The organism is Allobosea sp. RIT-PG3_2 (assembly GCF_057321085.1).
The window spans coordinates 115,344-171,020 of the sequence record NZ_JBXWCA010000009.1 but is presented as its reverse complement, the minus strand read 5'-3'; the positions used below and the strand labels follow the sequence as shown (position 1 = coordinate 171,020).

Here is a 55,677-nt window from a genome sequence, read left to right as displayed (position 1 = left end):
CGCGACATCGCGCAGGTGCAGCAAGGGGGCCATGGTCCGTCCTGTGATCTTAAGCCTGCCGGATAGACCGCCGCCGCCGCCCTGTCACGCCCGCAAGTCAGATTGGCAAGCCATGGCACGGCGCTTGCCAGAGTTGTGTCGGCCCTTATCGTGATGCGGAGCGTCGTTTTGAGTCCGAAAGCCATGCCCAGCGAACGCCCCATCGGGATCGGCCATAATGGCGGCCCGCCGCTGAAGGAACGCAAGCGTCGCTCCGCCGCTGGCAAGGGCAGCATCGGCCGCTATTTCGACTGGCGTTTCGCCCACCGCAAGGCCTGGAAGAAGCCGCGCGAGATCGCCTTGCGCCGCGAGGAGAAGGCCGAGGCGCTCGGCCTGACCTATGAGGAATACTCGCTCGAGGTCATGGAGCGTGGCTATTTTCCACAGCCCGAGCATGTCGAGACGATCAAGGCCAAACGCGCGCAGCGGCGAAAGGACAACGGCGTCGTCGGCCAGTCGCTCAAGGGCATGAAGCTGAGCTGAGTGCCGCCGTCATTCTCGGGCGAAGCGAAGCGCCAACCCGAGAAGCTCAGGACGAGAAGACACGGGCTTCCGAGATGCTCGGGTCAAGCCGAGCATGACGACCGCCTCAGCTTCCGAGCCAGCGCCGCGCCAGCCGCGTCGCCGGTTTCTCGAAGAAGCGATAGACCAGCAGTGCCGCCAGGACGGCGCCGGCCAGCGCGAGCGGGATGTAGAGCGCCGGCGCATGCAACCCGATCCTTAATGCGACCTCGCGCATTCCCCGGATCACGAAGGGATGCACGAGATAGAGCGCATAGGAGGCGTCGCCGACCGTCGCCAGCACCTTCACCGGTTTGGGGGTGACGATGCCCTCGCGGCCGCAAGCCGCCGCGAGCATCAGCAGCACTGCCGCGCCGCCGCGCCAGAGCACGCTGCTCCACGGGCCGTCCGCGCCCGGCACATGAGCCGCCGCGATCAGCACCGCGACGCCGGCCGCCGCGACCGGGACACGCACCGCGCCACGCAGGCGCAGCCCCTTCCGCCTGAGAATCGCGATGCCCATCCCGGCGGCAAATTCGAGCACGATCGGCTGGCCCCAGAAGCCGAAAGGCAATTGCAGCGGGCCTGCCAAACTCTCGGCCGCAACCAACACGGCTAGCACGATAGCGACCACCGGCAGCGTCCAGCGCAGCGGCAGGGCGAGCCCGGCCGCGAACAGGACGTAGAACAGCATCTCGTAGTTCAGCGTCCACCCCAGCGAATAGACCGGCTGGACGAAGCCCTGGGTCGAGACTGTCGGCCAGAACAGGTAGGAGCCGAGGATCTGCGTCAAACTCGGCACGCCCGAGTTGAGCAGCGCCGGAACGGCAAGGCCGACCAGCAGGAACAGCGTCGTCATCGCCCAGTAGAGCGGCACGATGCGCGCCAGCCGGCGCTTCAGGAACAGGCGCGAGGCTCCTGCCCGGCCCAACAGGTCCTGCGAGGCATGGACCATGATGAAACCGGAGACGACGAAGAAGATATCGACGCCGGCCATCCAGGGAAGCAGGTCGCTGCGGGTGAAGCTCAGCCCCGCCCGCTCGGCCAGCGCCGCCGCATCGGGCTGAACGTGATGGATCGCGACCATGAAAGCCGCGAGCGCGCGCAGAACCTGGATCGAATAGATGGGCTGCACGCGGACCTGGGGGAAGCGATCGGAGGAGCGGGACGCGCTCAGCCAAACCACAGCCGCTTCGGATCGTCGAGGCCGAAGCGATGAAGATTGGCCGCGATCGCGGCCAGTCCCTGCTCGGCCGCATCCTTCGCGGTGATGACATGAAGCGGGAAACGCCCGGCCAGTTCCTCCATCGGCGGCTTGCCGGCAAAGGCGGAACGGATAGCGGGCTTATCTGCAAGCCCCAGGAGATGCGGCGCGATACCGCCGGCGATGAAGACGCCGCCCGTCGCCTTGAAGACGAGAGCGAGATCGCCGGCGACCCGCCCGAGCAGGCGCCAGAAGCAGACCACCGCCATCAGCGCCGCCGGATCGCCGTCATGGGCCAGCCGGGACACGTCGGCGGCGCTCACCTCCGCCTCCAGCATGCCCGAGGTCCGTGCCACCGCCTTGTGCAGACGCACCAGCCCGTCGCCGCTCAGGAGATGCTCCACCGTCAGGCGCGGCACGCCATCGGTCAGTGCCGGCCAGATCCTTTGCTCGGTCTGGTCCTCCGGTCCGATGCCGATATGGCCGGATTCGGTCGGGATCAGCATGCCCCGCTCGCCATGCGTCAGCAGCGCCGCGGCACCGAAGCCCGTGCCGGGGCCGAGCACCAGCTTGATGCCCTCCGGCTCCGGACGCCCCTGGACCAGCGTGGCGAGATCGCCCGGGCCGAGGACGGCCAGCGACGCCGCCAGGGCCTCGAAATCATTGACCAGCAGCCCCTGGGTCAGCCCGAGGGCCTCCGCGATCCGCGGCCCATCGAGATTCCAGACGGCGTTCGTCAATTGCGCCCGCCGGCCGTCGAGCGGGCCGGCGACGGCGAGCACCGCCGAGCGGGGCTTCTCCGGCAATTCGCCGAGCACCGTCGCGAAGGCGGCCTCGGCCGTGGGATGACTCCCGGTCCCGATCCGCGCGAGCGGCCGGTGCGAGCTCTCGGGATCGGAAACCAGCGAGAGCCGGCAGTTCGTGCCGCCGATGTCGGCGACCAGCACCGGATAGGATATCGACGGCGGCCGCATCAGAGCGGCTTCCGCCAGGGCGCGAACCAGCCGAGGCCTTCGAGCGTGCCGTGCTCCGGCCGGTACTCGCAGCCGACGAAGCCGTCATAGCCGAGGCCGTCGAGCTCGGCGAAGAGCGTCGGATAGTCCGGCCCCGTCGCATCGGGCTCATGGCGACCGTTGGCGCGCGCGATCTGGACATGGCCGACGAGCGGATAGAGCGCCTTTAGCCGGGCCGAGACGTCGCCGTGGATCAGCTCGCAGTGATACATGTCGAATTGCAGCCTGACGTTCGGCAGGCCGGATTCGCGGATATAGGCCGCCGCCTGGTCGAAATCGTTCAGGAAATAGCCCGGCATGTCCTTGCCGTTGATCGGCTCCAGCAGCAGGTCGATGCCATGCCCGGCGAGCTTGTCGGCGGCATAGGCCAGCGAGGCACGATAGGTCTTCTGCGCGGTCGCATCGTTGGGATCGGCGAGCCCCGCCATCATGTGCAGGCGCTTGACCCCGGTCTCGTGGACGTATTCGAGCGCCTTGTCGACCGAGGCCTTGAACTCGTCCTCGCGCCCGGCCAGCGCAGCAATGCCGCGCTCGCCCTTGGCGAAATCGCCCGGCGGCAGGTTGAACAGCGCCTGCTCCAGTTCGCCGCCGGCCAGCGCGAGCCCCACCTGCTCGGGGCTGTGCTCATAGGGGAACAGGAACTCCACCGCCTCGAAGCCGGCTTCCGCGGCTGCCTTGAAGCGGTCCAGGAAGTCCCACTCGGTGAACATCATCGAAAGATTGGCGGCGAAACGCGGCATGAAGATCTCTGCAGGCTAAGCGATAGCGATAGCGGCAAGCTAGCGCGCTGAGCCGGCCGCGTCATGGCCAAACGCGGCAGGAACGGAATGCGTTCCGCCGTGGTCGCCTGCCCGTCACTTCTTCTCGGGCTTCGGCGGCGGATTCGGGTCGGACGAAAAGTGCCGGAAGACCATGTCGGGGGAGGAGGTGTTGTGGCGCGAATGGGTCGTGCGCCCCGTCCAGATGTCGGTCGCCTTGCCGCCCTGGAATGGCATCAGCGGCTCCTCGCGCCAGCCCTTGGCACCGGGTTCGCGCACCGCGATACGGGCGACGTCGTTGTTGAACTCGGTGACGTACATCGAGCGCAGCGCGACGAAGGCCCTGCCCCCGGTCACCGGCTTGTCGAGCACGGCGTCGAGCACCATCCGATTCTCGTCGACGCTGTCAAGCTTGAGGGTACCGGCCGACCCGTCCTTGAAGTTGAGCTTGAAGGAGATCGTCTGCGGATCGAACTCGATCTCCCTGATGTTCACCACCGGGCGGCCATCCTGCTCGATCGGGCCGAACAGGAAGGACGAACCGTAGGAGGAGAAGCCGAGATGCTGCGGCGGCATCGGCCGGGCGCGCCAGTAGCCATCCTGCGGATAGACGACCAGAACCTCGTAGGACTTGTCCCTGCCGAGTTTCCAGAGCTGGACCAGATGCAGCCCCTTCTCGACCCGGTCGCCGACGCGGAAGGTCGTGTCGGCCGGGCGCCAGAAGGTCGGGAAGGTGTAGCCGACCAGCCAGTAGTCGACCGTCTCCCAGAAGGTGACGCGGCGCGGCGGGGTTGGCGCGGCGAAGGACGGATCGCCCTTCATGTCGCAATTCGCCCAGTCCGCGTCCCAGTTGTCGCGCACGAGCCCGGAGATATAGGCCGGATGCGCCGCCTCGATCTGGAAGCGCCGGACCTCCGGGGAGATCGCCTTGATGGTGACGTTGTCCTTTTCGGCGCAGAGCACCGGCTCGGATTCGTTCTTGACCTCGACGGCGATGTCGCCGGCCGCGATGGCCGGACCGGCAGTGCAGGCGAGAATCGTGATGAAAGCGGCGGCGCGCAGGCGCGAAAACGTCATGAGGTCTCGATCTCAGCTCTGAAGGATGGCGTAGACATCGCCCGAGTTGGCCGCATGAGGCAAGCCGCGCAGATAATCGCCCATGGCGTCGGCGCTCGCCGGCGCGGCCAATTCGAGCTGCTGGCTCTCGCCGATCGCGACGTTGAAACGATAGGGGCCGAGCGTCTCCAGCAGCGCGATGCAGGCCTCGGCGACCTCGCGCTGAATCGTCGTGAATTCGAAGGAGATCACCGGCACGGCCTTGGTCAGCCCGGCCAGCACATGCGCCTCGAAGCCTTCGACATCGATCTTCAGCAGCCTGGGCAGCCCGTGACGCAGGATCAGCCCGTCAAGCGTGGTGCAGGGCACGGTGATCTCGTGGTCCCAGACCTGGCCCTCCCAACCCCGCGCCCCGACCGCGGCGCCGATGAAGGCGGCCGAGGCCGTCGAGACCGTGGGATTGGCGCTGTTGATCTTGAGCGCGATCGAGCCCTCGTGATCGCCGCAGGCCGCCTCGATCAGCGTCACCAGCGGATCGCGCCGGTGGATCAGGCGGACGACGCGGGCCGGGCCCGGCTGCGGCTCCAGCGCAACGACGCGGGCGCCCAGCCTGCGGAAGGAGGAAATCCGGTCGCCGACATGGGCGCCGATGTCGAAGGCGAGGTCTCCGGGCGCAAGGAATGTCCCGTAGAGCCGGTCCATCGCCGCGTTGCGTTGCTTGTCGCCATGATAGATGCGCAAGGAGCGCGAAAGCGCCTTCACCGTTCCCTTCGGATAGGCGATGGCGTTCATGCCCTCTCCCCGTCACGGATGGTCGCCAGCACCGGTGGCATGTCGAAATCCTCGGGAATGCCGCAGAGCCCTTGTCGTGCGAGCCAGGCGCCTGCGCTGGGCCACGCCGTCAGCATCGCGAAAGGAATGGCCAGCACGTAGCCGGCCGTCAAGGGCAGCGACCACAGCAGCACCGCCGGCGACAAGGCGCCGAGCGCGACGAACAGATAGGCCCCGAACAGCAGATGCGGCCACAAGCCCGCGAAGGCGGTGGTGAGGGACAGCGCATAGGCGTCGCGCGCTTGCCCGTTCCAGCCGATCCGCACCTTGCCGAAGGCGAAACCGATCATGAACAGCGTCGTGCGGAAGCTCGAAACCGCGCCCTGCAGGAAGGCGAACAGGACCTCGATCACCGCCGAGGCGAGGAAGCGCGCCGCGCCGCCGTAGCGGCCTACGCCTCCCTTGGTCAGCAGGATATCGGCGAAGCCGGCGAGCTTGGGCGAGAGATACATCGCCAGGAACAGGACATAGAGACCGACCGCCAACGCTACCGGGTAATCCGCGACGACCCGGTCCTCCAGCACCTTGAGCGGCAGCAGCGCGATCATCAGCGTCCAGGCCGGCAGGCCGAGGAACATCAGGATCGCCCAGACGAGCTGGAAGCGGCTCATCGGCTTGAGATCGGGCAGGTCGAGCAGCTTGAGATATTGCAGGTTGCCGAGGCACCAGCGCAGGTCGCGCTTGGCGAAGTCGAGCATGGTCGGCGGATTTTCCTCCCAGCTACCACCCTCGACCGGCAGCACGCGCACCTCATAGCCGGCCCGGCGCATCAGCGTCGCCTCGACCTGGTCATGGCTCATCACGGCGCCACCGAGGGGCGGCCCGCCCGGCAGAACCGGCAGATGGCAGCTATCGCGGAACGGCGCGATCCGCACGAGCGCGTTATGCCCCCAGAACGGCCCGCAATCTCCGCCCCACCAGGCCGAGCCCATCGTATAGGGCCGCATGCCCTGGCGCATGCCGAACTGGAAGATGCGCGCGAAGGCGGAGTGGCTGGGCATGCCGACGACCAGACTTTGCAGGATTCCGAGCTTCGGATACGCCTGCATCATCCGGGCCATGCCGAGGATCGTCTCGCCCGCCATGACGCTGTCGGCGTCGAGCGGCAACATCAGCTCGTAGCGCTCGCCCCAGCGCTCGCAGAAATCGCGGAGATTGCCGGCCTTGAAGCCGGCATTGTCGGTGCGGCGGCGATAGGTCAGGCGCGCCGGCTCGCCGATCTCGCGGGACCAGGCCTCGGCCAGCGCCGCCTCGGCGCCAGCCACCGCCGGGTCGTTGGTGTCGGACAAGACGAAATAGTCGAACCAGACGCCCTCGCCAGTGGCATCGAGGCTGTCCTTGACCACCTTGAGCCGGCGGAAGGCACGGGCTGGATCCTCGTTGCGGAGCGTCATCAGCACGGCGGTGCGCAGCGCGAGCGGCGTCGCCTGCTCGCCGGCCGCGGCGAAGGGGGCGACCTCGGCGAGCCCGTCCTTGCGGGCATGCAGCAGCCAGAGCCCGATCGCGGCATTCCAGAAGCCGAGCACGGTCCAGGGCGCACCGAACAGGAAGGCCACGAAGATCGCCACATCCGCCACGGTCCAGCCACCGGCAGCGAGCACATGGGCGAACCCGGCCAGCAGAGCGGCCAATGTAAGGAGATTCAAGGTAAGAACGAGACGGCGCCGCCTGCGGAGAACGGCCTCGTCCTGCAACCCGGCCGGCGTCAGGCCAGTTACGTCTACCTCTTGCGCCGCCCGCTGGAACGTGGTCGGAGCGGGACGCTGGTTCATGGCGGTCTCTGTCATGGAGAGGCAGACAGGCTCGGACGGACGGGATCGGACGCGATGGCGCGGGAGCTAAAGCCTGCCACCACGATTGACGCAAGGGCAAAGGCTCTTGCGCTCTGGTATACGGCATCTCGTGAATGCAACCTGAACGATGTCTTGCTGTCCGTCCCCGGCCCGGACGATTGCCTCGTCACCACCTTGTGGAGCGGGCTCAGCCGCGGCACCGAGCGGCTCGTCTTCGAGGGGCGCGTGCCCGCCTCCGAGCATGAGCGCATGCGTGCGCCGTTCCAGGAAGGCTCTTTCCCCTTCCCGGTCAAATACGGCTACTGCGCCGTCGGCCGCGTCGACGCCGGCCCGTCCGACATGCTCGGCCGCATCGTCTTCTGCCTGCACCCGCACCAGGACCGCTTCATCGTCCCGCGCCACAGCCTGATCATGGTGCCGGACACCGTTCCTGCACGGCGCGCCATCCTTGCGGCCAATGTGGAAACCGCCCTGAACGCTCATTGGGACGCCGGCTCGGGCCCGGCCGACCGGATCGTCGTGGTGGGCGGGGGCGTCATCGGCCTGCTCGTCGCCTGGCTCGCCGCGCGCCTGCCGGGCACCGAGGTGACATTGGTCGATATCGAGCCCGGTCGCGCCGAACTGGCTGCCCGGCTCGGCTTCGGCTTCGCCCTGCCCGACGCCACCCCGCGAGACGCCGATCTCGTCTTCCACACCAGCGCGACGGCCTCTGGCCTCGCCACGGCCGTTGCGGCCGCCGGCACCGAGGCGCGGATCATCGAAATGAGCTGGTATGGCGAGGGAACCGTGCCGGCCGCCCTAGGCTGCGCCTTCCACGCGCGCCGCCTCCAGCTCGTCTCCTCCCAGGTCGGCATGGTCGCCGCGTCGCACCGGGCGCGCTGGGACCATGCGAGACGCGCGCAGGCCGCCATGGCGCTGCTTGCCGATGACCGGCTCGAGACGCTGATCACCGACGAGATCGCATTCCGGGATACGCCGCAGCGCATTCCGGAATTGCTGGCGCCCGGTGCAGCTGGCCTGACCGCCGCGATTTGCTATGAAGCGCAGCCTTGATCGACCCAAGCTGATCCCCGGGAGCCCGCATGTTTTCCGTCGAAGTCCGCGACCGCATCATGATCGGCCACTCCCTGCCCGATCCCTTCTTCGGCCCTGCGCAGAATATGCATGGCGCGACCTTCGTGGTCGACGTCGCCTTCTTCCGTGAGACGCTGAACCGGCAGAACGTGGTCGTCGACATCGGCGCCGCGCTCGATGTCCTCGGCAAGACGCTGAAGCCGCTCAACTACCAGAACCTCGATGCCCTCCCGCAATTCGCCGGCGTGCTGACCACCACCGAATTCCTCTGCAAGCACATCTTCGATGCCATGGCGGCAGCCGCGAAGTCCGGCGCGCTCGGTGCCGATGGCGCCGGCCTCGCCAAGATCCGGGTGACCCTCCACGAGACCGACCTCGCCCGCGCCAGCTACGAGAGCGCGCTGGCGTGAGCGCCATCGTCTTCGCCATCCCCGGCGATATCGACCTGCCGACCGGCGGCTATGGATACGATCGCCGTCTCCTGCGGGAATGGCGCGAGATGGGTATAGAGGCCCGGCACCTGGCTTTGCCGGGCAGCTTCCCGTCCCCCAGCCAGGCCGATCTCGCCGCAACCGAACAGCTCCTCGCCGCGACCGCTCCGGACGACATCCTGCTGATCGATGGCCTGGCCTTCGGCGCCTTTCCCGAAGCGCTCGCCGCCCGCTTCGCCGATCGCCTCGTCGCCCTCGTCCACCATCCCCTCGCCCTCGAAACCGGGCTGTCCCTCGAACAGGTCGAGACCTTGCGTGCCAGCGAGCGCGCCGCCCTCCGCCACGCCCGCGCCGTCGCGGTGACGAGCCCGGCGACAGCCGGCACTCTCGCAGCCGATTTCGGCGTGCCCGATCATCGCATCGCCATCGCCATACCCGGCGTCGACCCCGCGCCTCGGGCTGTCGGCAGCGGTGGCCGCGGGCCGCTGAGGTTGCTCGCTGTCGGCTCGCTGATTCCCCGCAAGGGCTATGACATTCTGATCGAGGCATTGGCCGGGATCGCGGATCGCGACTGGCATCTCACCATAGCCGGCTCCCCGGATTACGCGCCCGAAACCGCCAAGGCGATCGAGGCGCGCATCGGTTCGGCCGAGCTTACGGACCGCATCTTGCTTGCCGGAGCGGCCGACCCGGAACGTCTTGGTGAACTCTATGACAAGGCCGATCTTTTCGTCATGCCGTCCCTGTACGAAGGCTACGGCATGGTGCTGACGGAAGCGCTAGCGCGCGGCCTGCCGATCGTCTGCACGCTGAGCGGCGCCGGCGCCGACGCCTTGCCTGATGCCGCCGCTCTCAAAGTGCCGACCCGCGACGCTGCGGCACTTGCCAAGGCACTCGCCAAACTGATTGATGCGCCGGCTGAGCGCCGGCAGCGCGCCGACGCCGCATGGGCGGGTGCCCGCGCCTTGCCGCGCTGGCGCGACACCGCACGTATCGTCGCGGAGGCCTGCCTGCGCGACGGCAGCCGAGAGGTGGGGTAATGGCTGGTTTCTCTCCGGAATGGCTCGCCTTGCGCGAGTCTGCCGATCACGCCGCGCGCAATCCGCAGGTGCTCGCCGCGGTCGGCAGCTATTTCTCGGATCGGGCTTCGCTCTCCATCCTTGATCTCGGCTGCGGCGGCGGCTCGAACCTGCGCGGCTCCTATGCCGCCCTGCCCGCTCGCCAGCACTGGACCCTCGTCGACCACGACGCTGAACTGCTCGCCCATGCCCGCGAGCGTCTCACGGATTGGGCGGACGAGGCCCGCGAGCAGGGCGAGGAGCTCGTCCTGGCCAAGGGCAGCAAGACCATCACAGTCGACACCCGCAAGGTCGACCTCAACAAGGATCTCGAATGGGTGCTGGGCTGGCAGCCCGACCTCGTCACGGCCGCAGCCCTTTTCGACCTGACGTCGCGGCGCTGGCTCGAGCGTTTCGTCGCGGCCCTCGCGAGCCAGCGCCTGCCGCTCTACACCGTGCTCACCTATGATGGCCGCGAGGATTGGAAGCCCCTGCATCCGGCCGATAGCGGCATTCACATCGCCTTTACCGACCATCAGCGCGGCGACAAGGGCTTCGGCCCTGCCGCCGGCCCGGATGCCTGCGACGTCATGGCCGAGGCCTTCCGCAAATCCGGCTTCGCGGTTTCGACGGGCGACAGCAGCTGGCTGATCGACCAGAGCCGGGCCGATCTGGGCACAGCGCTGGCGGAAGGGATCGCGGAAGCGGTGCGGGAGACCGGGCGGGTCGACCCCGCGACCGTCGATGGCTGGCTATCGGCACGCCGCGAAGCGCAGTCGGTCCGGATCGGCCATCAGGATCTCTGGGCGCGCCCCGTCTGACCGTCCTATCCAAGCCCCGGCCACATCCGCCGGAGCACCCCGTCCTTGCGGATGAGCCGGTGGTAGAGCGCCGCCGCGATATGCATGATTGCAAGCGCGCCGAGCGTCAGCGCAAGCTTGCCGTGGATGCCGAGCACCCGCTGCGCCGCCGCCTCGTCCGGTTTGGCCAGGGCCGGCAGGTTGAACAGACCGAATATGTCCAGTGCCGGATACAGGGAAACGCCGATCCAGCCCAACAGCGGCACGACGAGCAGCAGCCCGTAGAGCAGCCAGTGGACGAGGTGGGAGCCGGCCCTCTGCCACCATTCCAGCGTCGGCTCGTCCGGCGGCGCGCCATGCAGCACGCGGTAGATCAGCCTGCCCGCCGTCAGCCACAGCAGCAGGAAACCGGTCAACTTGTGGGCGCTATAGAGGCCATTGGTCAGCCCGTCCCAGATATCGAGCACGTTGCCCCGGTAGCTCATCGTCAGCCCCACCGGGATCATCCCGAAGACCGCAACGACCGTGATCCAGTGCAGCGTACGGGCGATCGGACTGTAGCGGTCGCCAGGCGGCATCTCCTTCTGCATGGGCAGCCTCCGGGCCTTGCCGTTGGGGAAGGCATTCATCTCACGTTCAAGCTCATCAGCCTATACGAACCTGCTTCGGTCAGGTTCCCGCTTCCGCGGTACCGCGCGCTATTTGCCGTGGAACCGCGTCGTTTCGGGAACGTTGCTGGAAGGGCGGATCAAGAACCCCTATATCGATGCTCGATGGTGCCTCCTGATGCTCCTCGGCCGCACGCCCGGCCCAATCTGACGGACTTTTCGATGCCTGAGTCGCGTACGCTCTTTGGCCCCTCCCTCGAAACCGCTCTCGTGAAGGTCGACCGGGCCATCGCCGAGTTTCGCGCCGGTCGCCCCGTTCTGCTGCGTAACGGTGGCCGGCTGGCGCTCGCCCTGTCGGCGGAGCTGGCCGACGGAGAGCTGGTGCGCGGGGTCAACGATCTCGCACGCGGCGGCGGTCACCTCGTCCTGAGCGCCGCGCGGCTGCGCCGCCTTGGCGCCAAGGGGCGCAGCGAGAGCGGCATCTTCGCATTGCCCACAATCGACCAGGCGCGCATCGAGACGTTGGCCCTCAAGCTCGATGGCCGCATGGACGCGCCGATCGCGCCGGCATCGGGCCTCGACGAGGCTGCGCTGGAACTCGCCCGCCTCTCGCTCGTCCTTCCGGCCGTCATCGCCGTACCCGTGAGTGCCGCCGACATCGCCGGCGAACCGCTGGTCGAGGTCACCCTCGACGCCGTGAACGGCTACCGTGCCGAGCAGGCGGCTTCTCTGAAGATCGTGGGCCGCGCCCCGGTGCCGCTGGAAGGCGCGCCGGAGACCGAATTCGTCGTCTTCCGTGGCGGCGAGGGCCTGCGCGACCAGGTTGCGATCATCGTCGGCAAGCCCGATCTCTCGACCGCCGTGCCGGTGCGCCTGCATTCCGCCTGCCTGACCGGCGATCTCTTCGGGTCGCTGAAATGCGACTGCGGCGACCAGCTGCGCGAAACCGTGCAGTGGATGGCGGAGAACGATGGCGGCATCCTGCTCTATCTCGACCAGGAAGGCCGCGGCAACGGCATCTCCAACAAGATGCGCGCCTACAAGCTGCAGAGCCAGGGCTGGGACACCTATGACGCCGACGAGGTGCTGGGCTTCGATCTCGACCAGCGCCATTTCGACTTCGCCGCGACCATGCTGAAGCAACTCGGCGTCTCCAGCGTCGTCGCACTGACCAACAACCCGCAGAAGATCGGTGCGATCGAGGCGGCGGGCCTGGAGGTCGCTGCCAGCCAGCGCGTGCTAGGACGCCCGAACGCCCACAATGTCCGCTATCTCGCCTCGAAGCGGGACCGCGCCGGCCATTTCATCGATATGGACGCGCTGATGGCGCGCGCCGCCCCGACGGATTGACGGCCTTTCGGATTTCGATCAGGCCAGGCTGATGCCGGTGCCCGAAACGACATCATTCGAAAACGCTCCGACACGCTGGCCGCTCGCCAGCGTGTTCTGCATCGTCGCCCTTGCCTGGCTCGCCTTGTCCTGGCCCTGGCTCTCGGGCGCGGTCACCATACCCTGGGACGCCAAGGCGCATTTCCACCCGCAGCTCCAGTTCCTCGCCGATAGCTCGCATCGCGGTCTCTCGCCCTTCTGGACGCCCTATGTCTTCTCCGGTTCGCCGCAGGTCGCCGATCCGCAATCGCTGATCTTTTCGCCCTCCTTCGCGCTAATCGCCGCACTCAATCCCACGCCCGACTTCCGCTGGAGCGACGGCGCCGTTCTCGGGACGCTGCTGCTCGGCGCATTCGCGATCGTCATGGTCTTCCGTGACCGGGGCTGGCATCCGGCCGGCGCGGTCGTCGCAGCCCTGTCCTTCGCCTTCGGCGCGGCTGCAGCCTGGCGCATCCAGCATGTCGGGCAGGTGCTCAGCCTCGGCTATTTCGCCGTCACGCTCTTCCTGCTCTCCCGCGCGCTCGAACGCGGCTCCGTCGGCTACGGCTTCGCCGCGGGGCTGATGGCGGGTTTCATGGTGCTCGGCCGCGATCAGGTGGCGCTGATCGGCGTCTACGTGCTGGCCGGACTGGTCATCGCCGCCATCCTGATGGCGCACAGCCCCTGGCGCGCCTTCCGGGCAAGCCTGAAGCCCCTGCTCGCGGGCACGCTCGGCGCGATCCTCGTCGCCACCATTCCCATTCTGCTGACGGCCTTCATCGCGCAGGAATCGAACCGGCCGGTCATCGATTTCGTCGAGGCCGGCAAGGGCTCGCTCCACCCTGCCGCGCTGCTCACCGGCCTGATCGCCAATCTCTACGGAGCCGCCGGGCCGCTCGCGGATTTCTGGGGCGCTCCGAGCCCGGCCTGGGAAGCCCGCTTCGGACCGCTCGGTCTCTATCTCGCCCGCAACATGAGCCAGCTCTATCTCGGCCTGCTGCCGATGGGGCTGATCCTCACCATCGGCCTCGTCCGCGGCGCGCTCTGGCGGCGGGAGGTCGTCGCGCTCAGCGTCGCGGCGCTCGTCGTGCTGCTCTTCGCGCTGGGCCGCTACACCCCCGCTTTCCGGCTGCTGTTCGAATTGCCCGGCGTCAGCTTCTACCGCCGTCCCGCCGATGCTCTGTTCATCCTCGGCGCCCTGCTCGCCCTGCTCGGCGGCTACATGACTCATCTCGTCATGACCGGCACGGCCCCGAAGGCACGGCCCTGGCAGATCGCCATCGAGGCCCTGATCTTCGCCGTGGCGCTCGCCCTCGCCGCCTGGCTAGCCTGGACGGTCGGGCGTATCCCGGTCGCGATCACACCGCTGGTCATTGCAGTGCTCTGCGGGGTTCTGTCGCTCGGCGGCATCGTCGCGGCGCGCGGTCTGGCGCAGCGCGGCTCGGCGCTGGCGGCGGCGGTCGTCATCGCCGCGACGCTGGTCATGGACCTCTCGGTCAATAACGGCCCGAGCGAATCCACCGCCCTGCCGCCGCAGATGTACGATGTGCTGCGCAAGGACAGCACCAACGAGACGATCGCGCTCCTGAAGCGCGAGACCGGCCGCACCGCCGCACCCGACCGGCGCGACCGCATCGAGCTGGCCGCTATCGACTTCCACTGGCCCAATGCCAGCCTGGTCCACGAGCTCGACAACACGCTGGGTTACAATCCGCTGCGGCTCGGCCTCTACAGCAAGGCGACCGGCGCCGGCGATCATGTCGCCCTGCCCGACCAGCGCACCTTCTCGGCCCTGATGCCGGGCTATCGCTCGCTGCTCGCCGACATGCTGGGCCTGCGCTTCATCGCGACCGGGGTGCCCGTCGAGCAGATCGACAAGACGCTGAAACCCGGCGATCTCCGACAGATCGCCCGCACCAAGGACGCCTATGTCTACGAGAACCCGCGCGCCCTGCCGCGCGTGCTGCTCGTCACCGAGGCGCAGAAGGTCGATTTCGACGCCATTCTGACGACCGGCCAATGGCCTGAGGGTTTCGACCCGCGCCGAACCGTACTGCTCGACCGCGACCCGCCGCCGCTTCCCACCGGCGCCATCGGCCCGGCGACGGTCGCGATCCGCGACTACGGCACGACCACGGTGACGCTCGCCGTCGATGCCCCGCGCGGCGGATATCTCGTCCTGAACGATGTCTGGCATCATTGGTGGCAGGTCGAGATCGACGGCCGGCCCGCCGAGTTGCTGCGCGCCAACGTGCTGTTCCGCGCCGTCGTGGTGCCACCGGGCAAATCGACCGTGCGGTTCGTCTTCCGGCCGCTCGAAGGGCTATATGCGGACATCGTCGCGCGCCTGCGCCAGCGCGGGGCAACGCGGCCCGGATAGCCGCCGCACTGCCAAGACGGAAAAACTAATGTGGCGTTCTCCTGCCAGATTCGGCCGCACTCCCATGGCAAAGGGCGTGCCCGGAACGAAAGACCGTGAGTGAACGATGATTTCGGCGCCCGTCCCGATGCAGGATGAGAAAAAGGCGACGCGCCGCGAATGGCTCGGCCTGATCGCAGTCGCCCTGCCCTGCATGATCTACTCGATGGACCTCACGGTGCTGAATCTCGCCGTACCGACGTTGACGCGCGAATTGAAGCCGAGCGCGAGCCAGCTGCTCTGGATCATCGACATCTACGGCTTCATGGTCGCCGGCTTCCTGATGACGATGGGCACGCTGGGGGACCGTATCGGCCGGCGCCGGCTGCTGATGGTCGGCGCGGCGTTCTTCGGCCTGGCCTCGACCGTCGCGGCCTTCTCGAACAGCTCGGAGATGCTGATCGCCATGCGCGCCGTGCTCGGCATTGCCGGGGCGACGCTGGCTCCCTCGACGCTGTCGCTGATCACGGTGATGTTCACCGACGAGAAGGAACGCACCTTCGCGATCTCGATGTGGATCGCCAGCTTCTCGGCCGGCGCCATCATCGGCCCGGTCGTCGGCGGCTTCCTGATCGAGTATTTCTGGTGGGGCTCGGTCTTCCTGATCGCGGTGCCGCCGATGCTCCTGCTGCTCGCGATCGGCCCGATCCTGCTGCCGGAGTACCGTGCGCCGAATGCAGGCCGCATCGACATCCTCAGCGCGCTGCTCTCGCTCGCCGCGGTGCTCGGGCTGATCTGGGGCGTCAAGCACTGGGCCGCGGAGGGCTTCGACTGGCTGGCAGCCGCCCCGATCCTCGTCGGGTTCGGCTTCATCCTGATCTTCCTGCGGCGGCAGACGCGATTGGCGGACCCGATGGTCGATCTCGCCATGTTCCGCATTCCCGCCTTCCGCGCGGCGCTGGCCATCAACCTCGCCAGCATCCTGTTCATGTTCGGCAGCTTCATCTTCCTGGCGCAGTATTTCCAGCTTGTCGCCGGGCTGACGCCGCTACAGGCCGGGCTCTGGTCGCTGCCCTCGGCCATCGCCTTCACGCTCGCCTCCTTCGTGACACCCGCCCTCGTCGGCCGCCTCACACCCGCGGCGCTGATGGCGGGCGGCATGGCGGTATCGGCGCTCGGCTTCGTCTGGCTCGCCTTCGCGCCGAGCCTCGTGCAGATCGTCGCCGCTTCCGTGGTCTTCTCCGTCGGCTTCACGCCGGTGATCACGCTCACCACCGGCATCGTCGTCGGCTCTGCGCCGCCCGAGCGCACAGGCGCGGCCTCTGCGATGTCGGAAACATCAGCGGAGCTCGGCGGCGCGCTCGGCATCGCCGTGCTCGGCAGCCTCGGCGCCGCACTCTATCGCAACAGGATGGTGGATCTCGCCGTGCCCGGCATCAGTGCCGAGGCGCTCGCCCCGGCTCGTTCGACCTTGGGCGGCGCGCTGGGCTTGGCGGCGGACCTCGCGCCCGATCAGGCCGGGCCGATGCTGGCGCAGGCGAGCGAGGCCTTCATGCTCGGCTTCCGCGCGGCCGCGATCCTGTCGATCATCGGCATGCTGCTCTGCATCGTCATTACAGTGACGACGCTGCGCGACGCCCGTACCGGCGACGCGCACTGAGGGGTGCCGATTTTCAGGCGGACCACAGCGTCATCCCGGGCTTGACCCGGGATCCATGCCAGAGCGCTTGCGAAAAAGGTTCAGGCATGGATCCCGGGTCTCCCTCCGGTCGCCCGGGATGACCCGCGTTTCAATGGAAACGCAACACGCTTCACAAACTCGACGCGGCAGCGGAATCTCAAGCCAGCGCCGCCATCGCCGCGATCGGCTGGACGGCGAGCCCGTCCAGTACCTTGGCGAGCCCGGCCGGATCGACCTCGCCGCCGCGCATGGTCTCGTCGCGATGAATGCCCCCGGCGATGAACAGGCTGTCGAAGCCCATCAGCCGCGCCCCGGCGAGATCGGTGCGAACCGCGTCGCCGATCACCAGCACCTTGCCGGTCTCGACCGATCTGCCGCCGCGCGCATCGGCCGCCGCCGACAGTGCAAGGTCATAGGCCGGGCGATAAGGCTTGCCGGCCCAGGCGACAGTGCCGCCCAGCGCCTCGTAGATCGTCGCGAGGGACCCGGCGCAAGGCAGCAGATCCTCGCCGACATGCACGACGAGATCGGGATTGCCGCAGATGAAGGGCAGACCGCGCCGGGCGAAGCGCTCCAGCAGCGGCCGGTACTGCTCCGGCGTCTCGGTGCGGTAGTCGTTGAGCTCGGTCGCGACGACGATGTCGGCCCGCTCCTCGTCGACCAGCTCGACATCGAGCCCGGCGAAGACCGCCCGGTCGCTCTGCCAACCGATATGATAGGCGCGCTTGTGATGGCTCTCCGCGATGAGCGAGCGCGTGACGTCGCCGGAGGTGACGAGCCTGTCCCAGGCCTCGCGCGGCACGCGCTTGGTGTCGAGCAGCCCGGCGACCTGCTGCGACGGCCCCGGCGCGTTCGAGAGCAGAATCACTGTGCCGCCACGCTCGCGGAAGGCCATCAGCGCGTCGCAGGCCGGCTCCAGCGCCCAGAGCCCGTCATGGACGACGCCCCAGACGTCGCTGATCAGCACATCGTAGCGGGCAAGGAGGTCGCCCGCGCGCTTCAGGACTTGAACGGCCATCAGGCTTGTGCCTCGGCAGCGATGCGCGCCTCGACCTCGGCGCGGCGCGGCAGCGGCGCGACGGCGCCATAGCCTTGCGTCGAGAGGGCCGCGGCGACATTGGCATAGGCGCCGGCAGCGAAGGCATCGCCCGTGCGCAGATACTCGGCCAGGAAGGCGCCGTCATAGCAGTCGCCGGCGCCGGTCGCGTCGATGGCATCGACCTTGATCGGCCGGAAGCGCTCGCGCCGAACCGGCGTCGCGACCAGCGAGCCCTCGTGACCGAGCGTCAGCGCCACGACGCGCGCGCCAAGCCTGAGATAGAAATCGGCGATGGCATCGGGATCGTTGAGCCCGGTGAGCTGCGTCGCATCGTCCAGCCCGGGCAGCACGATATCGGCCATCGCACAGGCGGCATGGATGATCGCCCGCGCCCGCGTGAGCGGCCAGAGCTTGAGCCGCAGATTGGTGTCGTAGGCGGTCAGCACGCCGGCCTTGCGCGCAGTCTCGAAGGCATCGAACACGGCGTCGCAGGCAACGGCCGAGATCGCCTGGCTGATGCCGGAGGCCTGGACGATGCGGGCCGAGCGGATGAGATCGCGCGGCAGGTCGCGCGGGCCGTAGAGACTCGCGGCCGAGCCGGCACGCAGATAGGAGAAGACATGGCCGGACGGGCCGTGATCGACGAAATAAAGGCCGGTCGGCGCGGTCGGATGCGTCGGGACATGGGCATCGTCGACGCCCTCGCGCTTCCATAGCGCGCGGATCGAATGGCCGGCGCTGTCATCGCCGAGCGCGCCGAGATAGCCCACCGACATGCCCTGCCGCGCGGCCGCGACGGCACAGTTGGACGTATCGCCGCCATGCCCGAACAGGAAGGCGCCGGTCTCGGCCCGGGTCGCGTTGAACTCGCCGAGCGGCTCGCCCAGGCACAGAAGATCGATATGGCTGTCTGTCACGGTTTAAAACCATTCAGGTGGCGCCGACGCGCCGGGAGGCCCCGCCTTCCTAGAGCATCGAGCCGGCAGGGGGAAAGCGGTTTTCGACGCGGCCGGGAGCCGGCGAACGGGATGCGGCCTGCGCCGCTACTCCGCCGCCTCGCGTTTCGGCGACAGGCTCATCAGCCGGTCCGCCAGCCGGACGATCTCCTGGCGCAGGGCCGCATTGGCCGGTCCGCCGGCGGCGGCAGCCTTCCGCAGGTTCGACATCTCGCCAAGGAGCTGGTTCCGGTCGTCCCTGGCCTGGCCCAGCGCACCTGCGAGCGTCTGGAGCTCGGCGCGCAGAAGCTCGACCTGGCCTTCGCGTTCGCGCTGGCTGTTCTGCAAGGTGGTGATCTCTTCCTCGTTTCGGCGGCTGGTATCGGCCAGCTCGGCCTGTGCGGCGGCGAGCGCCCGCTGGAGGGCATCGGCCTTGTCCTGCAAGGTCGCACGCTCGGCAACCGCCTGCTGCAAACGTGTGCCGAATTGCTGCGCCTCGACGGCAGCCGCACTCGCCCGCGCATCGGCCGCAGCCAACCCGGCTTCGGCCTGTTCGGCCCGCGCGGAGAAAGCGCCGGCCCGGACCTGCTCGCCATCTCGCTCGCCCGTCATCGCCTTCAGCGAGGCCTCGCTGCGGGCCAGCAATTCCTCCACCGCAGCCAGCCGGCCGGCAAGCTCGTCGCGCTTGCCTTGCAGCACCATGATCTGGGTCCGGTCCTCGACCTGCTCCACGCGCAGCTTCTGGTGCCCGTCGCGGCTCGCCGCCAGTTCGCTTTCGCGCTCGGCAAGCAGCTTCTCGATCCGCCCGACCGTCTCACGCTCCCGCGCGAGATCGCCATTGCGCTCGCTCAGGTCGGCGCCGGTCCCGGTCAGGGCCTGCCGCGCCTCAGCCAGGCTCTGCTCCAGGCTGGCAAGATCGGCCAGACGCTTGTCCAGCGTGACGGAGGTCTCGGCATGGCCGGCCTGCTCCCGTTCGAGGGCCGTCCGGGTCTCGTCGAGCGTCCCTTGGGTCGTCTTAAGCGTTGTCGTGAGTTCTTCGATGCGGACATCGCGCTCGCCGCGCTCGCGCTGGAGTCGGCCGATCGTCATGTCGCGACGCCCGAGTTCCTGCAGGGCTTCGGCCTTCGCCGCAAAGCCGCGCTCGGCATCCTGTTCGACGGAGCGCATGCGCAGCGCAAGCTGGGCCCGCAGATGATCGCGGTCGGCGGCGATTTCAGCGAGGGATAGTGGAAACGCGGCTTCGGCACGCTTGCGCGCCAGCCGGTCGGCCCGTCGCGCGAGCGCCGGCACCGCAGCCAATGCGAGAAGGGCCGCACAGAGGAAGCCGAGTGCGAACAGCATGGCGGCTTCGATCAAGGCTCAAAGCTCCCGACAGCGCATCGATACGACGTCGAATCTGCCATGCCCGCGCAGCCATGGCCAGCGCTTGTCGCCGGTCTCCGCCACGCGGACTAGAACGGATTCCACGTCGCCTGCGGCGTGAACTTGAGATAGCCGAGATTGACGCCGAGCCGCCAGCCGACGCCGGTGCGGATCGGCACCACGGTGATCCCTTCGGCCGTCAGGGCCGTGAAGCCGAAACCGCCGATGAAATAGGCCGAGCCGTCGACGCCGGCGAAGCGCTGATAGAGCGCGTCCACCGCCGGCAGGTTGTAGACGAGCATCATCGTGCGCGCGCCTTCGCCGCCGAAATCGAAACCGATCGAGGGCCCCTGCCAGAACAGCCGGCGATCCCCGGCATTGCGCGTGTAGAGCTGGCCTTCGCCGAAGCGCAGACCGCCGACGAAGGCACCCGATGCCTCCTGGCCGAGCACGTAGCCGTTGGGTTCGCCCCAGCGCCGCACCGCCTCTTCGATCGTCAGCGCGAGGCCGCGCGACACGTTGCCGAAGAACTTGTGGCCGGAGGTGACCAGTTCGTTCTGCGAGAAATTACGCTGCTCGTTGTAATTCTGCGCGAAAGCCGGCGTGGACAGGCCGGTCAGGCCCGTGCCTGCGACGGCGAGACCGCCCTTGATGAGACTGCGGCGGGTCTGGTTCATAAGCAAGATCTCCGGACAGAGGGTCGAGCCAAGCAGGACCCCAGGGCGGTTTGATCGCCCGGCTGCTCGGCGCCGGTTCCGGTTGCGATGCAACCCGTTCCGGACAGATGCGATGCAGGCCGGAAGGCGGGCCGATCCTGGGCTATCCGCCGCTCGCACAGCCGTCGAAACACGACGTCCGGCGAAAACGAATCAATTCGGTAACCAATTTGATACGCCGCAAATCTATCCAAGGCGTGAAGATTCCGGAGAGCCGAACGGCCCGGGGTTGGAAGTTCGCAAGGATTTGACGTGATGAAGGCCGCAACAAGGCAACGCTGGACCTCGCTTGCCGCGGGCATCGCCTTCCTATGTCTCATGCCTCCCGCCGCAATCGCCCACACGACCTCGGCGGAACCTGCCTCGACTGCGTCGTCGAGATCACCTGGCCTACCAGTCGGCTTGCCGAGGCTGCCGTCTCTGGGAGAGGCGATGCAGCGCGATCTGCGCACCGGCCTCGCCATCAACGGCTTCGATCCTGTGTCCTACCAGCTCGGCGGCCAGCCTGCAGCCGGCCGGCCGGAGCATGAGCTGATCCATGACGGCATCGTCTGGCGCTTCGCCTCGCAGGCCAATCTCGAGGCTTTCCGGGATGCGCCGGAAGTCTATGCGCCCGCTTTCGCCGGATTCGATCCGACGGGAGTAGCCAACGGCGTCGCCGTCGAAAGCGACCCCAGCCAGTTCGCGATCATCGGCTCGCGGCTTTTCCTGTTCCGCTCGGCCGAGAACCGCCAGCGCTTCCTGCAGGACGCCGGGATCCTGGCTAAGGCCGAAGGCAGCTGGAAATCGGTGTTGCGCTTCGTCGCTCGCTGAGGCGGCTCAGCAGCCGCTATCGCCGGCGATGGCGCGCCGCGCGAGCGCCTCGCTCGAGGCGGCCACGAAGGGCGGATTGCGGAACTGCCGCTGGATGACGCCGTAATGCGGCAAGGCGCCATCGAGCGTCAGCACGATCCCGCCCGCCGCCGAAAGAATGGCATCGCCCGCCGCGATATCCCATTCCATGGTCTGGCCGCAGCGCACATGCAGGTCCGCCTCGCCCGAGGCGATCATGCCGAACTTCACGGCGGATGACACCGGAATGCCCTTGTTGCAGCACATCGCCGACGCGATGCCGTCGCTGCGCCCATCGCCGTGGAAGCGGCTGACCAGCGCCACCGGCCCATCGCTGGGAAGGGCGCGCACCTCGGTGCGGCGCGCTTCGCCGAGCGCCGTGCCGTCGCCCGCAAAATCCTGCACATAGGCGTGCTCGCCCGCGAACCAGAGCCGTCCGATAGCCGGAGCGGCGATCGCACCCGCGATCGGCCGGCCATCGCACACGACCGCGATCGCGACGCAGTAGCTGTCGCCACCCGCGAGGAATTCGCGTGTGCCGTCCAGGGGATCGAGGAGGATGAAGACCTCGCCGGGCGCGACGCTGTCGGCCGTCTCCTCGCTGATGATGGGAAAACCGGGCATCAGCCGGGCCAGCGCGTCCTTGGCCGCATGGTCCGCCGCCAGGTCGGCCGAGCAGACCGGCGAGCCGTCAGCCTTGAGCCTCACGTCGCGCGCCGCCCGCTTCGCCAGCAGGACGGCGGCACTGACCCGTGCGGCTTCCGCGAGTTTGCGTCCCAGCCCGTCGCAATCGCGCAGGCGGGGATCGTCACGGCCGATCATGGCGGCCCATCCTTCGAACATTTGCCCGGTATATGGGGGTTAACCACATGAAAACCAAGATGACAGCATATCTGGCAGCAACGGCGCCTTACTCCCGGCGCATCGCTGAAGCCAGGATTTTCCCTCCATGACCGCCATCTCGCTCGACTCGCTCGACCTGGCCGCTCTTCTGTGCAGCCGCGTCTGCCATGACGTGATCAGCCCGGTCGGCGCGATTGTCAACGCTCTGGAGGTCTTGGAGGAAGACGACCCCTCGATGCGCGACTTCGCGCTCGAACTCATCAAGAAGAGTGCGCGCAACGCTTCGGCACGCCTGCAATTCGCCCGCCTGGCCTTCGGCGCCGCCGGATCGGCCGGCGCGATGATCGATCTCGGCGATGCCGGCAACGTCGCCAATGGCTTCCTCAACGACGAGAAGCTCTCGCTCGATTGGGACGCCCCGCGCGCCCTGCTGCCGAAGAACCAGGTCAAGCTCGTGCTGAATCTGCTGGTCATCGCGGCGCAGGCCGTGCCGCGCGGCGGCAAGCTGGTTTCGCGCGCCACCGTCGAGGGCGAGCAGGGCAGCTTCGAGATCACCGCCACCGGCTCGCATGCCCGGATTCCCGCCCATGTCGAGGAGTTGCTGGCCGGCGAGGCTCCGGGGGGCGCGATCGACGCCCACGCCGTCCAGCCCGTCTACACCGGCATGGTCGCGCGCGCCGCCGGCATGGCGATCTCCGTCGCCATCGAAGGCGAGACGGTGACCATCAAGGCGGCCAAGGCGGCCTGAGCATCCGCATCAGTCGAAGGGCGATCTCAACTGATCATAAACCCTTCTGCTGCTTTAGTTCCTGCAGAGTTTCGCGTTGAGTGATGTTCCTGCATGGACGAGTTGCTGCAAGAGTTCCTGACGGAGACCGGCGAGAATCTCGACACGGTCGATCGGGAACTCGTACGCTTCGAGCAGGACCCGAACGATCGCGACATCCTGCGCAACATCTTCAGGCTCGTTCACACGGTCAAGGGCACCTGCGGCTTCATCGGTTTGCCGCGCCTCGAGGCGCTGACCCATGCGGCCGAGTCGGTGATCGGACAGTTTCGCGACGGGGCGACGGTGAAGCCGACTGCCGTCACCGCGATCCTCGAAACCATCGACCGCATCAAGGATATCCTCGCCGAGCTCGCCGAAAAGGGCCAGGAACCCGAGGGTAACGACGAGACGCTGATCGGCGAGCTGCAGGCGCTGGCCGACCATGCCAGGGGCGAGCTCGATCAGGCCCGTCCGGCCGGGGAGCCACTCGATCCGGTCGCCGCCTATCTCGCCCGCCATGGCCAGGTCGTGGCCAAGCCCTCGACCGACGATCTCGTCTTCCGCAGCGCTCCGGGCCCCCAGCGCGGCCGCGACGGCCGCATCGAGGGCAACGAGCAAACCATCCCTTCCGACGATGTTGCCGAACGCACGCGGGCCGGCAGCCCGGCGACCCTGCGCGTCAATGTCGACACGATCGAGCATCTGATGACCATGGTCTCGGAGCTCGTCCTGACACGCAACCAGCTTCTCGAGGTCTCGCGCCAGCAGGAGGACGCCAAGCTCAAGGCGCCGCTCCAGCGCCTGTCGCTGATCACCGCCGAGCTGCAGGACGGCGTGATGAAGACGCGCATGCAGCCGATCGGCAACGCCTGGTCGAAGCTGCCGCGCATCGTGCGCGACCTCAGCGCCGAGCTCGGCAAGCGCATCGACCTCGTGACCGAAGGCGCGGACACCGAACTCGACCGCCAGATCCTCGACCTGATCAAGGATCCGCTCGTCCACATGGTCCGCAATTGCGCCGACCATGCGATCGAACTCCCGGCCGAACGCCGGAATGCCGGCAAGCCCGAGCAGGGCACGATCCGGCTCTCCGCCTATCACGAGGGCGGCTCGGTCACGATTTCGATCGCCGATGACGGGCGCGGGCTCGATGTCGGGCGTATCCGCAACAAGGCCGTGGCCCGGGGTCTCGTCACGGAAGCCGAGATCGAGAAGCTCGGCGATGCCCAGATCAGCCGTTTCATCTTCCAGCCCGGCTTCTCGACGGCCGACAATGTGACGGCGGTCTCGGGCCGCGGCGTCGGCATGGACGTGGTCAAGGCCAATGTCGATTCGATCGGCGGGACGATCGACGTCGCCAGCCGTTCCGGCCTCGGCACCACCATCACCATCAAGATCCCGCTGACGCTCGCCATCATCTCGGCCCTGATCGTGATTGCGGGCAGAGACCGCTATGCGATCCCGCAGATCGCCGTGCGCGAGCTCGTGCGGGTCAAGGCGGGCGACGATAACCGCATCGAGGAGATCAACGGCGCCCCGGTCCTGCGGCTGCGCGGGCGCCTGCTGCCGATCATTTCGCTTCCCGAGCTGATGGGCGCGCCCAAGACCACCGAAGGCGAGGGCTTCATCGTCATCACCCAGATCGGCGAGCGGCAGTTCGGAATCCTCGTGGACAGCGTGTTCCACACCGAGGAAATCGTGGTGAAGCCGATGTCGAGCAAGCTTCGGCACATCCCTCTCTTCTCCGGCAACACCATCCTTGGCGATGGCGCGGTCGTGCTGATCGTCGATCCCAACGGGGTCGCCAGCCTCGTCGGCGCCGTCCTGTCGGACGAGGCCGAAGCCGAGCCGCGCACCACCGCCCCCCGCGTGCAGGGTGGCGAGAAGCAGACGATGCTTGTCTTCCGCACCGGCGCCGGCAGCCTGCAGGCTCTGCCCCTCTCGCTCGTGACCCGGCTGGAAGAGGTCGACGCTGCTCAATTCCAGCGCGGCGGCGGCCGGACGCTGCTGCACTACCGCGAGCGTCTCATCCCGGTCACGCCGCTGGCAGAAACCCAGCTGCGCAGCCAGGGCATCCAGCCGCTCGTCATCGTATCGCACGGCGATCTCACGATCGCCCTTGCCGTCGAGGCCATCATCGACATCGTCGAGGATAGTTTCGACCTCGAAATGGCGGCGGCCGACCAGCGCGGCGTGATCGGCTCGGCGATGATCCGGGGCCGTGCCACCGATATCGTCGATCTCGCCCATTATCTGCCGCTGAGCGAGCCCGGCTGGTTCGCCGCGAAGCGCGGTTCCGCCGCATCGGGCCAGGTTCTGCTGGTCGAACCGTCGGACTTCCTGCGGGAGATGCTGAGCCCGATCATGAGGGCTTCCGGCCACGCGATCACCCTGGCGGCCGATTTCAATCTCGATACTTCCGCCACAGACGAGCCGTTCAGCATCGCGCTGCTCGATCTCGACCGGCAGATGGAAACGGCCTTCGCCTTCGCCGCGAGGTTGCGCGCCCAGCCCGGGAGCAAGCGCCTGCGTATCCTCGGCCTCACCACCTGCGCGACGCCGGATCTGCACATGCGCGCCGTACAAGCCGGCTTCGATGACGTCATCGCGAAGTTCGATCGCCGGGCCCTGCTGAGCGAGCTGAATGCCGGGGGCACGGATATGAGGCAGGCGGCATGACCCCCTCCGACCCCACCAAGGCCCAGCATGCCGGCTTCAGCGAATCGCTGGACTACGTGACGATCCGGATCGGCGAGCAGTTGCTCGGCCTGCCGATCGGGCGCGTGCAGGACGTCTTCATCACCGACCGCATCACGGTCGTTCCGCGCGCGCCGGGCGAGATCGTCGGCCTGCTCAATCTGCGGGGGCGCATCGTCACGGCGATCTGCCTGCGCAAGCGCCTCGGCCGGCCGGTCCCGGATGCCGAGGGGCAAGGCGAGTTGACCGCGATCGGCATCGATCATGGCGGCGAGGCCTATGCATTGATCGTCGACGCCGTCGGCGAGGTGATCCGGCTGGACCGTTCCACCTTCGAGCCGCTCCCGGTTCATCTCGATCGCGTCTGGACCGCGTTGGCCATGGGCGTTCACCGGCTCGCCGACGAACTCCTCGTCATACTCGACCTCGACGCCGTCCTCGATCTTGACCTTGCCAGCGCGGCCTGAGGCGCGGCCACACAGTTTTGGAGAGCACCATGAAATATTGCCTCGTCGTCGATGACTCAGCGGTGATCCGGAAAGTCGCGCGCCGGATTCTGGAAGGTCTGCAATTCCGTATCGCCGAAGCCGAAGACGGCGCGCGCGCGATCGACGCCTGCAAGGGCGAGATGCCCGATGCCGTGCTGCTCGACTGGAACATGCCGATCATGGACGGCTACGAATTCCTGCGCACGCTGCGCCAGATGCCGGGCGGCAAGCGGCCGAAAGTCGTCTTCTGCACCACGGAAAACGACATCGCCCACATCGCGCGCGCCATGCATGCGGGCGCCGACGAGTACATCATGAAACCGTTCGACAAGGAGATCGTGGCGTCGAAGTTCCATCAGGTCGGCCTGCTCTGAACAGGCCGGCTCCGGAACGGAGTCCGATCCCTCCGCTGACGCGGTCGCCCCTATAAGCAAAGTCCTGATGATGGCTACCCGCCTTTCCTCTCCAACTCCGGCGAACCGGCACAAGACGGTCGTGATCGCCGACGACTCCGTCGTCGTGCGCGGGCTTTTCGCGCGTTGGCTGGGGGAAGCCGGGCATTTCCACGTCGTCGCGGTCGCGGGGGACGGTGAAACCGCCGTCGCCCATGCGACGCGCTACAAGCCCGACGTGATGGTGCTCGACCTCGACATGCCCGGCGTCGACGGCGCAGCCGCCCTGCCCCAGATTCTCAGGGAGAGCCCCAATACCGGTGTTCTGCTCGCCGCCACGCTGAACGAACGCAACACCCGCATCGCGCTCGAATGCATGACCAAGGGCGCGATGGACGTCGTATCGAAGCCGGACAGCCGCAGCGGCATGACGCTCTCCCTGGATTTCCGCAGCGAATTCCTGCTCAAGCTCGGCAACATCGCCCACACGCCGATAAAGCCGGGCTCGCTGCCGCCGGAGGTCGATGTCGTCGACCTGCACCATACCGGTCCGGTCAATCTGCGCCCGCTCGTCTCGGTGATGCCGCGCTATCTCGTCATCGGCGCCTCCACCGGTGGCCCGCGCGCCGTCGCCAAGGCGCTGTTCGATATCGGCGATGGCCTCCACGACCTGACGACGCTGGTCGTCCAGCATATGCCGCCGCTGTTCACCGCCTCCTTCGCCGAACAGGTCGCCAGCCATATCGGCGTGCCCGCGCGCGAGCCCTTCGACGGCGAGCGCCTGACGCGCGGCACGGTCTATGTCGCGCCCGGCGGGCGCCATCTCGGCATCGATCGCCGCCTCGGCCACATCGTCGCGCGCATCGGCGACGAAGCGCCGGTCAATTTCTGCCGGCCTGCGGTCGACGTGCTGTTCAACGACGCGGCACGCCATCTCGGCGCCGCGGCCCTCGGCCTCGTCCTCACCGGCATGGGCAGCGACGGCACCGAAGGCGCCGGCGCCCTGCGCAAGGCAGGCGCTGCCGTTCTGGCGCAGGACGAGCAGAGCAGCACGATCTGGGGCATGCCGGGCTCGGTCGTCCGCGCGCGCCACGCCAGCGCCGTGATCCCGCTCGACGAGATCGGCGCCTCGATCCGCTGCCTGGTGCGCGGGGTGCAGCCGGCATGACCGAGACCGATTTCGCATATCTGCGGCTGCTGCTGCAGCAGCGTTCCGGCCTGTCGCTGACGGCCGACAAGCAGTACCTCGCCGAAAGCCGCCTCAGCATCCTCTGCCGCCGACGCGGCGTTGCCGACATCGCGACCCTGATCGGCCAGCTTCGGCTGGGGCGTGATCGCCTGCTGGAGAACGCCGTCGTCGATGCGATGACGACGAACGAGACGCTTTTTTTCCGCGACAGGACGCCGTTTGACCTGTTCCGCGACGTGATCCTGCCGGAACGCCTCGCTGCCAACGCTGCCAGCCGCTCGCTCCGCATCTGGTGTGCTGCGGTTTCGAGCGGGCAGGAAGCCTATTCGCTGGCCATGCTGATCGACGATATCGCCGGGCGCCTCGCCGGCTGGAAGGTCGAAATCATCGGCACGGATATTTCCGCGGAGATTCTCGAGAAAGCCCGGTCGGGCATCTACAGCCAGTTCGAGATCCAGCGCGGCCTGCCGATCCAGATGCTGCTGAAGTATTTCGAGCAGCGCGGCGACAAATGGCAACTCACTGAGCGGCTGCGCCACATGGTCGAGTTCCGCCAGCACAACCTGCTCGAGCGAAACGACCATTTCGGCCGCTTCGACATCATCTTATGTCGCAACGTGCTGATTTATTTCGACGTACCGACCAAAATGAAGGTGCTGGAACTGCTGGCCCCGCGCCTGGCAGCCGATGGAGCCTTCATTCTCGGCGCCGCGGAAACCGTGCTCGGGCTTGCGACGAAGTTCGTCGGCGATCCCGATCATCGGGGCCTCTACCGTCAGGCGCCCCTCGCCGCGCAGCCACGTGCCGTCACGACGGCTGGCTCCCGCGCCTATGCCGCGCCGCTCGCCGGCTGGCGTGCCTGAGCGCGAGATCCGCGACCGCCTCCCGAGCAAGCGGCCAAACAAAAACCCCGCCTCGCGGCGGGGTCCCGTCGACCTGTCGTGTACATCCGACGATCAGGTCAAAACATGTATGGCATCGTTCCATGACCGCCCGATGACGGCCAAGCGAGACGAGAAAGCGTCAGGCCGGAATGCGTTCCTCGACATCGCTGGGCTCGCGCAGCACATAGCCGCGGCCCCAGACGGTCTCGATGTAGTTCTTGCCGTCCGACGCATTCGCCAGCTTCTTGCGCAGCTTGCAGATGAACACGTCGATGATCTTGAGCTCGGGCTCGTCCATGCCGCCATAGAGATGGTTGAGGAACATCTCTTTGGTGAGCGTCGTGCCCTTCCGGAGCGAGAGCAGCTCCAGCATCTGGTATTCCTTGCCGGTGAGGTGGACGCGGGCGGCGTCGACTTCCACGGTCTTGGTGTCGAGGTTGACCACGAGGTCGCCGGTGGTGATGACCGACTGGGCGTGGCCCTTCGAGCGGCGCACGATCGCATGGATGCGGGCGACCAGCTCGTCCTTGTGGAACGGCTTGGTGAGGTAGTCGTCGGCACCGAAGCCGAGGCCCTTCACCTTGTCCTCGATACCGGCGAGGCCGGAGAGGATCAGGATCGGCGTCTTGACCTTGGCGACACGCAAGCTGCGCAGAACCTCGTAACCCGACATGTCGGGGAGGTTCAGGTCGAGCAGGATGATGTCGTAGTCGTAGAGCTTGCCGAGATCGACGCCCTCTTCGCCGAGATCCGTCGTGTAGACGTTGAAGCTCTCGGATTTGAGCATGAGCTCGATGCTTTGAGCGGTCGCGCTATCGTCCTCGATCAGCAGAACCCGCATGTCCACATCCCCAATTTCGCCCGCAGGGCAGGTTGACCGTTGCCTTTCGCCCGAACCTTCCGGCCCTTGGCGACGACGCACTTGCCCAATGAAACGCCACGCGACACGCTACGGAGAACTGGTTAACAAACCGTGATTCCCGAGCGCAAGCGCTTCCTCGGAGAAAGTTAACGATCCTTGTCGAGGTGAGTCGAATTTGACACGGATCGGATGACTCTCGTCCGCGAAAACGCTTTTCGCGGAGGGATGCTTCGGGAAACAGGACGGAAAAGCCCTGCGACACGCGGCAGCCTCGATCTGCAGTGTTAATCACAGAGCTTAATGAACGGTAAATCACCGCAATTTGTTAGGCTTTTGCACAGGAGGCTGATCGGAGCACCGATGACAGTCGCACGATGTCCGGAATCGCCACGCGATATGCGCTGTCCCGCCTACGCTTTCGGTTGGCGCACGGCTTCGCGGGCACGGCAGTCTCCAGGCGAATCCGACTGCAGATTCTCGCCCGCGCTCCGCTCTCGCGGCTTCTGGCCCATGGCGCATGCCGCGAGCACCACGCAGCCTGCCGCGAACAGCACAAAACCGACTACCGGTAGCCAGAGCGGCGCCGTTGCCCATGTCCATGAGATCGGAAAGCCGGCATGCTTGGCGGCCACCAACCCCATTGCGAGCAACAACGCGCCCAGCCCCAAACGAGGCCCCATCGCATTTCTCCCAAAGGCACCTGCCCGGTGTCTTCTTGTTTGTGACAGCAGTGTGACACGTTCGCGAGCGATGACAAGCGCCCTGCACAAGCAATGGGCAATGCCCGCTCGACCGGATATAACCCGTTTGCGCAACGGTTCTCCGATCCGATCGGCCATCACTGGCCGTCGTAATCGCCCGGAGGGGATATCGGTACAGCGACCGGATCGGGTTTCGCTTTTTGGTGAGGTGAACGAAGAGTTGACGCGGTTTTCATGAGCAGCCCCCCCTATGGTCACGACCGCCTCTCCGCCCTCGCCTCGACCATCGAGCGCCTCGAGGCGCTGAGCATTTATGGCCGCGTCATCGGCGTGCGCGGCCTGCTGGTCGAGGTCGCCGGGCCGATCGGGGCGATGAGCCTGGGTGGCCGGGTCGGTATCGAGATCGCACCGGGAACGCGCGTTCCCTGCGAAGTCGTCGGCTTTTCAGGCGAGAAGGCGCTGGTGATGCCGTTCGGCGGGCTGGACGGCGTGCGCCGCGGCTGCCCGGTCCATGTCGACCGGGCCCAGCCCGGGCTGCGCCCCACCCCCGCCTGGCTCGGCCGCGTGGTCGATGCGCTCGGCCGTCCGGTCGATGGCGGGCCGCCCCTGCCGCAGGGCGACACGCTCTTCGCCTTTCGCAGCGATCCGCCGCCGGCCCACAAGCGGCGCCGTGTCGGCAAGCCGCTCGACCTCGGCGTGCGCGCCCTCAACACTTTCCTGACCTGCTGCGTCGGCCAGCGCATGGGCATCTTCGCCGGCTCGGGCGTCGGCAAATCCGTCCTGCTCTCCATGCTCGCGCGCTATGCGCAGGCCGACGTCAACATCATCGGCCTCGTCGGCGAGCGCGGCCGCGAGGTCCAGGAGTTCCTGCAGGAGGATCTCGGCCCGCAGGGCCTTGCCCGTTCGATCGTGGTCGTCGCGACCTCCGACGAGCCGGCGCTGATGCGCAAGCAGGCTGCTCTGACCACGCTGACGCTGGCCGAGTACTTCCGCGACCGCGGCCTGCAGGTGATGTGCCTGATGGATTCGGTGACGCGCTTTGCCATGGCGATGCGCGAGATCGGATTGGCGGCAGGCGAGCCGCCGACCACCAAGGGCTACACCCCGACCGTCTTCGCCGAACTGCCGCGCCTGCTGGAGCGCGCCGGGCCGGGCACGGCCGATGGCGCGATCACCGGTCTCTTCACCGTGCTCGTCGACGGCGGCGACCATGACGAGCCGGTGGCGGACGCGGTGCGCGGCATCCTCGACGGACACATCGTCATGGAGCGCTCCATCGCCGAGCGCGGGCGCTATCCGGCCGTCAACATCCTGAAATCGGTGTCGCGGACCATGCCGCGCTCCTGCGATCCCGCCTATTACCCGATCGTGCAGAAGGCCCGCGCGACGCTCGCCACCTATGCCGATATGGAGGAGTTGATCCGGCTTGGCGCCTATCGCCAGGGCGCCTCCGTCGAGGTCGACGAAGCGATCCGCCTGCATCCTCCGCTCGAAGCCTTCCTCAAGCAGTCGAAGGACGACGCGACTCCGCTGCCGGAATGCTATCAACGCCTAGCCGCCATCATGAGCGATGGCGTATGACGCCGGTTCGGAGCCTCACAGGATGACGTCTCGATGATTGCCTCGGTCCTGATCGGCCTCGTCACCCTCATTCACATCTACATCGTCGTTCTCGAAATGTGGCTGTGGGATACGCCGCGTGGGCACAAGGCCTTCGGGCTGACGCCGGAATTCGCCGCACGTTCGAAGGTCCTGGCGGCCAATCAGGGGCTCTATAACGGCTTCCTCGTCGCCGGCCTGGCCTGGGGGCTCTGGCTCGGTGCGGCGGGCTTTCCGATCAAGCTGTTCTTCCTGGCTTGCGTCCTCGTCGCCGGCGTCTTCGGCGCGGCCACGGCGAGCCGCAAGATCCTCTATATCCAGGCGCTGCCCGCGGCACTCGCGATCGTCGCCCTGCTGGCGGGCGTCTGAGCGGCGTCAGGCCCGCGCCAGCATCCGCACCAGCGCGAACATCGCGGCAAAACCGATCGCCTGGATCGCGGCCGAGACGATCAAGGTCATATCGGCACCGAGACGCTCGACCATCACCGCGAAGAGCAGCGGTGCCGCGGCAAAGGTGATGTTCTGGGGCACGGTGAGCTTGCCGAGCATCGCAGCGAAGCCGTTGCGGCCGAACAAGGCGAGCGGCAGCGTCGCCCGCGCCACGGAGATGACACCGAGCGCGGCGCTGAACAGCACGACGAAGCTCGCCGCAGCGCCAATCGTCATCGGGACGAGCGGCAGCGCGAGGCACAGCGCCGGCCCGAACAGCAGGCCGAACAATGCGACCTTCTCCGCCGGCAGCCGTTCGCCGAGCGTGGCGTCGATGGCGCGGGCCGCGATCGTCGCAGGCCCGCTCAGCGTCGCGATCCAGACGGCCTCGGCCTGCGTCAGCCCGGCCTCCTGAAAGAGGGTGATTAGATGCAGCGGCAGCCCCCAGGAGACCAGCCCGCTCGCCGAGAAGGCGAGTGCGACCAGCCAGAAAGCGGCTTTGCGCAAGGAGGCCGGGACGCGCCCATTCTCGCCCGACGAGGGCGCCCCGATCGCTTTCGCGAATGGCGGCACGTGCCGGAATCGCGGAACGGCGGCATAGATCGGCAGCACGATCACGATCTGCATCGCCGCGAAGACGAGAAGCGTCGCCCGCCAGCCGAAGGCGTCCATCAGCACCGCGGTCAGCGGCCAGAACACGCTCGATGCAAGCCCGGTCACCAGCATCATCAGTCCGATGACGCGCCGCGTGCGCTCGCCCATCAGCTGCGCGATGGTGACGTTTCCGACATTCGCAAGCGACATCGCGTGCCCCAGCCCGATGACGAACCAGCTTGCGAGATAGCTGACCGGCCCCTGCGCCATGGCGAGGACCGCAAGCCCGAGAGCGCAGATCACGGCGCCCGTGCACATCGAGCGCCGCGTGCCCTCCCGGTCGAGCTGCCGGCCGATCGCGGGGGCGATCAGCGCGCCGGTGATCAGCAGGATGGTGATGCCGCCGAAGACGATCTCGGGGTTGAGGCCGATCTCGCGGTCGAGCGCCCTCACCAGCACGGAGGGCGAATAGAAGGTCGAGCCCCAGCCGATAATGCGCGTGAGCGCGAGGCCGCAGAGCAGGGGACCATGCCCGCCGAAACGAGAGAAGAAGGCCAAGACAGGATATCCGCAGGCAGGGGCCGGGCGACCGCTGCGCAGTCACTAGATCATTGCGCCATTTCGCGGCAGCAGCCGCAGCGCGGTTTGATCATGCAGAAAAAGCAGCCCGTTTCGGTAAGGAAAGGTCAACCTCCTTGCGCCATGCTGCGCCTCGTCTCGCGGATGGAGTTCGGGCTGTTGCCGAGGGGTCGGCGGTGGCCAATGCGTAATCAGGAGTTGAAAACGACATGAAGTCGCGAGAGACCCTTCTGCGGCTGAAGCGCTTCCAGGTTGACGAGAAACGTCGCCGGGTAAGCCAGATCGAGATGATGATCGCCGACTTCCACAGGATGGCGAGCGATCTCGATCGGGAGATCCAGGCCGAGGAAGCCCGCGCGGGCATCGCCGACCCGGCTCATTTCGCCTATCCGACCTATGCCAAGGCGGCGCTCGGCCGCCGCGACAACCTGCGCCAGTCGGCCGACAACCTCAAAGGCCAGCTCGAGGAAGCCAAGGGCGAGCTTCAGGAGGCCTTCGAGGACATGAAGAAGGTCGAGATCCTCGACGATCGCGAACGCGCCACCGAGCGCGCCGCCGAAGCGGCCCGCGACCAGGCCACGATGGACGCGATCGGGCTGCGCTCGCGCGCCTGAGCGATTTCGACGGTTTCTGTAATGAGGCGGCGTTCCCGGGACGCCGCCTTTTTCTTATGCGATGACGGGGTGATGCGGCACGCTGCCCGGCGGCATGTGCCCGTGGAGTCGCGGATCGTCGTCGATCTCGATGCCGCGCTTGAACACCTTGAAGCCCGAGCGCTGGTAAAAATCGAGCGCTCCGGGATGGTCGATCGTGCAGGTATGAACCCAGAAACGCGAAATCGGCTGGGCCCAGGCCAGCGCCAGCGCCCGGTTCATCAGCCAGCGGCCCGCCCCCTTGCCGAGGACCGGCTCGTCCAGCCCGAAAAAGGCGAGTTCGCCCTGTCCCGCTGCGCGGAAATCCAGCTCGAGCAGGCCGACATCCCGGCCTTCGAATCGCGCCGCGTAGAGCGCGACCGCCGGGTCGGCAAAGATGTCCAGAAGCTCCGCGCGCGGCTGGGTCAACCGGCTGAACCACATCCAGCGCTCGCCCAGCAGGCGATAGATGCGCAGGTAGCGCTCGACATCGCCGCGATCGATCGTGTCCAGCGAGAACCCCTCGGTTCCCGGCGGATCGGCCCGTTCCTGCGGCCGTTCGCGCATTTCCAGCGACGTCACGATGGTCGCGATCTTGCCCGGCGGCAGGTCGGTCGTTCCGGTGAGGGTGATGGTCAGGCTTTGGGACATGGGACGCAGGTTGCACCGATGGCTTGGAAAATGATGTTCGCCCCGATCATGACATGATCGGGTTCGAAAGATCATCGCGCAATGATGCATGCCCCGCGTGACATCGCTGAGAGATCGAGGCGCCTGCCGCAGCGCGACCGGCCGTTCGGGCTGTTGTTCGCGCTGCTGGTGATGTGCTTCGCCGTGCTGCCGCATGCCACGCTGGCGGCGACGATGATGCGCATGCCCATGGGCGGACAGCCGCACCATGCCGAGAAAACACTGGTGGTCGCCGTGGAGCAGGCTCAGGCGCCCGCCCCCTGTCGCGAATCAAGCAGCGCGGACCATTCGGCATCCGCCATGCCGCTCTGCTGCGTCGTCGGCTGCGGCCTGATCGCTCACGCGCCGGCGGCGCCGGTGCTGGAGGCAGTGATCAACTGGTCGAGGATGCCGCCGACCCTCGCCATCCTGGCCGGAGGCCTGTCCATGGAACCGGCGGAGCGACCGCCGCGATCCCTGCTCCCGGCCTGACTCCCCTTACTCGCGGATCATACAAGCCGCTTTCTGGCGCGATCCGCTTTTCGCATCGATCAAGGACAAGACATATGAATCGTACGACCCTTGCGCTGGCAGCCCTTCTTGCCGCTGGCACGTTCGGCAGCGCCGCCCAGGCGCAGCATCAGGGCCATGGCGCGCCCGCTGCTTCGGTCACCACCGAGAGCGCCGCGACCAAGGCCTACAAGGACGCCAATGCGAAGATGCACAAGCAGATGGATGTCCCCTATTCCGGCGATGCCGATGCCGATTTCGTTCGCAGCATGATCCCGCATCACCAGGGCGCGATCGACATGGCCAAGGTCGTCCTCGTCCACGGCAAGGACCCCGAGATCCGCAAGCTCGCCGAGAGCGTCGTCCGCGACCAGGAGAAGGAAGTGGCGATGATGCGGGACTGGCTGAAGAAGAACGGCAAATAACCTTGCCCAGCGGCAGGGGCGAGCGTCTTCAGGCGCTTGCCCTCGCCCCGTCCCGCTGGCACAGAGAATGTAAGGTTCGCGCCGCAGCGGTGACGGCATGGGCCCTCGCGTCACCCCGTCGATCGCTCCCAGCCCCGCGACCTGCATGAAACGTTATCTGGACTACCTTTGGCCGATCATCGGGCTCGTTGCGGTCGTCTGGTCGGTCGAACTGCTCTGGGGCAAGCTCAAGGCGGAGGCCGGCTCGGATGCCGCCATCGAGGCGCTGCTCGAGAATGCCAGCCTCTGGCAGAGCATCAAGATCATCGCCCACCGGATCGGCCACAAGATCGCGGTGATCCCGCCGGAAGCCTTCTACCACGCCGCGCTGGCGACCCTCGTCGCCTATGCCGCGCTCGCCTGGTACGACCGCATCGCCCTGATCCATCTCGGCAAGGAGAAGGGCATCTCCTGGTTCTACATCTCGCTCTGCTCCTTCGTGACCTACGCGCTCTCCCACAACATCGGCGCCTCGGTCTTCTCGGGCGGCATGGTGCGCTACCGGGCCTATACCGCGAAGGGCCTGACGGCCGGCGAGGTCGCGGTCCTCGTCGCGCTCTGCTCCTTCACCTTCGCCTTCGGCACCATCTTCCTGATGGGTCTCGTCCTGCTCTACGAACCCCAGATCCTGCATCCGCTCGAGCGGATGTCGAAATGGTTCGCGATCACCGACCGCACCGCCCGCATGATCGGCGTCGGCATGCTCGCCTTCGTCGCGCTTTATACGATCGGGTCCTGGCTGCGCTTCCGGCCGCTGAAGATCGGCAAGTTCGAGATCATCTATCCGCGTCTGCCCATCGTCATCAGGCAGTATCTCGCCGCCCCGCTCGAGCTCGCGGGCGCTGCCGGCATCATCTATTTCGCGCTGCCGGACCAGGGCAATCCCGGCTTCCTGATCGTGCTGGGCGCCTTCCTGCTGTCCTTCTCCGCCGGGCTCCTCAGCCAGGTTCCGGGCGGCGTCGGTGTGATGGAGGCGGTGTTTCTCGCCGTCATGCCGGGCGTGCCGGCCCCGGCGGTCTTCGCCGCGCTGCTGATCTGGCGGCTGTTCTACCTGATCCTGCCTCTGGTGATCTCGCTGCCGATCGTGCTGGCCTTCGAGCGGGCGCAGCTCAAGCGCAGCACCCGCATCGCGCCGCCGCCCTAGCAACGGCCGTCATGCTCGGGCCTGACCCGAGCATCTCGGGCAAAAGAGGCTCCGGCACTCCGTTCCGGCAGAGATTCTCGGGTCTGCGCTTCGCCCGAAAATGACGCTTAGCGCTTGAGCGCGATCGCAGCCGCCCCGAACATCAGCAGCGCGCCGGTCGCCTCCGACCAGCCGAAAGGCTCGTGCAGCGCGACGACACCGACCGCGACCGCGATCGCCGGGCTGATGAAGGCGTAGAGGCCGGCCCGGAAGGCGCCCCAGTCGCGCAGTAGTCGCATATAGATGGTGAAGCCCATCAGCGAGCCGCCGATGATGAGGAACACGACGGCCGGCAGAACCGGCCATTGCACCAGCATCATCAGATCCTCGCGCCCGACCGGCTCGATGGCGAGCGAGACCGCCGTCAACCCGATGCCGCCGATCAATGTCTGCCAGCCGGCGAGCGTCAACGTCGGCATCGCGCCCGCGATCGGACGCGCCAACACCGCGCCGACGCAGTAGAGCAGCGTCCCCGCCGCCACGGCGGCGAGCCCCCACACCTCCAGCGGGTTGCCCTGCGCCACCGAGATCCCGCCGAGAGCGCGCGTCGCGAACAGGAAGCCGAGGCCGACCGTACCGAGCGCGATCGCCGCGAGCTTGCGCCTGTCGATCCGCTCGCCCTCGATCGCGCGGCTCGCCAGCAAGGTGAAGATCGGGATCGTCGCGAAATTGACGATGGCCGCGAGTCCGCTCGGCGCCTGCGCCGTGCCCCAGAACAGCAGGGTGTAGTTACCGGTGTTGAGCAGCAGCGCCGTGCCGATCAGCCGCGGCCAGGCCTCGCGGGGAACCTTGGGCACGTCGCGCCCGGCCCAGAGCAGCATCACGAAGCCCGCGATCGAGAAGCGAGCCGCTGCCAGGAACACCGGCGGAACATGCGCCGCGCCGACCTTGACCGGCAGCCAGGTCAGCCCCCAGACGAGGCACATCACGGCAAAGAGGGCGGCATTACGGGACATGTTTCCCGATTAGCCGCCGCCTATCGTGCTGACCATTGCGCGCCGGACATCGGCGCCCCGTGGAAACCGGAGACGCAAGAGTCTGCTTGGTCCCTTCAAGCCCTCATCCTGAGAGTTTGGGCTGAAACGAAATCAACGATTTCAGTCTTGTTCCCCACCCTGAAAAGCGCCGTCATTCCGGGCGCCGCGCAGCGGAGACCCGGAATCCATCGTAGGGCGTTGCGTTCTACGATGGATTCCGGATCGGCGCCGCTTCGCGGCTTGTCCGGAATGACGGCCTGGGTGTGAACCCCATTTTCCAGTCCACTGAAATCACCCATCACTTGTGCGGTCAGGCTCTGAGGAGCGGACCGAAGGGTCGCGTCTCGAAGGATGAGGGTCGCAGGGGGACTGGACGCCCTCCAAGGCCATCAGACGCTGCCGACCGTCTTGAGCCGCACCCGCGGATGTATTTCGGCCTGCGACAGCACGGGCGTCTCGCGCCGGAAGCGTTCGATGATCTGGCGCGCGAAGGGCCGCGCCATGCCGGAGGTGACAAGCGCAGGCATCTCGCCGATACGCGCGGCATCCTCGAACTTGTCGCGGACGTGATGCACGAACTCCTGCAGCCGCGAGGGCTGCATGGCGAGGTGCCGGTCCTCGCCCTGGCCGATGATGGATTCGGCGAAGACGCTTTCCCAGGCCGGCGACAGCGTGATGATCGGCAGGACGCCGTGCTGGTTCGAGAACTGCGCGCAGATCTGGCGGGCCAGCCGGGCGCGGACATGCTCGGCGATGTCGCGCGGACTGCGCACGCCAGCCGAAACCTCGGCGACGCCTTCGATGATGGTCGGCAGGTCGCGGATCGAGATGCGCTCGCCCAGCAGGAGTTGCAGCACGCGCTGGATGCCGGTGGTCGAGATCTGGCTCGGCACGATCTCCTTGACGAGATCGGCATGGTCCTTCGGCAATTCGCGCAGCAGCTTCTGCACCTCGGTATGCGAGAGCAGCTCCGGCATGTTCGACTTCAGCACTTCCGTCAGATGCGTCGAGATCACCGTCGCGGCGTCGACCACGGTGTAGCCGCGCAGTTGCGCCTCGTCCTGCAGCGCGCCGTCGATCCAGGTCGCCGGCAGGCCGAAGGTCGGCTCAAGCACGTTGTGGCCGGGCAGATTGACCGCGCCGCCCATCGGATCCATGGCCATGTACTGGCCGGCATAGACGATGCCGTGCCCGGCATCGATCTCCTTGATCTTGATGAAGTAGTGGTTCGCCTCGAGCTGGACGTTGTCGACGATGCGCACTGCCGGCATGACGAAGCCGAGCTCGGCGGCGAGCTGGCGCCGCAGCGCCCGGACCTGATCGGTCAGCCGGTCCTGCCCGCCGGCGGCGTTGACCAGCGGCAACAGCCCGTAGCCGATCTCGATCTTCAGCTCGTCCATCTTCAGGAGGTCGTTGAGCGTCTCCTCGCGCGGCGTGCCGTCCGCCGCCATGGCCGTACCGGACTGCGCCGTGCCACCGGCGAGCGCCTGCTCAGCCTCTCGCTTCTTGGCCGCCTGGCCGAAGCGGCGGGCGAGGTAACCGGCGCCGCCCGCGAGCAGCAGGAAGGGCAGCATCGGGATGCCCGGCAGCAGCGCGATCAGCAGCATCACCGCCGCCGACATGCCGAGCGCTTTCGGGTAGCCGGAGAGCTGCTGGCCCAGCGCCTTGTCGGCCGCACCGCGCACGCCCGCCTTCGACACGAGCAGGCCCGCGGCGGTCGAGACGATCAGCGCCGGGACCTGGCTGACGAGACCGTCGCCGACGGTGAGCAGGGTATAGTTGTGGGCCGCGTCGCCGAAGCTCAGCCCCTGCTGCGCCACGCCGATGATGATGCCGCCGAGCACGTTGATGAAGGTGATCAGCAGGGCGGCAATGGCGTCGCCGCGCACGAATTTCGAGGCGCCGTCCATCGAGCCGAAGAAGGAGGATTCGTCCTCCAGAGCCTTGCGGCGGAGCTTGGCGGTGTCCTGGTCGATCAGGCCGGCCGAGAGATCGGCATCGATCGCCATCTGCTTGCCGGGCATGGCGTCGAGGGTGAAGCGGGCGGCGACCTCGGCAATGCGGCCCGAGCCCTTGGTGATGACCACGAAGTTCACGATGATCAGGATGGTGAAGACGATCACCCCGATCACGAAATTGCCGCTCATGACGAAGCCGGCGAAGGCCTCGATGACGTGACCGGCCGCCGCCGTGCCTTCGTGCCCATGCGCGAGGATGAGACGAGTCGAGGCCAGGTTCAGCGCCAGCCGGAACATGGTGACGATCAGCAGCACCGTCGGAAAGGCTGAGAACTCCAGCGGCTCCTCGATGAAGAGCGCGGTCATCAGCACCAGTACCGACAGGATGATCGAGAGCGCCAGCATCAGGTCGAGCAGCAGCGCCGGCATCGGGAAGATGAGCACCACCAGGATGCCCATGACGCCGATGGCGAGGAACAGATCGGGCCGGTTTAAGAGCTTTCCCAGCGCGCCGCGATCGGGAACGCTGAACCCTCTCCCCTGCCCTGCCGTCACATCGGTCATCGACCGTTCCGCCCGCCGCCTGATGCCCGCCATGAGGCAAGCGAGCGCTTCGAATTGAAGCGCAACCCGGCAATTCTTGCCGGGTGTATGGTGAACGAATTGTTAAGAAGCGGATTAATACCGTCGCGGAACCATCTGATGAACGGATGGTTATCGAAACGCCGCGTTGTGGCCCCATTCGCCACCCCAACTCGGCTGCGGGCGGCAATATCTTGCCAGTTCCCGCTGATATTGGAGGTAATCTTGAATCGACGTTCCTTTTTGACGAGTCTTTTCGGCGGTCTCGCAGTCGCCGGCATCGGCGGCACCGCCATGGCGAAGAGCATGATCGAAGCGGCCGCTGCGCCCGCCGAAGCCGCCGCGGGCGAGCTGGACGCCAATCTCAAGGCTGGCCTCGATCAGGCTGACACCGAATTTACGCAGTACCATCGCGGCCACCCGTCTCATTATCGCGACCACCCGTCCCGCTATCGGCACCATCGCCGCCCGCCCCCGCCGCCAGTGCACCGCCGCCCGCGCCGCGTGGTCCGCAACGGCCGCGTCTACTACATCCGTTGACAAGCTCGGAGGGCGGCACCTGCCGGTGCCGCCCTTCCTCGTCACCAAGACATTCGGCAAGCGATATTCGGGAGGAAGCCGGCATGACAGCGCCGGGCATCGATCAGGACGGCACGATCACCACCGATGTCCCGGCACGGCTGGACCGCCTGCCCTGGTCGCGGTTTCACACGCTCGTCGTCGTCGCGCTCGGCATCACCTGGATCCTCGACGGGCTCGAGGTCACGCTGGCTGGCGCCGTATCCGGCGCGCTGAAGGAAAGCCCGGTTCTTCGCTTCACCAATACCGAGATCGGCCTTGCGGGAGCGGCCTATATCGCCGGCGCGGTGGTCGGCGCCGTGCTCTTCGGCTGGCTCACCGACCGCCTCGGCCGCAAGAAGCTCTTCACCCTCACGGTTCTCGTCTATCTCTCCGCGACGGCGGCCACGGCGTTTTCCTGGAACGTCACGAGCTTCATTCTCTTCCGCTTCATGACCGGCATGGGCATCGGCGGCGAATACACCGCGATCAACTCGACCATTCAGGAACTCATCCCCGCCCGCGTGCGCGGCTGGACCGATCTCGTCATCAACGGCTCGTTCTGGGTCGGGGCGGCGCTCGGCGCGCTCGGCGCCATCGTCCTGCTCGATCCGGCCTGGATCAACCCGGAGCATGGCTGGCGCCTCGCCTTCTTCATCGGCGCCGCGCTGGGCCTCGTCATCCTCTTCCTGCGGCAATGGATTCCGGAAAGCCCGCGCTGGCTGATCAGCCACGGCCAGCCGGAGCGCGCCGCTGCCATCGTCGCCGATATCGAGCGCCGCGCCGGCTTCGTCCCGCCCGCCGGCGAGGTCTTGTCCCCAACGAAACTGCGCCCCCGCGCCGCGACGCCGCTCGGTGAGGTCTTTCGCGCCCTGTTCGTTGTCCATCGCGAGCGCGCGCTCGTCGGGCTGGCGCTGATGCTGTCGCAGGCCTTCTTCTACAACGCGATCTTCTTCACCTACGCGCTGATCCTGACCGATTTCTACGGGGTGCCCTCGCAGAATATCGGCTGGTTCATCCTGCCCTTCGCCGCCGGCAATTTCCTCGGCCCCCTGCTGATCGGCCGGCTGTTCGACACGATCGGCCGCCGCGTGATGATCGCCGCGACCTATGCGCTCTCGGGCGTGCTCCTGACCGGCACGGGCTATATGTTCTGGCAGGACTGGCTCACCGCCGCGCAGCTCACCCTGTGCTGGAGCGTGGTCTTCTTCTTCGCTTCGGCCGCCGCGAGCTCGGCCTATCTCACGGTCTCCGAAACCTTCCCCGTCGAGATGCGCGCGCTGGCCATCGCGGTGTTCTACGCGGTCGGCACCGGCGCGGGCGGCATCGCCGGCCCCTGGCTCTTCGGCGTGCTGATCGATACGGGATCGCGCGGCAGCGTCTTCGCCGGCTATCTGCTCGGCGCCGCGCTGATGCTCGGAGCGGCCTTGATCGCGGCTCGCTTCGCCGTCCGGGCCGAACGCAAGCCGCTCGAAAGCGTCGCGCGTCCGCTCAACGCCGTGGATTGATCGTGATGCCCGTAACCATAGCGCCGGAAAGCCGGCCTCGGGAACAAAGCATCATTTAAATGCATTACTCGTGACCTGCGTTCCGGCCTTAAGAATGTAGGGGAAGATGTGGTGACAGAAGCCTGGAGGTCGTTGTGGACAGACGCTCATTCCTGATGACGCTGGTTGGAGGCTTGGCAGCTGCCGGCATGGGCGGCATCGCCGCCGCCGAAGCGGCTCAGCCGAAGCCGGCCCTGAAGCCGGAAGCCGAGCCCGCCCAGGGCGACGAGGCGGTTTCGGCCGAAATGAAGGAGGCGCTGGACAAGACCGACGCCGAATTCAGCCAGTACTATTATTACCGCCGCCCTCGGTATTATGCCCGGCCCCGCTATTATGCCCGGCCGCGCTACTACTATCGGCCCCGCTATTACGCCAGGCCGCGCTACTATCGCCGGCGCTACTACTGATAAGCGGCCGCTTACGGGTCAGGCTGCGCTGATGCGCGTCTGACCCGGCTCCGCCACGGCGACGCCGGAGGCGGTGTATTCGCTGAGCTTGTTGCGCAGCGTGCGGATCGAGATTCCCAGGATCTTGGCCGCATGCGTGCGATTGCCGAGGCAATGATCGAGCGTATCGAGGATCAGCTCGCGCTCGACATCGGCGACGGTGTTCCCGACCAGCGAACGCGTCATCGCTTCAGCCGTCTGTGCCGCCCGCGCGGCCGGATCGCGCGTCGAAACGGGCGAGAGCGCCTCGCCCTCCGGCGTCAGCACTGCCGAGGTGGCGATCTCCGGCCCACTGGCCAGCAGCACCGCCCGGTGCATGGTGTTCTCCAGCTCGCGCACATTGCCGCGCCAGGCATTGGCGAGCAGAAGCTTGCGCGCATCGGCTGCGATCGGCCGCACCGGCAGACCATTCAGATCGGCGTATTTCTTGGCGAAATGGTCCGCCAGCGCCAGGATGTCGCCCGGCCGCTCGCGCAGCGCCGGCAGGCGCAGATGCACCACGTTCAGCCGGTAGAACAGGTCCTCGCGGAACAGCCCGTCGCGCACGGCGTCCCCGAGATTGCGGTTCGAGGTCGCGATGATACGGATATCGACCTTGACCGGCTGCGTGCCGCCGACACGGTCCACCATACGCTCCTGCAGGGCGCGGAGCAGCTTGGCCTGCAGGCGGACGTCCATCTCGGAGATTTCGTCGAGCAGCAGCGTGCCACCATGGGCCTCCTCGAACTTGCCGATGCGGCGCGCGATGGCGCCGGTGAAGGCGCCCTTCTCATGGCCGAACAGCTCGGATTCGAGCAGGTTGTCGGGAATGGCCGCGCAGTTCACCGCCACGAAAGGCTTGTCCTTGCGCGCCGATTTCTGGTGCAGATGACGGGCGATCACCTCCTTGCCGGTGCCGCTCTCACCCGTGACGAGGACCGGTGCCTCCGAACGCGCGATCTGCGAGGCGAGTTGCACGACGCGCTCCATCGCCGGATCGCGCCAGATCAGGCTGGACTGGTCGGCGGCGACAGCCTCCAGCACTGCCGCGATCAGTTCCGGATCGGGCGGCAGCGGTACGTATTCGCGCGCACCCGCCTGGATCGCAGCGACAGCCGCGCGGGCATCGGTCGAGGTGCCGCAGGCGACGATGGGGGTGCGGATGCGCTCGGCTTCCAGCGCCGCCACATAGGCTGCGATCGGCTGCACGACATCGATCATCAGCAGGTCGGCGCCCTTGGAGCGCAGCACCGCGAGGGTCTGTTCGAGCCCTTCGGTATGCGTCACGGCCGCTCCGTGCGACATCGCGATCTTGGCCGCGGCGATGATCTGTCCCTTGAGACCGCCGGCGATGATGAGGCGCATGGCTCAGGTCCTTCTGTTCTGCGTCACGATGGCGGTCCCGGTTCTCACCGGTCCGCCTTGATGATTTCCGTCATGGTCACGCCGAGCCGGTCCTCGACGACGACGACCTCGCCGCGCGCCACCAGCCGCTCATTGACGAAGATGTCGATCGCCTCGCCGACACGTCGGTCGAGCTCCAGCACCGTGCCCGGCACGATCTGGAGCAGGTCGCCCACGGCGACCTTCGACGACCCGAGCACGGCCGAAACCATGACGGGAACGTCGAAGACCTGCTCGAGATCCTCGGCCGTCTTGACCGGGACCGGGCCGGACCGTGCGACCGAGGTCTGGTTCTGGTCGAACGACAGGTCGGCCTGGTTCAGCGGCGGCAGGTTGAGATCGTTCTCCTGGCTCATGGCTCAAACTTTCATGGTTCCGCCTGGCCCTGCCCGAACACGCGCGCGACCGCCTGCTCGACCAGGGCCGAAAGCTGCTGGCTGTCGAGGACGAAACCGCCCTCCGCCCATTCGATGCGCCCGTCCCCGGGCGCGATGTCGGCCTGACCGAGCACGATCAGCTTTCCGGAGAAGCCGTGCTCGGCCGTAAGCTTGCGAGCCAGCTCTTCGGCCGGCTCGACCATCGCCTCGTTGACCCGCAGCACGAGATGCGGCGCCGTCCTGGCGTGGCTCAGGCATTCGCGCACCGCTCCTGCCAGCGCCGCCAGCGGCTTATCCGCCAGGGCGGCACCCGCCAGCGCCTTTGCGGTCACCAGGGCGACATGCGCGGCATGCTCCTCCAGCGCCGCGGTGCGGGCTGCCTCCTGCGCGAAGAGCCGCTCGGCCGAACGCACGAGCTGGCCCGTCAGGCCGGTGAGCTGCGCCTCCGCTTCCCGGCGTGCCTGCTCATGGCCGGCATGGAAGCCCTCGTCCCGCGCTGCCGCGAGCTCGGCCTCGCCGGCGGCCTTTCGACCGCCTTCGCGGAAATCCGCCCCGAACATGAATTTCGTCGCGGAGGCCATCTCAGTACACCAGCTCGTCGTCGGCATTGCCCTTGGACAGGACGATCTCGCCCTTGTCCGCCAGGTCCTTCGTCATCTGGACGAGCTTGGTCTGGGCCTCGTCGACCTCCTTGAGGCGAAGGGGTCCGAGACCTTCCATGTCGTCCTGCATGTTCTTCGCCGCGCGCTGCGACATCGCGCCGAAGAAGAAGTCCCGCATCGATTGGCTTGCACCCTTGAGCGCGCGCGCCAGCGTGTCCTTGTCGACCTGGCGCATCAGCGTCTGCAACCCGGCCGGGTCGAGCTTGGCGAGGTCCTCGAAGGTGAACATCAGGGCGCGGATACGCTCGGCCGATTCCTGGTTCGAGGCGTCGAGTGCCGAGAGGAAGCGGATTTCCGTCTGCCGGTCGAAGCCGTTGAAGATCTCGGCCATCATCTCGTGCGGATCGCGGCGGCGCGTCTGGGTCAAGGTCGAGACGAATTCGGTCCGCAGCGTATTCTCGATGTGGTCGAGCGCTTCCTTCTGCACCGATTCCAGCCGCAGCATGCGTCCGACCACCTCGATGGAAAGGTCGTTCGGCAGGTTGCGCAGCACGTTGGCGGCATGCTCCGGCCGGATCTTCGACAGGATCACGGCGATGGTCTGCGGATATTCGTTTTTCAGGAAGTTCGCGAGCACGACAGCGTCGATATTGCCGAGCTTCTGCCACATGTTGCGGCCGGCCGGCCCGCGGATTTCCTCCATGATCAGCGCGACCTGATCGCTCGGCAGGATCTTCTCGAGCAGCGAGATCGTGCGGTCGAACGAGCCGGTAACGGCGCCGGCGCTGGAGAGCTTCCCGACGAAATCGAGCATCAGTCGCTCGACCTCGTCCGCATCGACCGTGCCGAGCTCCGCCATGGCGCGGGTGATGATGCGGATCTCGTCGTCGTCGAACTCCCGCCAGATCGTCCGGCCATGGTCCTCGCCGAGGACGAGCAGGATCACGGCCGCACGCTGCGGGCCGCTCATCTCGGCGATGGTGGTCACGCCGAAGCCGCCACCCTCGATGCTGTCCTGGAGGGATGTGCTACGCGTTGCGATGGATCGTGGCTCAGCCATGGTTCAGCGGCCCGTCACGCTGGGGCTTTTTCGTGGAGCCAGCTACGCAGCACCGCGACCGAATCGGCCGGATTCTGCGCGACCAGCGCCCCGATCTTTTCCACCGACTGCGCCTTGAGCTGGCCCTTGATCTGGGCGATCGCCAGCATCCGCTCGGACGGGCCTTCGACGTCCTCCGCCACGATTTCTCCACTGGAGCCGACCGGGGCGAGCGCGCGTCCGGGGCCGGCGGGATCGCCGGTCGCGACGTCGGGTCCGACCAGAACCGCATTGCGCATGAAGGACGGGATCGCCCGTACGGTGCTGTTGTCTGAAGCCAGGATCTGCTTCAGCAGCGGCCGCACCACGGTCATCAGCACGATCAGCGTCAGCAGCGAGATCACCCCGAGCTCGGCGAAGCGGACCAGGTCCTCCCGGGTGAAGGAGAGGAGCTGCTGCATCAGCGTCTGCTCGGCCACGTCGCTCGGCGGCGGCGGCGCCTCGGCGAAGCGCAGGTTGACGACCTCGACCTTGTCGCCGCGACCCTGGTCGAACCCCACGGCCGTGCGGACGAGCTCGCCGATGCGGTCGAGTTCCTCGGCATTGCGCGGCTGGTAGGACAGTTCGCCGGCGGGGCTGCGGGTATAATTGCCGTCGACGAGGACGGCGACCGACAGCTTCTTGACCCGACCGCCCTCAAGCACCTCGGTGCGGGTCGTCCGCGAGATCTCGTAATTCGCCACCTCCTCGTTCTTCGAGGAGTTCTCCCGCTGCGCCTGCTGCGTGCCCTGCGTCTGCTGGGCGCCCGGCAGCTCGTTGCCGACGGTGACCGCGCCGTTGCCGCCTTCGGCGGTGCTGGAATTCTCGGTGCGGTTCTGGCTGGAGCGGAGAACGCGGCTTTCCGGATCGAAGCTCTCGGACCGGCTCTCCACGCGATTGCTGTCGAGCGCAGCCGAAACCTGGATGCGCGCCCGGCCATAGCCGACGACGCTGGCGACGATATCCTCGACCTGCGACTTGATGCGCTTCTCGATCGCGGTCTGGCGTTCCTCGATGCCGAGCCCGATCAGGCCCTGGTCGCTCTGGGCGCCATCGGCGAGCAGACGGCCGCGCTCGTCGACGATCGAGACGCGCTCGGGCTTCAGCCCGTCGACGGCCGAGGCGACGAGATGGCGCACCGCCCGGACCTGCGCCGCATCGAGATCCCCGGCGAGCTTGAGCGCGATCGAGGCCCGCGGCGGCTCGCGGTCTCGCTCGAACAGCCGGCGCTCGGGAATGACGAGATGCACGCGCGCTGCCTGCACCCGGCTGATCGAGCGGATCGAGCGCGAGAGTTCGCCTTCGAGCGCGCGCAGATGGTTGATGTTCTGGACGAAGCTGGTCGAGGAGAAGGCGTCGCCCTTGTCGAAGATTTCGTAGCCGACGCCGCCGCCGGCCGGGATGCCCTTGCCGGCGAGGTCGAGGCGCAGGCGCGGCACATCGGCCTTCGGCACCAGCACCGTCTGCCCGTCGCCGCGCAGCTCGTACTTGACGCCGCGCGTGTCGAGATCCTTCAGGACCGCGCTGACATCCTGGCTGGACAGGTCCGTGAACAGCACGCTCATCGCCGGCTGCGACATCTTCAGCATCACGAAGCCGAAGAAGCCGACGAGCGCCAGCGTCACCGCCAGCATGGCGGCCAGCCGCGCCGCGCCGAATTTGGCAAACTGCTCGATCAGGCCGTTCACGCCGCCATCCGCCCCACAGAATCGCCGGGACGGCGCACCTGCTCCGACCCACTAGGCAAGTTTTTCCCAGTGCATGGTTAGCGGTCGGTTAATTTTTCGGGGCGGGCCGTTAACTTTCCACACGGCGATGGCGCGCAAACGCGAAAAGCGCCGGCCCTTTCGAGGCCGACGCCTTTGAAAAGAAACGAAAATATCTGTTTCTTATTGACGGTAGTGCTGGATCCGGGTCGTCCGAAGCCCGGCGAGGCCGTGCTGGTCGATCGACATCTGCCAGCTCAGGAACTCGTCGACGGTCAGCGTGTAGCGCTGGCACGCTTCCTCGAGGCTCAGGAGGCCGCCGCGTACAGCGGCCACCACCTCAGCCTTCCGCCGGATGACCCAGCGCCTTGTATTCATCGGCGGGAGATCCGCGATCGTCAGCGGACTTCCGTCCGGTCCGATCACGTATTTCACCCGCGGTCGCAATGGCTCGGTCATGGTACTCTCACACAACTCAACAGAGCTACTGAGGGCAGCATAGAAGGCCGGTTTTAAAAATTGGCTAAAACGATCGTGTCTTATGTCCACGACTGATTCGCCCTTGCTCACTCGCTGCGCACCACGCTCTTCACCTTGTCGATCGGCACGCTGATCGAGCCGATCTTCAGCATCGGGATCGAGGAGGTGAAATCGACGCCGTCGACAATGCCGCTGATCTGCGTCTTCGCCGTGACGGCCTCGCCCGCGACGTTCTTGGCATCGATCGTGATCGTGTACTCGCCATCCGGCGCCTTGGTGCCGGTCGAGGTCGTGCCGTCCCAGCTATAGGTCTGGTCGCCGGCGACCAGGGTCTTGGTGGCGGTCTGGACGACGTTGCCCTTCGAATCCTTGATCGTGACGGTTCCGGTTCCCGCCGAGGCCATGTTGACCTTCCACTCGGCCTTGCCCTCGATCAGCCGCGTCGTGGCGCCGTCCGCCGTGATCTTGGCGCCGATGAAGCCGACCGCGTTCGTCGCCGTGCCGGCAGCGCTCAGGCTGAGCAGCGAGCCCAGGGTCTCGTTGGTCTTGAGCTGCTGCTCGACACCGGCGAACTGCACGAGCTGGGCCGTGAACTGGTTGGTATCGAGCGGGTCCAGCGGCGACTGGTTCTTGAGCTGCGTCGTCAGCAGCAGCAGGAACTGGTCGAAATTGTTGGCGATCCCGGAGGTGCTACCGTTGACCGTGGTGTTGTTGGATGTGCCGGACGAGCTGCTTGCCCCGGAAACCGCCATGGCGCTTGTCCTCGCTTAGATGCTGAGATCGACGCCGCCAAGCCGCACGAGGCGGCGCTGCGGGACGGGATCGTTGGAAAGGGAGGCATCATCAGCCAGTTCCGCGCCATGCGGCAGGCGCGGACGCTGCGGCGCCTCGTCATGCTGGCGGTTCTGGCGGAAGGCCGACTGATCGGAAGGGTCGCGCAGGCTGATGTCGACGCCGCCATCGGACGGCTTCAGGCCCGCCTGCTCGAAGGCGCGTTCCAGCGTGCGGGCATCGCGCTGCAAGAGATGCAGGGTCTCGACACGGTCGACGACCAGCCTGGCACTGACCTCGCCCTTGTCGGAAATCGACAGGTTGACGTCGACGCGGCCGAGCTCGTCGGGATCGAGGCGGATGTCGAACTGCTTCGCGCCGGACATGGCGCGCAGGCCGATCTCGATCGGCACGACATGAATCGGCGTCGGCTGGCCGGTCGCGTTTGCCTGCGATTGTGCCGTCGCGGCTCCGTTGGGCATCACGTTCGGATCGAGCGGCTGGACGAGGCGGTCCTGTCCCGGCTTGCCGCCCGCCTGTTGCAGCATGCTCGACAGATCGAGCGGGCCAAGGAGCTGCTGCAGGTTTTCGAGCGGCTTCGGATCGGCGGGCACCGGCGCAGCGGCCGTGCTTGCCCCCTCCGCCTTGGAGCCGGCGCCGGTGGCCAACTGCTCCTCGGAATTCTTGACTCCGGCGACATGCCCGGCATCCACGGTCGCCTTGCCCAACGCAATGGCTCCTTCGCCCTCTCCGGCCGTCGAGGCGGCATCCGCCGAGACCGGAGCGGGGGCGATGAAGCCGGGTGTCAGAGGCGCTGCCTGTTGCGGCTTTGCTCCGACGCCCACAGCAATGGCAGGCGCTTTTTCAGCCTGCGTCGGTGCATCGCCGGCAGCAGATGTCGCGACCGGCAGCGAGAGGGCCGGCATAACAACGGGCGGCGGCACGACGGTGACTTTGATGTCCGCCACGCCCAGGTTCTGGCTGGCGCCATCGGCAGCAGCTTTATCCTCTTTGCCGTCGACCGCCTTTTTCTCGCCTTCGGGCACTGCCGGCTTTCCGTCGGCCTTCGGCGTTCCCTCACCAGCAGCACCGGCCGCAGCGGCAGCTTCGGCCTGCGCCGCCGCCATGGCGACGAGAAAATCGGCCCGCGTGGTCGGCACGGTCGTCTCCGGCTGCGATCCCGCCGGCTGTTGCGTCGACGGCTTGGCCACCGCGATATCCGGCTTGACGACGAACTCGCCCTTCCCGCTCGCCGTCACCGCGGGCTTTTCAGCCTGACCGGCGGCAACTGCTTCCTCGATCACGGCGACCTTTTCCGCGGCTTTGGCGGTGTCGCCCTTCTCGGCGCCCGCAACCTCGCCTTCCTTCTGCTCCGGCAGGGCAAAGGCCTCTCCGCCCTCATCCGCACCGCCGCGACGGCGCGAGGCGGAAACTTCCGAAGCTCGCTGATTGGTGATGACAGGCTGGATCGACATGAACGGTTCCGCGGCGCGGGCAACAACTCGCCCGCCCGCCATCCAGCAAGTTGCAAGCCAGAACTGAAGCGTTCAAAATCAGGATCTTAGCGCGAGGCACCCCACATGGCTGCGGCAAGAAGCGCCCGCGCAGGAGCCGCCAACCGGCAGGATTTGCCGATCCCGCTGGCAGCATCCGGCCAAAGCCGGTATAGAGCCGGCAGATGCGCGCGCAGCCGCGCCTTCAAGCTCCCGAGCCACGGACACCTCCGCCGACGATGACGACGACCCGCAACTCTCTCGACATCGCCAAGCCGCCCGCGGCGACGCGCGTCGTCGCGGCGATGTCGGGCGGCGTCGATTCCTCCGTGGTGGCGGCCTTGCTCAAGCGCGAGGGCTATGACGTCATCGGCGTGACGCTCCAGCTTTACGACCACGGTGCCGCCGTCCACCGCGCCGGCGCCTGCTGCGCCGGTCAGGATATCCACGACGCCCGCCGCGTCGCTGAGGCGATCGGCATTCCGCACTATGTGCTCGATTACGAAAGCCGCTTTCGCGATGCGGTGATCGAGCGCTTCGCCGAAAGCTACCTCGCAGGCGAGACGCCGATCCCCTGCGTCGAATGCAACCGCACCGTGAAGTTCCGCGACCTGCTCGATCTGGCGAAGGAGCTTGGCGCCGACGCGCTGGCGACCGGCCATTATGTCGTCAGCCGCGATCTCGGCAACGATCATCGCGGCCTCTTCCGCGCCGCCGATACCAGCCGCGACCAGAGCTATTTCCTCTATGCCACGACGCAGGAGCAGCTCGATCTGCTGCGCTTCCCGCTCGGCCATATCGACAAGGCGCAGACCCGCGCTCTCGCCGCCGAACTCGGCCTCGCCATCGCCGACAAGCCCGACAGCCAAGACATCTGCTTCGTACCGAACGGGCGCTACGCCGATGTCATCGAGCGGCTGAAGCCCGGTGCGGCCCGGCCCGGCGACATCGTCCATCTCGACGGGCGCGTTCTCGGCCATCATGACGGCGTGCTCCATTACACCGTCGGCCAGCGCAAGGGCCTCGGCATCAGCGCGACGGAACCGCTCTATGTGCTCCGGCTCGATGCCGACGACGCCCGCGTCATCGTCGGTCCGCGCGAGGCGCTGAGCGTGCGCGAGATTCGCCTGCGCGACCTCAACTGGCTCGGCGAAACCGCCCTCGACGACCTGCCACTGGCAGGGCTCGACGTAGCCGTGCGCGTCCGCTCGACACGCGCGCCGCGCGAGGCGCGCCTGTTCCGCGACGAAGAGGGCCTGCGCATCGAGCTCGTCAGCGACGAGGAAGGCGTTTCGCCCGGCCAGGCCTGCGTGATCTATGCCGATGCCGGCCCCGGCTCCCGCGTGCTCGGCGGCGGCACGATCCTGCGCCGCCCGCTCGTGCTGCCGGCCACCTCCGCGCAGGCCGCGCTCGCCCTGTCCTGACCGCCCTTCCGCTCGGACCCTCCACGCCATGCCGGTGACTTACGACCTCGACGGCCAGAAGCGCGTCTACGCGACCTGGGCCAAATTCTACGACAAGATTTACCAGGGCATGCTGGCACGCCCGCAGCGGGAAGCCGTGGCCGCGGCCTGCGCTTGTGGCCCGGATATCCTTGAGATCGGCGTCGGCACGGGCCTCACCCTGCCCTACTTCACACCGAATTCGCGCGTCCTCGGTGCCGACCTCTCGCTCGACATGCTCAAGGTGGCGCATCGCAAGGTCACGAGCCAGAAGCTCGATCATGTGCGCGGTTTGATGGTGATGGACGCCTGCCGGCTCGGCTTCGACGCCGAGCAGTTCGACGCCGTCACCGCACAGTTCGTGATCACCCTCGTGCCCGATCCCGAGCAGGCCCTCGCCGAGATGGACCGCGTGCTGAAGCCGGGCGGCGAGATCATCGTGTCGAGCCGCCTCGTCGACGATGGCGGCCTCCTCGCACCGTTCTGGAGCGCGCTCGCGCCCGTGTCCAAGGCCATCGGCTGGAGCTCGGATTTCAAGGTCAGCCGCCTGACCGATTGGGCGAAGGCGACGGGCCGCTATGAAACGGTCCATGTCGGGCGCGGCTATTTCAAGGTCGTCCGGCTGCGCAAGCTCGCCTCGGCGGATAAGTCGCGATCGAAGGCTTGACGCGACCGCACCGCGACGCCTATATCGCGCCTCGACGACAGGGCCGGCGCAGCCGGCCGCGATGTCTGTGGCGGGGTAGCTCAGCTGGTTAGAGCAGCGGAATCATAATCCGCGTGTCGGGGGTTCAAGTCCCTCTCCCGCTACCATCTTCCTTCACTACCATTTTCCCTGAGAGCGAAGGCCTTCAAGCGAAGGCCGTTCTTCGACGCCGATTCGGCCGTTCCCGCTCGCGGGCACCCACCCGGCTGCCTGGCCCAAATCCGCCTCTTCCCGCTCTGGCGCAAACGATCATGCGGGATGAGATCTCGCGCCGAATTCCGCCCGGGCTCTGGCGCCGATGCCATTGCGAATCTGATCTTGGAGAGGGCCAGCTAACATCCGATCAGTGTCATGTGATTGTTCATGTCACACATCGGAACCCTGGGAGGTACACCAGAGAAGTCGCCATTCGGCCAGCCCACACACTCGTCCAAAATCGCTTGGACACTTTTCGGAATAAACCGGAGCCTGGGTGTGTTGATCGAATTGAGCTTTGAGTTATGGTTTAGAACCAAAAAAAATATGGGAGGAAATAATGATAACTGCGATAGCCACCGCGTGGTTATTTTGCGTTGCAATATTTCTTGAGCTCGCCGACCGGGCGCCTGCCATCGACTGTTGAGGAGGCGTCGCCTGTTCCGCTCAGAGCGTATCGCTGGCGGCAGCCCGACAAATTGGAGTGACCATGGCGCGCAAGAGCGTGCCACGGCCTGATACATTCCGCCGGATTGGTCAGCTTCGCTGAAATCCGAAGTATGATCCGCGGCCGCCGCCGACACTCCGGGCGACGACAAGACAGATCGCTTCCATCGCAGGATAAGCGGCCATCAGGCCGCAGCGAAAGCCGCATCGACGATCTGCCGCGCCTCGTCCTGGATGCGGGCGAGATGGGCCTCGTCGCGGAAGCTCTCCGCGTAGATCTTATAGACCTCCTCGGTGCCGGAGGGCCGAGCCGCGAACCAGCCGTCTGGGCTCGTGACCTTGAGACCGCCGATCGCCGCGCCGTTGCCCGGCGCCTCGCTCAGGATCGCCGTGATCGGCTGGCCTGCGAGTTCCTTCGTCGCGATCTGTTTGGCCGAGAGGGTTTTCAGCACCGCCTTCTGGCTCGCCGTCGCCGGCGCGTCGACCCGTGCGTAGCAGGGCTTGCCGAGCTCGCCGGTCAGCTTGTCGTAGAGCACACCCGGATCATCGCCGGTCTTCGCGGTGATCTCGGCGGCGAGCAGGCCGAGGATCAGCCCGTCCTTGTCGGTCGTCCAGACCGAGCCGTCCTTGCGCAGGAAGGAGGCCCCCGCGCTCTCCTCGCCCGCAAAGCCGAAATCGCCCGAGATCAGCCCGTCGACGAACCATTTGAAGCCAACCGGTACCTCGACCAGCCTGCGCCCCAGCTTCGCCGCGACCCGGTCGATGATCGCGCTCGACACCACCGTCTTGCCGATGGCGGCATCCGCCCGCCAATCGGGGCGGTTGGCGAAGAGATAGGCGCTGGCGGCAGCAAGGTAGTGATTCGGGTTCATCAGCCCGCTGCTGCGCGTGACGATGCCGTGCCGGTCGGCATCGGTGTCGTTGGCGAAGGCGACGTCGAATTTGTCGCGCATGCCGATCAGGCTCGCCATCGCGTAGGGCGACGAGCAGTCCATCCGGATCTTGCCGTCCCAATCGGCGGTCATGAAGCCGAATGTCGGATCGACCTCCGTGTTGACGATGGTCGCCTTCAGCCCGTAGCGGTCGATGATCGGCTGGTAGTAGTCCAGCCCCGCCCCGCCGAGCGGGTCGATGCCGATCGAGACGCCGGCCTTGGCAATCGCCTCCATGTCGACGACATCTGCAAGATCTGCGACATAGCCGCTGATATAGTCGTGCCGCCGGACATGCGCGCTCTTCAGCGCCTTGTCGTAGGGAATGCGGCTGATACCGGCGAGCTTGGCGGCGAGAAAGGCGTTGGCCTTCTTCTCGATCCAGCCGGTGGCGTCGGTGTCGGCCGGGCCGCCATGGGGCGGATTGTACTTCAACCCGCCATCGGCTGGGGGGTTGTGAGAAGGCGAGATGACGACGCCGTCCGCCTTCGCCGAGGTCCGGCCCCGATTATAGGTCAGAATCGCGTGCGAGATGACCGGCGTCGGCGTGAAGCCGAGCTTCTGGTCGATCATCGTGGTCACGCCGTTCGCCGCGAAGACCTCCAGCACCGTCTCGAACGCATTGCGCGAGAGCGCGTGGGTGTCGATGCCCAGGAAGAGCGGCCCGTCGATGCCCTGCTCACGGCGATAAAGGCAGATCGCCTGGGCGATGGCGAGAATATGCGCCTCGTTGAAGGATTTGGAAAAGGCCGAGCCGCGATGGCCCGAAGTGCCGAAGGCGACCTGCTGCGAGCGCTGCGACGGATCCGGCTGGTCGAAATAGGCTTTGGTCAGAGCCCCGACGTCGACGAGCATGGCGGGTTCCAGCCGCTTTCCGGCGAGCGGGCTCACTGAATCAGTCATGAAAGGTCTCGGGTTGGAAGCCTGCGGAAAAGGCCGCCGTTATAGACGGCGGCGGCCGAAGAGTCGCGGCCGAAAAAGGCCTGAGCGCGGCAGGCGGGCGCAACCGAAGGCGGCCCTTCGCTCGAAATTCGCGTCGCTTCACGGCGCACGCAG

Annotated in this window: 54 protein-coding genes and 1 tRNA gene (2 of these 55 running past the window's edge); 27 read left to right on the top strand and 28 right to left on the bottom strand. The window is 67.0% G+C overall.

What is annotated here, in order from left to right; all coding sequences use genetic code 11:
- Positions 1-33, bottom strand: partial view of an ABC-F family ATP-binding cassette domain-containing protein gene (locus AC2FAN_RS22405; protein WP_265054434.1) — the 5' end (the start) only. 1,779 nt of this gene lie to the left of the window's left edge; the window shows 33 of its 1,812 coding nt (coding positions 1-33); its start codon is at positions 31-33; the stop codon falls past the left edge of the window.
- Between the two features lie 150 nt (positions 34-183).
- On the opposite strand from AC2FAN_RS22405, the gene AC2FAN_RS22400 reads away from it, so the two are divergent.
- The gene (locus AC2FAN_RS22400) at positions 184-522 is read left to right on the top strand and encodes a hypothetical protein (RefSeq protein WP_265054435.1); all 339 of its coding nucleotides are present in this window, start codon (positions 184-186) and stop codon (positions 520-522) included.
- A 106-nt stretch (positions 523-628) separates the two neighbouring features.
- Here AC2FAN_RS22400 and AC2FAN_RS22395 read toward each other — a convergent pair whose 3' ends face one another.
- From AC2FAN_RS22395 to mdoH, 6 genes are all read right to left on the bottom strand, one after another.
- Complete coding sequence (locus AC2FAN_RS22395) at positions 629-1,675, bottom strand: acyltransferase family protein (protein ID WP_265054436.1); 1,047 nt, start codon at positions 1,673-1,675, stop codon at positions 629-631.
- A gap of 38 nt (positions 1,676-1,713) precedes the next feature.
- A complete protein-coding gene (locus tag AC2FAN_RS22390) occupies positions 1,714-2,718 on the bottom strand; it encodes a glucokinase (RefSeq protein ID WP_485176387.1) in 1,005 nt (334 codons plus the stop codon).
- Positions 2,718-3,497: a 2-oxo-tetronate isomerase gene (gene otnI, locus AC2FAN_RS22385; RefSeq protein ID WP_485176386.1), complete on the bottom strand. Its 780-nt coding sequence runs from the start codon at positions 3,495-3,497 to the stop codon at positions 2,718-2,720. Before otnI ends, AC2FAN_RS22390 begins: the two co-directional genes overlap by 1 nt.
- Before the next feature lie 114 nt (positions 3,498-3,611).
- The gene (locus tag AC2FAN_RS22380; RefSeq protein WP_485176385.1) at positions 3,612-4,592 is read right to left on the bottom strand and encodes a hypothetical protein; all 981 of its coding nucleotides are present in this window, start codon (positions 4,590-4,592) and stop codon (positions 3,612-3,614) included.
- A 12-nt stretch (positions 4,593-4,604) separates the two neighbouring features.
- Positions 4,605-5,363 carry an FkbM family methyltransferase gene (locus AC2FAN_RS22375; protein WP_485176384.1) on the bottom strand — a complete coding sequence of 253 codons (759 nt, stop codon included), beginning with the start codon at positions 5,361-5,363 and terminating at the stop codon, positions 4,605-4,607.
- The gene (gene mdoH / locus AC2FAN_RS22370; protein ID WP_485176383.1) at positions 5,360-7,174 is read right to left on the bottom strand and encodes a glucans biosynthesis glucosyltransferase MdoH; all 1,815 of its coding nucleotides are present in this window, start codon (positions 7,172-7,174) and stop codon (positions 5,360-5,362) included. Before mdoH ends, AC2FAN_RS22375 begins: the two co-directional genes overlap by 4 nt.
- Positions 7,175-7,327: 153 nt before the next feature.
- Here mdoH and AC2FAN_RS22365 point away from each other — a divergent pair, with 153 nt between their 5' ends.
- The 4 genes from AC2FAN_RS22365 to AC2FAN_RS22350 are packed head-to-tail and all read left to right on the top strand — an operon-like array spanning position 7,328 to position 10,579.
- Complete coding sequence (locus AC2FAN_RS22365) at positions 7,328-8,248, top strand: zinc-dependent alcohol dehydrogenase (protein WP_485176382.1); 921 nt, start codon at positions 7,328-7,330, stop codon at positions 8,246-8,248.
- A gap of 29 nt (positions 8,249-8,277) precedes the next feature.
- Positions 8,278-8,679, top strand: coding sequence for a 6-pyruvoyl trahydropterin synthase family protein (locus tag AC2FAN_RS22360; RefSeq protein ID WP_485176381.1), 402 nt, complete (start codon positions 8,278-8,280; stop codon positions 8,677-8,679).
- Positions 8,676-9,740: a glycosyltransferase family 4 protein gene (locus tag AC2FAN_RS22355; RefSeq protein ID WP_485176379.1), complete on the top strand. Its 1,065-nt coding sequence runs from the start codon at positions 8,676-8,678 to the stop codon at positions 9,738-9,740. Before AC2FAN_RS22360 ends, AC2FAN_RS22355 begins: the two co-directional genes overlap by 4 nt.
- A complete protein-coding gene (locus AC2FAN_RS22350) occupies positions 9,740-10,579 on the top strand; it encodes a class I SAM-dependent methyltransferase (RefSeq protein ID WP_485176378.1) in 840 nt (279 codons plus the stop codon). The genes AC2FAN_RS22355 and AC2FAN_RS22350 overlap by 1 nt, the downstream gene beginning before the upstream one ends.
- A gap of 5 nt (positions 10,580-10,584) precedes the next feature.
- Here the strand turns inward: AC2FAN_RS22350 and AC2FAN_RS22345 are convergent, their stop codons facing one another.
- Positions 10,585-11,148 (bottom strand): cytochrome b, encoded by a 564-nt coding sequence (locus AC2FAN_RS22345; RefSeq protein WP_485176377.1) that lies wholly within the window; start codon positions 11,146-11,148, stop codon positions 10,585-10,587.
- 240 nt (positions 11,149-11,388) lie between these two features.
- On the opposite strand from AC2FAN_RS22345, the gene ribA reads away from it, so the two are divergent.
- The 3 genes from ribA to AC2FAN_RS22330 all read left to right on the top strand — a co-directional run bounded on the left by ribA (position 11,389) and on the right by AC2FAN_RS22330 (position 16,553).
- Positions 11,389-12,516: a GTP cyclohydrolase II RibA gene (gene ribA, locus AC2FAN_RS22340; RefSeq protein ID WP_476806878.1), complete on the top strand. Its 1,128-nt coding sequence runs from the start codon at positions 11,389-11,391 to the stop codon at positions 12,514-12,516.
- 31 nt (positions 12,517-12,547) lie between these two features.
- Complete coding sequence (locus AC2FAN_RS22335) at positions 12,548-14,914, top strand: hypothetical protein (protein WP_485176376.1); 2,367 nt, start codon at positions 12,548-12,550, stop codon at positions 14,912-14,914.
- Between the two features lie 106 nt (positions 14,915-15,020).
- A complete protein-coding gene (locus AC2FAN_RS22330; RefSeq protein WP_485176375.1) occupies positions 15,021-16,553 on the top strand; it encodes an MFS transporter in 1,533 nt (510 codons plus the stop codon).
- Between the two features lie 178 nt (positions 16,554-16,731).
- Here the strand turns inward: AC2FAN_RS22330 and AC2FAN_RS22325 are convergent, their stop codons facing one another.
- The 4 genes from AC2FAN_RS22325 to AC2FAN_RS22310 form a co-directional block, all read right to left on the bottom strand.
- Positions 16,732-17,592: a TIGR01459 family HAD-type hydrolase gene (locus AC2FAN_RS22325; protein ID WP_265054450.1), complete on the bottom strand. Its 861-nt coding sequence runs from the start codon at positions 17,590-17,592 to the stop codon at positions 16,732-16,734.
- A complete protein-coding gene (locus tag AC2FAN_RS22320; protein ID WP_265054451.1) occupies positions 17,592-18,530 on the bottom strand; it encodes a sugar kinase in 939 nt (312 codons plus the stop codon). Before AC2FAN_RS22320 ends, AC2FAN_RS22325 begins: the two co-directional genes overlap by 1 nt.
- Positions 18,531-18,656: 126 nt before the next feature.
- Positions 18,657-19,904: a hypothetical protein gene (locus tag AC2FAN_RS22315; RefSeq protein WP_485176374.1), complete on the bottom strand. Its 1,248-nt coding sequence runs from the start codon at positions 19,902-19,904 to the stop codon at positions 18,657-18,659.
- A 95-nt stretch (positions 19,905-19,999) separates the two neighbouring features.
- Positions 20,000-20,587, bottom strand: coding sequence for a DUF1134 domain-containing protein (locus tag AC2FAN_RS22310; RefSeq protein WP_265054453.1), 588 nt, complete (start codon positions 20,585-20,587; stop codon positions 20,000-20,002).
- A 471-nt stretch (positions 20,588-21,058) separates the two neighbouring features.
- Between AC2FAN_RS22310 and AC2FAN_RS22305 the strand changes: the two genes are divergently transcribed.
- Positions 21,059-21,439, top strand: coding sequence for a YHS domain-containing (seleno)protein (locus tag AC2FAN_RS22305; RefSeq protein ID WP_485176373.1), 381 nt, complete (start codon positions 21,059-21,061; stop codon positions 21,437-21,439).
- Positions 21,440-21,445: 6 nt separating this feature from the next.
- On the opposite strand, the gene AC2FAN_RS22300 is transcribed toward AC2FAN_RS22305, so the two are convergent.
- Positions 21,446-22,279 carry a 3'(2'),5'-bisphosphate nucleotidase CysQ family protein gene (locus AC2FAN_RS22300; protein WP_476806875.1) on the bottom strand — a complete coding sequence of 278 codons (834 nt, stop codon included), beginning with the start codon at positions 22,277-22,279 and terminating at the stop codon, positions 21,446-21,448.
- Between the two features lie 127 nt (positions 22,280-22,406).
- Here AC2FAN_RS22300 and chpT point away from each other — a divergent pair, with 127 nt between their 5' ends.
- The 6 genes from chpT (at position 22,407) to AC2FAN_RS22270 (ending at position 28,698) form a co-directional block, all read left to right on the top strand.
- A complete protein-coding gene (gene chpT, locus AC2FAN_RS22295; RefSeq protein ID WP_265054456.1) occupies positions 22,407-23,048 on the top strand; it encodes a histidine phosphotransferase ChpT in 642 nt (213 codons plus the stop codon).
- 93 nt (positions 23,049-23,141) lie between these two features.
- Positions 23,142-25,748, top strand: coding sequence for a chemotaxis protein CheW (locus tag AC2FAN_RS22290; RefSeq protein WP_485176372.1), 2,607 nt, complete (start codon positions 23,142-23,144; stop codon positions 25,746-25,748).
- Positions 25,745-26,233, top strand: a complete 489-nt coding sequence (locus AC2FAN_RS22285; protein WP_485176371.1) for a chemotaxis protein CheW — start codon at positions 25,745-25,747, stop codon at positions 26,231-26,233. Before AC2FAN_RS22290 ends, AC2FAN_RS22285 begins: the two co-directional genes overlap by 4 nt.
- Before the next feature lie 29 nt (positions 26,234-26,262).
- Positions 26,263-26,628 carry a response regulator gene (locus AC2FAN_RS22280; protein WP_038359309.1) on the top strand — a complete coding sequence of 122 codons (366 nt, stop codon included), beginning with the start codon at positions 26,263-26,265 and terminating at the stop codon, positions 26,626-26,628.
- A 70-nt stretch (positions 26,629-26,698) separates the two neighbouring features.
- Positions 26,699-27,814, top strand: coding sequence for a chemotaxis-specific protein-glutamate methyltransferase CheB (gene cheB / locus AC2FAN_RS22275; RefSeq protein WP_485176370.1), 1,116 nt, complete (start codon positions 26,699-26,701; stop codon positions 27,812-27,814).
- Entirely contained in the window at positions 27,811-28,698 is an 888-nt protein-coding gene (locus tag AC2FAN_RS22270; RefSeq protein ID WP_485176369.1) for a CheR family methyltransferase, read from the top strand. Before cheB ends, AC2FAN_RS22270 begins: the two co-directional genes overlap by 4 nt.
- Positions 28,699-28,858: 160 nt before the next feature.
- Here AC2FAN_RS22270 and ctrA read toward each other — a convergent pair whose 3' ends face one another.
- Positions 28,859-29,560: a response regulator transcription factor CtrA gene (ctrA, locus tag AC2FAN_RS22265; RefSeq protein ID WP_038359314.1), complete on the bottom strand. Its 702-nt coding sequence runs from the start codon at positions 29,558-29,560 to the stop codon at positions 28,859-28,861.
- A gap of 956 nt (positions 29,561-30,516) precedes the next feature.
- On the opposite strand from ctrA, the gene fliI reads away from it, so the two are divergent.
- Together fliI and AC2FAN_RS22255 are read left to right on the top strand one after the other, a co-directional pair.
- Entirely contained in the window at positions 30,517-31,863 is a 1,347-nt protein-coding gene (gene fliI / locus AC2FAN_RS22260; protein WP_485176368.1) for a flagellar protein export ATPase FliI, read from the top strand.
- Between the two features lie 33 nt (positions 31,864-31,896).
- Positions 31,897-32,250, top strand: coding sequence for a DUF1304 domain-containing protein (locus tag AC2FAN_RS22255; RefSeq protein WP_265054463.1), 354 nt, complete (start codon positions 31,897-31,899; stop codon positions 32,248-32,250).
- A gap of 6 nt (positions 32,251-32,256) precedes the next feature.
- Here the strand turns inward: AC2FAN_RS22255 and AC2FAN_RS22250 are convergent, their stop codons facing one another.
- Complete coding sequence (locus tag AC2FAN_RS22250; RefSeq protein ID WP_485176367.1) at positions 32,257-33,462, bottom strand: MFS transporter; 1,206 nt, start codon at positions 33,460-33,462, stop codon at positions 32,257-32,259.
- A 230-nt stretch (positions 33,463-33,692) separates the two neighbouring features.
- Between AC2FAN_RS22250 and fliJ the strand changes: the two genes are divergently transcribed.
- The gene (gene fliJ, locus AC2FAN_RS22245; RefSeq protein WP_265054465.1) at positions 33,693-34,097 is read left to right on the top strand and encodes a flagellar export protein FliJ; all 405 of its coding nucleotides are present in this window, start codon (positions 33,693-33,695) and stop codon (positions 34,095-34,097) included.
- Between the two features lie 54 nt (positions 34,098-34,151).
- On the opposite strand, the gene AC2FAN_RS22240 is transcribed toward fliJ, so the two are convergent.
- Positions 34,152-34,766 (bottom strand): GNAT family N-acetyltransferase, encoded by a 615-nt coding sequence (locus AC2FAN_RS22240; protein WP_485176366.1) that lies wholly within the window; start codon positions 34,764-34,766, stop codon positions 34,152-34,154.
- Between the two features lie 153 nt (positions 34,767-34,919).
- On the opposite strand from AC2FAN_RS22240, the gene AC2FAN_RS22235 reads away from it, so the two are divergent.
- From AC2FAN_RS22235 to AC2FAN_RS22225, 3 genes are all read left to right on the top strand, one after another.
- A complete protein-coding gene (locus tag AC2FAN_RS22235; RefSeq protein WP_485176365.1) occupies positions 34,920-35,276 on the top strand; it encodes a hypothetical protein in 357 nt (118 codons plus the stop codon).
- Between the two features lie 74 nt (positions 35,277-35,350).
- Positions 35,351-35,719: a CopM family metallochaperone gene (gene copM, locus AC2FAN_RS22230; protein ID WP_485176364.1), complete on the top strand. Its 369-nt coding sequence runs from the start codon at positions 35,351-35,353 to the stop codon at positions 35,717-35,719.
- Positions 35,720-35,864: 145 nt separating this feature from the next.
- Entirely contained in the window at positions 35,865-36,902 is a 1,038-nt protein-coding gene (locus tag AC2FAN_RS22225) for a lysylphosphatidylglycerol synthase transmembrane domain-containing protein (RefSeq protein WP_265054469.1), read from the top strand.
- 107 nt (positions 36,903-37,009) lie between these two features.
- Here the strand turns inward: AC2FAN_RS22225 and AC2FAN_RS22220 are convergent, their stop codons facing one another.
- A complete protein-coding gene (locus AC2FAN_RS22220) occupies positions 37,010-37,897 on the bottom strand; it encodes a DMT family transporter (protein WP_476806869.1) in 888 nt (295 codons plus the stop codon).
- Between the two features lie 410 nt (positions 37,898-38,307).
- On the bottom strand, positions 38,308-40,440 hold the full coding sequence (gene flhA, locus AC2FAN_RS22215) for a flagellar biosynthesis protein FlhA (RefSeq protein WP_265054471.1): 2,133 nt from the start codon (positions 40,438-40,440) through the stop codon (positions 38,308-38,310).
- Positions 40,441-40,683: 243 nt separating this feature from the next.
- On the opposite strand from flhA, the gene AC2FAN_RS22210 reads away from it, so the two are divergent.
- From AC2FAN_RS22210 to AC2FAN_RS22200, 3 genes are all read left to right on the top strand, one after another.
- A complete protein-coding gene (locus AC2FAN_RS22210) occupies positions 40,684-40,998 on the top strand; it encodes a hypothetical protein (RefSeq protein WP_485176361.1) in 315 nt (104 codons plus the stop codon).
- Positions 40,999-41,081: 83 nt separating this feature from the next.
- The gene (locus tag AC2FAN_RS22205; protein WP_485176360.1) at positions 41,082-42,524 is read left to right on the top strand and encodes an MFS transporter; all 1,443 of its coding nucleotides are present in this window, start codon (positions 41,082-41,084) and stop codon (positions 42,522-42,524) included.
- Between the two features lie 134 nt (positions 42,525-42,658).
- On the top strand, positions 42,659-42,970 hold the full coding sequence (locus AC2FAN_RS22200) for a hypothetical protein (protein WP_485176359.1): 312 nt from the start codon (positions 42,659-42,661) through the stop codon (positions 42,968-42,970).
- An 18-nt stretch (positions 42,971-42,988) separates the two neighbouring features.
- On the opposite strand, the gene flbD is transcribed toward AC2FAN_RS22200, so the two are convergent.
- The 8 genes from flbD to AC2FAN_RS22160 all read right to left on the bottom strand — a co-directional run bounded on the left by flbD (position 42,989) and on the right by AC2FAN_RS22160 (position 50,881).
- Positions 42,989-44,353 carry a sigma-54-dependent transcriptional regulator FlbD gene (flbD, locus tag AC2FAN_RS22195; RefSeq protein ID WP_265054475.1) on the bottom strand — a complete coding sequence of 455 codons (1,365 nt, stop codon included), beginning with the start codon at positions 44,351-44,353 and terminating at the stop codon, positions 42,989-42,991.
- Positions 44,354-44,397: 44 nt separating this feature from the next.
- On the bottom strand, positions 44,398-44,748 hold the full coding sequence (gene fliN, locus AC2FAN_RS22190) for a flagellar motor switch protein FliN (protein WP_265054476.1): 351 nt from the start codon (positions 44,746-44,748) through the stop codon (positions 44,398-44,400).
- An 11-nt stretch (positions 44,749-44,759) separates the two neighbouring features.
- Entirely contained in the window at positions 44,760-45,350 is a 591-nt protein-coding gene (locus AC2FAN_RS22185; RefSeq protein WP_485176358.1) for a FliH/SctL family protein, read from the bottom strand.
- Position 45,351: 1 nt separating this feature from the next.
- A complete protein-coding gene (fliG, locus tag AC2FAN_RS22180) occupies positions 45,352-46,431 on the bottom strand; it encodes a flagellar motor switch protein FliG (protein WP_485176357.1) in 1,080 nt (359 codons plus the stop codon).
- Positions 46,432-46,445: 14 nt separating this feature from the next.
- Positions 46,446-48,137 (bottom strand): flagellar basal-body MS-ring/collar protein FliF, encoded by a 1,692-nt coding sequence (gene fliF / locus AC2FAN_RS22175; protein ID WP_485176355.1) that lies wholly within the window; start codon positions 48,135-48,137, stop codon positions 46,446-46,448.
- Between the two features lie 201 nt (positions 48,138-48,338).
- Entirely contained in the window at positions 48,339-48,614 is a 276-nt protein-coding gene (gene sciP, locus AC2FAN_RS22170; protein ID WP_038359348.1) for a CtrA inhibitor SciP, read from the bottom strand.
- Positions 48,615-48,721: 107 nt separating this feature from the next.
- The gene (locus tag AC2FAN_RS22165) at positions 48,722-49,387 is read right to left on the bottom strand and encodes a flagellar hook assembly protein FlgD (RefSeq protein ID WP_485176354.1); all 666 of its coding nucleotides are present in this window, start codon (positions 49,385-49,387) and stop codon (positions 48,722-48,724) included.
- 15 nt (positions 49,388-49,402) lie between these two features.
- Positions 49,403-50,881 carry a flagellar hook-length control protein FliK gene (locus AC2FAN_RS22160; protein ID WP_485176353.1) on the bottom strand — a complete coding sequence of 493 codons (1,479 nt, stop codon included), beginning with the start codon at positions 50,879-50,881 and terminating at the stop codon, positions 49,403-49,405.
- Positions 50,882-51,138: 257 nt separating this feature from the next.
- Between AC2FAN_RS22160 and mnmA the strand changes: the two genes are divergently transcribed.
- The 3 genes from mnmA (at position 51,139) to AC2FAN_RS22145 (ending at position 53,154) form a co-directional block, all read left to right on the top strand.
- Positions 51,139-52,323, top strand: coding sequence for a tRNA 2-thiouridine(34) synthase MnmA (gene mnmA / locus AC2FAN_RS22155; RefSeq protein ID WP_485176352.1), 1,185 nt, complete (start codon positions 51,139-51,141; stop codon positions 52,321-52,323).
- A 28-nt stretch (positions 52,324-52,351) separates the two neighbouring features.
- The gene (locus tag AC2FAN_RS22150) at positions 52,352-53,008 is read left to right on the top strand and encodes a class I SAM-dependent methyltransferase (protein ID WP_485176351.1); all 657 of its coding nucleotides are present in this window, start codon (positions 52,352-52,354) and stop codon (positions 53,006-53,008) included.
- Between the two features lie 69 nt (positions 53,009-53,077).
- Positions 53,078-53,154: transfer RNA gene (locus AC2FAN_RS22145), tRNA-Met, on the top strand.
- Between the two features lie 720 nt (positions 53,155-53,874).
- Here AC2FAN_RS22145 and pgm read toward each other — a convergent pair.
- Both pgm and AC2FAN_RS22135 read right to left on the bottom strand, forming a co-directional pair.
- Positions 53,875-55,524, bottom strand: a complete 1,650-nt coding sequence (pgm, locus tag AC2FAN_RS22140; protein ID WP_485176350.1) for a phosphoglucomutase (alpha-D-glucose-1,6-bisphosphate-dependent) — start codon at positions 55,522-55,524, stop codon at positions 53,875-53,877.
- A 138-nt stretch (positions 55,525-55,662) separates the two neighbouring features.
- Positions 55,663-55,677, bottom strand: the end of a protein-coding gene (locus tag AC2FAN_RS22135) for a thermonuclease family protein (RefSeq protein WP_485176349.1). It continues 693 nt past the right edge of the window; the window shows 15 of its 708 coding nt (coding positions 694-708); the start codon falls outside the window, past its right edge; it ends in the stop codon at positions 55,663-55,665.

Excerpts from the sequence above, each read along its gene's own strand:
- AC2FAN_RS22400 (WP_265054435.1), top strand. The coding sequence starts at position 184 with ATGCCCAGCGAACGCCCCATCGGGATCGGCCATAATGGCGGCCCGCCG.
- AC2FAN_RS22390 (WP_485176387.1), bottom strand. The coding sequence starts at position 2,718 with ATGCGGCCGCCGTCGATATCCTATCCGGTGCTGGTCGCCGACATCGGC.
- otnI (WP_485176386.1), bottom strand. The coding sequence starts at position 3,497 with ATGCCGCGTTTCGCCGCCAATCTTTCGATGATGTTCACCGAGTGGGAC.
- AC2FAN_RS22380 (WP_485176385.1), bottom strand. The coding sequence starts at position 4,592 with ATGACGTTTTCGCGCCTGCGCGCCGCCGCTTTCATCACGATTCTCGCC.
- AC2FAN_RS22375 (WP_485176384.1), bottom strand. The coding sequence starts at position 5,363 with ATGAACGCCATCGCCTATCCGAAGGGAACGGTGAAGGCGCTTTCGCGC.
- mdoH (WP_485176383.1), bottom strand. The coding sequence starts at position 7,174 with ATGAACCAGCGTCCCGCTCCGACCACGTTCCAGCGGGCGGCGCAAGAG.
- AC2FAN_RS22360 (WP_485176381.1), top strand. The coding sequence starts at position 8,278 with ATGTTTTCCGTCGAAGTCCGCGACCGCATCATGATCGGCCACTCCCTG.
- AC2FAN_RS22350 (WP_485176378.1), top strand. The coding sequence starts at position 9,740 with ATGGCTGGTTTCTCTCCGGAATGGCTCGCCTTGCGCGAGTCTGCCGAT.
- AC2FAN_RS22345 (WP_485176377.1), bottom strand. The coding sequence starts at position 11,148 with ATGCAGAAGGAGATGCCGCCTGGCGACCGCTACAGTCCGATCGCCCGT.
- ribA (WP_476806878.1), top strand. The coding sequence starts at position 11,389 with ATGCCTGAGTCGCGTACGCTCTTTGGCCCCTCCCTCGAAACCGCTCTC.
- AC2FAN_RS22335 (WP_485176376.1), top strand. The coding sequence starts at position 12,548 with ATGCCGGTGCCCGAAACGACATCATTCGAAAACGCTCCGACACGCTGG.
- AC2FAN_RS22330 (WP_485176375.1), top strand. The coding sequence starts at position 15,021 with ATGATTTCGGCGCCCGTCCCGATGCAGGATGAGAAAAAGGCGACGCGC.
- AC2FAN_RS22325 (WP_265054450.1), bottom strand. The coding sequence starts at position 17,592 with ATGGCCGTTCAAGTCCTGAAGCGCGCGGGCGACCTCCTTGCCCGCTAC.
- AC2FAN_RS22310 (WP_265054453.1), bottom strand. The coding sequence starts at position 20,587 with ATGAACCAGACCCGCCGCAGTCTCATCAAGGGCGGTCTCGCCGTCGCA.
- AC2FAN_RS22305 (WP_485176373.1), top strand. The coding sequence starts at position 21,059 with ATGCAGCGCGATCTGCGCACCGGCCTCGCCATCAACGGCTTCGATCCT.
- AC2FAN_RS22300 (WP_476806875.1), bottom strand. The coding sequence starts at position 22,279 with ATGATCGGCCGTGACGATCCCCGCCTGCGCGATTGCGACGGGCTGGGA.
- chpT (WP_265054456.1), top strand. The coding sequence starts at position 22,407 with ATGACCGCCATCTCGCTCGACTCGCTCGACCTGGCCGCTCTTCTGTGC.
- AC2FAN_RS22290 (WP_485176372.1), top strand. The coding sequence starts at position 23,142 with ATGGACGAGTTGCTGCAAGAGTTCCTGACGGAGACCGGCGAGAATCTC.
- AC2FAN_RS22285 (WP_485176371.1), top strand. The coding sequence starts at position 25,745 with ATGACCCCCTCCGACCCCACCAAGGCCCAGCATGCCGGCTTCAGCGAA.
- AC2FAN_RS22280 (WP_038359309.1), top strand. The coding sequence starts at position 26,263 with ATGAAATATTGCCTCGTCGTCGATGACTCAGCGGTGATCCGGAAAGTC.
- cheB (WP_485176370.1), top strand. The coding sequence starts at position 26,699 with ATGGCTACCCGCCTTTCCTCTCCAACTCCGGCGAACCGGCACAAGACG.
- AC2FAN_RS22270 (WP_485176369.1), top strand. The coding sequence starts at position 27,811 with ATGACCGAGACCGATTTCGCATATCTGCGGCTGCTGCTGCAGCAGCGT.
- ctrA (WP_038359314.1), bottom strand. The coding sequence starts at position 29,560 with ATGCGGGTTCTGCTGATCGAGGACGATAGCGCGACCGCTCAAAGCATC.
- fliI (WP_485176368.1), top strand. The coding sequence starts at position 30,517 with ATGAGCAGCCCCCCCTATGGTCACGACCGCCTCTCCGCCCTCGCCTCG.
- AC2FAN_RS22255 (WP_265054463.1), top strand. The coding sequence starts at position 31,897 with ATGATTGCCTCGGTCCTGATCGGCCTCGTCACCCTCATTCACATCTAC.
- fliJ (WP_265054465.1), top strand. The coding sequence starts at position 33,693 with ATGAAGTCGCGAGAGACCCTTCTGCGGCTGAAGCGCTTCCAGGTTGAC.
- AC2FAN_RS22240 (WP_485176366.1), bottom strand. The coding sequence starts at position 34,766 with ATGTCCCAAAGCCTGACCATCACCCTCACCGGAACGACCGACCTGCCG.
- copM (WP_485176364.1), top strand. The coding sequence starts at position 35,351 with ATGAATCGTACGACCCTTGCGCTGGCAGCCCTTCTTGCCGCTGGCACG.
- AC2FAN_RS22225 (WP_265054469.1), top strand. The coding sequence starts at position 35,865 with ATGAAACGTTATCTGGACTACCTTTGGCCGATCATCGGGCTCGTTGCG.
- AC2FAN_RS22220 (WP_476806869.1), bottom strand. The coding sequence starts at position 37,897 with ATGTCCCGTAATGCCGCCCTCTTTGCCGTGATGTGCCTCGTCTGGGGG.
- flhA (WP_265054471.1), bottom strand. The coding sequence starts at position 40,440 with ATGACCGATGTGACGGCAGGGCAGGGGAGAGGGTTCAGCGTTCCCGAT.
- AC2FAN_RS22205 (WP_485176360.1), top strand. The coding sequence starts at position 41,082 with ATGACAGCGCCGGGCATCGATCAGGACGGCACGATCACCACCGATGTC.
- flbD (WP_265054475.1), bottom strand. The coding sequence starts at position 44,353 with ATGCGCCTCATCATCGCCGGCGGTCTCAAGGGACAGATCATCGCCGCG.
- fliN (WP_265054476.1), bottom strand. The coding sequence starts at position 44,748 with ATGAGCCAGGAGAACGATCTCAACCTGCCGCCGCTGAACCAGGCCGAC.
- AC2FAN_RS22185 (WP_485176358.1), bottom strand. The coding sequence starts at position 45,350 with ATGGCCTCCGCGACGAAATTCATGTTCGGGGCGGATTTCCGCGAAGGC.
- fliG (WP_485176357.1), bottom strand. The coding sequence starts at position 46,431 with ATGGCTGAGCCACGATCCATCGCAACGCGTAGCACATCCCTCCAGGAC.
- sciP (WP_038359348.1), bottom strand. The coding sequence starts at position 48,614 with ATGACCGAGCCATTGCGACCGCGGGTGAAATACGTGATCGGACCGGAC.
- AC2FAN_RS22165 (WP_485176354.1), bottom strand. The coding sequence starts at position 49,387 with ATGGCGGTTTCCGGGGCAAGCAGCTCGTCCGGCACATCCAACAACACC.
- AC2FAN_RS22160 (WP_485176353.1), bottom strand. The coding sequence starts at position 50,881 with ATGTCGATCCAGCCTGTCATCACCAATCAGCGAGCTTCGGAAGTTTCC.
- mnmA (WP_485176352.1), top strand. The coding sequence starts at position 51,139 with ATGACGACGACCCGCAACTCTCTCGACATCGCCAAGCCGCCCGCGGCG.
- AC2FAN_RS22150 (WP_485176351.1), top strand. The coding sequence starts at position 52,352 with ATGCCGGTGACTTACGACCTCGACGGCCAGAAGCGCGTCTACGCGACC.
- pgm (WP_485176350.1), bottom strand. The coding sequence starts at position 55,524 with ATGACTGATTCAGTGAGCCCGCTCGCCGGAAAGCGGCTGGAACCCGCC.